Below are 57,671 nucleotides of genomic sequence, written 5' to 3' on the forward strand. Positions count from 1 at the left end.
AGATCGGAAGCATCAGGCGCTCCAGCCACTCTTCCGGAACTTCCACATCTGTATTTACAAGGGCAACATGATTTTCCGCCATCTTTAATCCACGGTTTACAGACGGAAGGAAGCCCATATTGATCTCATTATTAAGAAGTACCACATTGTCATGCTCTGCGGCATATTTTTCCAGATAGTTTCCTACCTCAGGATCCGGGCTCTTATCATTTACGATGATCAGACGATATGGAACCTTTGTCTTTTCAATTCCGGAAAACAGGGCATCAAAATACTCCAGTCCGTTGTAAACCGGCACGATCACATCCACCTTCTGCTGATAGACTGCCTGTGGATATGCCTTTCTCGCGCTGCGTACATAACACTGTTTGAAATGGCGGAGATTTCCAATACTCTTCGGATCTTCGATCGCATATACCAGAAGTTCTTTCTGATCCCTGGTTCCCGGAATCTTTCCGATAAGGAATCTTCCGGTATCCGCTGCGGTTCCGTATTCCAGGAAAACAGAAGTCTCTGCCGGCGCAAGAACCGTTGCCAGGAAAGAAAATCCGGCATTTTCCGCATCCGGATTTCCAATGGCATTAGCCACATCCGTACGGTAGATCGTAGTACAGGAAGCCTCCCGAAGCTTCTGTGTTCCCTGGTAAAATGCGATCCTTGTCTGTCCCATAGACGCAAACGTCGGATCAAAAGCCCAGCCAATGGCATTTAAGGTACCATTCTCATAATGAAAGAAATCAACACTTCCCATACAGGTAGGAGTTGTCTCCACCCCCATCACTGCTGCCGGCTCTGCATGATAACGAAGAACCTTTTTGACCAGTCTCTTTACCTGCGCTTTTTTGCCCGGATGACGAAGAGCCTCTTCCTGCGCACGGGCTGCTTCCTCTGCTGCTTCCTCTGCTGCCTGCTTTGCGGCACGTTCAGCCTCTTTTCTGACACGCTCCTGTTCTCTGCGTACTTCACGCTCTTTTTCAAAGGCCAAGAGCTTTTCCACATCCGGGAGCTCAAGGTATTCAAGTTTTCCCTCTATTATGATCCTGTCCACATTTTCCGGGTGTGTAACATCAATCATATAAAAGCCCTCGGTGGTAAAAAACGCAGTGGTACTGTTATCCACCTTCATATGGACACTATGGGGCACGAGCTCCGCGCTGCATCCGCAATCCAGACGCTCTATCCTTACTTTCAGGAAATGGCCGTTTGCGGGATTCCAGCGGAAATTTCGTATTCCTTTGATACCGGAAATCGCAAACTCTACCCGGAAACGGTTTCCTGAAAGTTTTCCTGCTGAATAAAGTGTATGTTCTTCACAGAACCCCTCCCCAAAATCATAGTACAGCTTGCTGTACATCTGATGCTTTTCCCTTTCTCTGTTCACCAGCTCTGTTACGGAAACCGGTATCTTTTTCTTCTCAAACGGAATCAGGGAACCACAGCCCGCATACTCATAGACGAAATGCATGGTCCAATCCATAAATATTTCATAGTCTGTATAGCTGATATCAAACTCCGCCATCATCTCATCCTCATGGCATAACCGCGGCAGCTCAGAAATATGGGTATACAGTTCATGGATCAGGCGCCACATGATAAAATTCACAGGCACAGGGAAATCAAACATCCACTCATAATCTATGATCTGATTTTCCTTTTCTCCCATAAAGATGTTACTGCAGATCAGGTCCACATTGGCCGGGCAGACACATTCGTAATCATTTCTTCCCGGATGATCCCCAAATACCTCGCAGAACTCTCCGGTCCTGTAATCCACAGCCTGCCGAGCCTTGAAAAATTCCTGATAGAATTTTTTAAGAAGATCCTTGATCTCTTCAAGATCTTCTTTATGGGCAAGCTCTGTGATTTCCTGGTGAAGAGTTTTTCCGGTAAGAAGCGGGTAGGATATCCTTCCGTTTTCTGCCCTGCAGGGAAGATTCTTGTATTTATCGGATCCGGTACTCTCTGTTCCGGTTTTTTTCAGTTTTTCCATGAATTCCTCAGCCTGGGGCACCATAGCCTCTTTTTCCGCACGGACCTCTCCGTTCTCCCGAACGATTCTGGTCAGAAGACGGAACTTTTCTTTTCGCTCCTGGTTCAGCTTCACATAAAGAATTTCTTCCGGATCCCGGTTCTCGGTACGTCCGGCCTCCACAAGAAAAGAATTTACGAAGCTGTCCAGGATCTTCTCTTTTTCAAAGGCCTTTACGCCTTCACTTTCTGCAAAAAGATCTGCGGTCTTATCTGTGTATACAGGATAGCTTCTTCCGTAGAAATTGGTATAAAGGCTCTCATCTGTAAAAATCTCTGTTGGAAATTTATAATCCGGATATGGGTAGTAAAAGCGCAGAAAAGGAAAGCCGCTGTTTTCCAGCAGCTCTCCCAGTTCATTCTTGGAAAAGGTGCGCACAGACTGATTTCCCGGATATCCGTTGATCCCGAAAAAGTGAAGATCTGTGTGATCCTCCGGTGCTCCGGCAAAGTACTTCAGTCCCAGTCTGTTCTCAATGGCGATCAGAAGTCTTCCCTCCAGCTTCAGATAAGCGCCCATACGCTGAAGAAATGTCTCATAAGGAGTTTTTCCCTCGGTAAAGCTCATGGCATACTCCAGCACACCGTTTACTACCACATAGTCGAATTTTTCCGGAAAAGTCATGTCATTGAGGTTTCCAACCATGATCGTCAGATTTTCCTTATCCCTGTTTCTCGCATAATTGATATCTGCCCGACGTTTGGAAAGCTCCACGGAAGTCACATAACCGGCCTTGCGGCAAAGCATTCCGGTAATGGCTCCGCATCCGGCTCCGATCTCCAGAACGGAATCCGTCTTTTTCAGAGGGTACCAGCTTAAGATGTTCTCCCGCAGCCCGGAAAAATGATAGACCATGGGAAAACTCACCTCATTCTCCGGCAGGTCCTCAAAAGATTTGCCTTCCTGCGCCATTTTCAGAAGTGTTTCCTCGATATCCCCATCGGAATAATGATCCTTCGCCGTATAATAATCTAAATTCAACTCCGCCATAGTCGTTCCTCCACTTATTTCACAGATACTTTGGAAAACAGATCAAAATATCCCACTGCTTTCTTATCTGTGATCACAGTCAGGTTACACACATCGTAAAGACGGTGAAATACGGTAAAATCGCCGTCTTTATATCCGGTGCAGCCCAGACACAGCATATATTCCCCTGCTTCCAGAGGCATCACCTGTTTGAAGGTGATCTCACGGACATCGCCTGCTTTCTGCGGTTTCAGAGGCGTATGTTCATACATGGTATTGGTTCCTGTGATCTCGGTGCCTTTCAGATCTTTCAGGGTAAATGCAAAGATCGGATCACTGACATCAGCCTGGAACTTCACTTTCATCTGAACAGAAAATTCCTTTCCCTTTTCGATCACATTGCTAATCATTCCTGTATCATCCCGGATGGCAAAATCCACAATCTCGCCAAGCTTGCTGCCGTATTCCAGGACTTCCGGATTCAGGTTCAGGCTGTCTTTCATGGCTTTTCCGTCTCCGTCATGAACTTTCAGTGAAACATCTGCTCCGGCAGTCTGATTCTCCGGATCCTGGTTTTCTTCTGTATCTTCAACATCGTCTGTGTTTTCTTCCAGATCTGCATCGTCGTACTGATTGACCAGCACACGGCGGTAAAGATTGACCATCTCCTTGGCACCACCCTCTGCAAGCTTCTCACCTTTGTTGAGAAGTACAACACGGTCACAGTACTTTCCGATGCTGCTCAGGTCATGACTTACCAACAGAATGGTCTTCCCCATTTCCTTAAACTCTTCGAACTTCCGGTAACATTTTGCCTGAAAAAATACATCTCCTACGGAAAGAGCCTCATCAACGATCAGGATCTCCGGATCGATATTGATAGCTACCGCAAAAGCCAGACGCACGAACATACCACTGGAGTATGTTTTTACCGGCTGATAGATAAAATCACCGATATCTGCAAAATCCAGAATAGACTGCAGCTTGGCATCGATCTCTTCCCTGGAAAAACCGATCATGCTTCCGTTGAGATATACATTTTCAAGTCCGGAATATTCTCCGTTAAATCCGGCTCCCAGTTCCAGAAGCGCTGAGATCCTTCCGTTTACGGCTATTTCCCCGGCTGTGGGCGAAAGTACGCCGGTGATGATCTTCAGGATCGTGGATTTACCGGAACCATTTGTTCCGATAATTCCCACTGTTTCTCCCTTATGCACCTGAAAGGATACATGGTTGAGAGCATAATGCTCTTTATATTTCTTTTTTCTGGATAATCCCAGGGACTCCTTAAGACGATCCATAGGATTATCGTAAAGCTTGTACATCTTACTGACATCATTTACTGAAATCGCAATATCTTCTGCCATTTTCAACCTCACTTTTGTGTAAATCGTTCACTCTCGCAATCCGCCGCCATTCCGCTTTTTATCCGTACGGAACAGATCCCCGATGGGAGCTGTCCGGTCCGGAACAGGCGGATATCCGTCATCCGCATTCAATTAAAGCACATCTGCAAAATGCGGCTTCAGACGTTTGAATATTACAGATCCCAGTCCGAAAAGCAGGATCGTAACTACCCAGAAATAGATTGTCCATGAAGCATGATTCCAGATCCCGGTATGGCCAAGCATGGAATCACGGTAGCCCGTAACTACATAGTACATCGGATTCAGCTTAAACAGCTTGATCAGCCATGGATATGAAGAAAGCATATTGATATCCCACATGATCGGTGTAAGCCATACACCCACCTGAAGAAAAATGCCGATGATCTGAGTCAGATCACGGAAAAAAATGACGATCGCACTTGTAGCATACACAAGTCCCAGTACAAAAAGGAAGGTGCAGACAGAGTAATAAATGATCTGCAGTGTATAAAGGCTTGGTGTATATCCGTAGCATGCACATAAGATCAGTGCAAAGGCCAAAAAGAAAATATGCACGAAAAGTGCGGAAATTATTTTTACGATGGGAAGGATACTGATCTTGAATACAACCTTCTTCACAAGATAATTGTATTCGATCAGGGCATTGGTTCCACCGTTTAATGCTTCCTGGAAGAAAAACCAGGGCACAATGCCGGACACCAGATAGAGTACAAAAGGATAATCCGATACTGTTCCGGCCTTTAATCCTACGGAAAATACAAACCAGTAGACCAGGATCGTTACAATAGGCTGGATAAACGCCCAGACAATACCAAGATAGGATCCTGCATATTTTGTTTTGAAATCATTTTTTGCAAGGCTTAAAACCAGCTTTCGATTCTGGTACAGCTCCGCCGGTAAAGCTAATATTTTCTTCATTCTGCAATTCCTTATCGATTCTTATATTCCTTGAAGCTTCCCCACTTCTGATCCTTGTCGGAGAAAATAAGTTCCATGCCTTCCGGGATCGGCCACTCAACGTTAATGTCCTTGTCATTCCAGATCAGTCCGCCCTCATCGTTTGGATGATAGAAATCAGAGCACTTGTAGGTGAACTCTGCATTCTCGGAAAGTACCAGGAAGCCATGAGCAAATCCCTTCGGGATAAAGAACTGTTTCTTGTTTTCTGCGGAAAGGACTACACCATACCATTTTCCAAAGGTCTTGGAGCCTTCACGAAGGTCAACCGCAACATCAAACACTTCTCCGTTTACCACACGTACCAGCTTGTCCTGAGGATAGCTGATCTGGAAATGAAGTCCGCGGAGAACACCGTAACGGGAGCTGGACTGATTGTCCTGAACGAATTCCACATCAATGCCTGCTTCCTTGAAATCATTATAATTGTATGTTTCCATGAAATATCCTCTGGAATCACCAAATACAGTTGGCTCAATCACTTTCAGTCCTTCAATATCTCCGCACTGCGTTACTTTTATTTTTCCCATTTTTTTTCTCCCTTTCTGTTTTGATTTATTTGTGATGTTTCTTTTCTTTTATTCTGAGAGCCGCAAGAAGGGCGATCAGGATCAGGATCATCGCTGCCATGATTATAAGAAGGATCTTACGCTGGGCAGGAATGCTCTTTTTTTCGCTGGTGTCCTCTCCGGCTGTACTCTTCTCTGTTGTTTTGCTGTTATCTTCCTCTGCTACTTCTGTGGAAGCTTCCGATCCGGAGCTGTCCGTTTCCTGGCTGTCCTCTGCCCCAGCAGTTGGTTCCGGTACCGGTGTATCGGTTGCCTGTGCAACACTCGCGGTACCGATCAGATAATCTCCGAAATAGTAACCGGTTTCTGTTTTCCCATTGGTATTCTCTGACTTCTCGGTAAGGGAATTCAGCTCCACCCCTTTTGGAAGAAATACATAACCGCCATTTACTTCTGTTTTTGTGAAATTCTCAAATGCATAATTGAACATAGCTGTACTGTCCATACAGGAATTGGAAAGCTCTGTTCCACGCATAGTCACTGCAATATATGTGGTATTATCTCTGGTCACTCCTGTGACAAGTGTATGCCCTGCCGCAACGGTAGTTCCGGTTTTTCCACCAATGCATCCTTTATAATAAAATCCGCTTTCCGGTGCAAACATTGGATGATGGGTATGCAGGATCCTCTGCTGGCTGTTCATATTCGTAGGCTGGATGATATAGTCCGGTGTTCCCACGACCGTACGGAATGTTTCATTTTTCAGGCCCTCTCTGAAGATCAGTGCCATATCCCGCGCAGAAGAATAGTGGTTATCATCCGGAAGTCCGCTGGAATTTGCAAAATGTGTATTGGCACATCCGATCTCACTGGCGCGCTGGTTCATCATATCGATAAATGCCTGCTCTGTGCCGCCGATATGCTCTGCGATCTGTGCCGCAACGTCATTGGCCGACTGGATGATCAGAGCATACAGACAATCCTCCATAGTCAGGACTTCGCCCACCTGTGTGCCGATATTACTGGAATCTGCCGTAACATTACGCACCCCGGTTTCTGTAAAGGTCACCTTCTCATCCATGGTGGAATTCTCCACTGCCACCAGCAAGGTCATGATCTTGGTAATGCTGGCCGGATATCTCTGCTCATCTCCGCCCTTGTTATAAAGAACAACTCCTGTGTCTGCATCCATCAGGATACCGGTATCCGATGTAATATCCGGTCCTGCCGGCCATCCCTGGATCTGATTGGTGCTGATGTCATATTTCGCATTCAGATCCACTGCTGCCATAGTCTGTACCGGCAGCATCAGCGCCACGCTGACTGCTGCGAAAACTGCCAGTAATTTTTTTATTTTTTTCATAGTTTTTCCCTTCTTCTGTCAAAACCCGTCAAAGGAAGCAATGGCATCCACAACTCTCTTCGCATCCTCCATGCTCAGATTATAGAACATGGGCAGTCGCATAAGACGCTCGCTTTCTTTTGTAGTATAAACATCTTCTCCGGAAAATCTTCCGAATTTTTTTCCTGCCGGTGCGGAATGAAGGGGTACATAATGGAACACACTGCAGATATCCTTTTCGCGGAGATATTTCAGAAGCCTTGTGCGTACCTGGATATCATGTACCTTAATGTAGTACATATGTGCATTATGTGTGCATTCTTCCGGTACATAAGGCTGCTGGATCTTTCCTTCCTCCGCCAGGAATCTGAGATTCTCATTGTAAAAATCATAGATCTGCATCCGCTTGTCACTGATCTTCTTATGTTGTTCCAGCTGGGCATAAAGATATGCCGCATTCAATTCGCTCGGAAGATAGGAGGATCCATAATCCATCCAGCGGTATTTATCTACCTGGCCACGGAAAAATTTGCTGCGGTCCGTTCCCTTTTCTCTCAGGATCTCTGCCTTCTCCAGATACTGTTCCCCGTTGAACAGGATTGCGCCGCCCTCTCCCATGGTATAGTTCTTGGTCTCATGGAAGCTGTAGCAGCCAAAATCTCCAATGGTGCCAAGGGCTTTTCCCTTATAGTAGGCATCCACACCCTGGGCCGCGTCTTCCACTACCTTCAGATCATGCCTTCCGGCAATCTCCATGATCGTGTCCATCTCACAGGCCACTCCTGCATAATGGACCGGAACGATCGCACGGGTCTTATCCGTGATCGCCTGTTCGATCAGCTTCTCGTCAATATTCATGGTATCCGGCCGGATATCCACAAATACGATCCTTGCACCGCGAAGCACAAATGCATCTGCCGTTGATACAAAAGTATAGGACGGCATGATCACCTCATCGCCAGGCTGGATATCCGCCAGAAAAGCAGCCATCTCCAGTGCATGGGTACAGGAGGTTGTCAGCATCACATGGCCCACATGAAAGCGCTCTTCCATCCATGCAGAACATTTCTTCGTATAAATCCCGTCGCCGCAGAGCATTCCCCGTTCTACTGCGCCACGGATGTACTCAAATTCCTTACCTGTAAACGCAGGTCTGTTAAAATCAATCATGTATTTCCTCTTTATTTCTTATTCTTCATGGTTTTTCTACATTAACTGTATATTCCATTTTCTCACACTCATGTTGTAAATTCAATGCCTATTTTTCTGCCGGTGTATAATCCGGGATTTGATTATGGTATGCCACCTCCTGGCCGTTGGGATCCAGAATATGCATTTTCTCATAAAATTCCTCTGTGAGAAGATCCATTTCCTTACGATTCTCTGTTTTTACATAATATAATGCCAGATACGGATTAGGGCCATGCTCAATGACCTTCTCTCCTTCCTGATAAAAGATCCAGGGCTTTTCCACCTGTTCTTTCTCTCCCAGCCGGACTGCCGCAGACTGATCTCCGATGGTAAGAAGCCTTCCCTGAAAATAAATGACAGCTCCACAGCACTGTGGTTTATGAACATCGTGTTCTGCAAGCATTTTTTTCAGCTTATCCGGCTCATAGAGAGATGCAAGAAGAAGCTCTTCCATATTAAAGCCATAGACCATATCTGTCAATTCATGCTCATATCCGAAAAATCGTGCGGCGATCTCGCAGACCTGGATACCTTCTCCCGGCTTCCAGAAAAACTGCATGGAAAGGGCTCCGTCTTTCTGGCCGGTTCTGTCCGCATATGCCTGAAGAAGTTCTGTGGCAGGCTTTTCAACTTTTGACAATAATCTGGAAGGATACACATTTCTTGTGCTGATGGGAATCTCGCCTTTGGCAACAAATGTCTTTTCACGGTCTGCGATACTGATCACATGGACCTTTCCATGTCGCACCCAGGTCATCATATTGAATTCATAGCCATCGTTATATTCTTCCACCAAAATCTCCGGCATATCAGAAAATCCTGCTGTTTTTTCTGCACCATTTATCAGCTCCTCCAGATCTTCGGATATATAGATCCCGCGGGAGCCGTATTTATCCAGTGGCTTGCTGACCACCGGATAGCGAAGTCCCTCAAGCAGCTCTTTCAGCTGAGTTCTTTTGGATCTGTCTTTAAAATATGCGATCGGGATCTTTCGAAAACCCGGAGTGGGAAGTCCCAGTTCGATAAGCAGTGCTCTGGTCGCTGATTTATCACGATACCAGGGAAGCTGCTCCGGTTTCAGATAACAGGGGATTCCTGCCCGGTCCGCGATCTTTACCATACATTCCAGAAGAAGGTCTGAAAAGGATGTGAGGATCCCGTCGATCTCCTTTTCCCGGCAAAGGCAGGCGATCTGTTCCGTATCGGTTACCGGGATCTGAAATGCCTCATCTGCAAATGCTCTTGCCGGACCATCCGGATATCCGTCGCAGACAATGGTGTAGTATCCTTTTTCGCAGGCCTTCTGAACCAGCTGCACAAATTCTCCCAGCGTTCCCAGTATCAGCAATCTGTGTTTCATGATCCCGTTTCCTCCCATTCTCTTATGGAATCCGCAATATACTGCATTTCTTCTGCCCCGTATCTCTGGTCACAGGGAAGCGGCAGCACATTGGCAGCCCAGTCATATTCCATGGTATCCCTGTCAAATTCTTCCAGGATATTGCGCCAGTTTGTCGGCACAAAAATCTTCCGGCCTGCCAGCCAGTGTCGAAGCTCCAATCCGTTCTTATGATAGTACGGATAGGCAAACGGTCCCTCCGGCACCTCCCCTGTAAAAGCATTCCTTGAAGGAAGAAGCTGCGACAGCAGGCGGTAGTTCTGTTCTCTTCTTGCTTTGATACCGGAATAATCCATAGTCCTGAGGAGGTTTCCGGTCAGACGGGACATCCGGCGGATCTCCATCTCATGATAATTTGCTGCATTATCCAGCATTTTCTGATAGAAGGTTCCGGCATCATATTCATAACGTCCCAGAATATGCTCCATTCTTCCCATGGAGTGGTCCAGAGGCTTCTTTTCCGGTTCCAGCTCCGCATCGGTAGACAGATATGCTCCATCACTGACTCCGAGAAATTTTCTGCAGGAGTACAGAGTGTCCACCCCAGGCAGCGGTTTCTGAAAAAACGCATGCGTATGATCCACAATGATATTTCCATAGGTTTTTTTATATTTCAGGATCTTATCATCGGTAAGCTGGCCATAATAATTTACCAGATACAGATATTCTCCTTCTGACAGGGTTCTCTCCTCAAGGATCGGATGCAGCCCTTCATCCATATGATAAAATCCAATCTCTGCCCCGTACCTCTCACAGGCACCGGTTACGGAATCGCAGAGAAAAAATGGCAGATAGATCTTTTTGCACCTGCGTGCTTCCATCAGCCACAAAAGCGCTGTTCTTCCGAGATTTACGCCACAGAGATCCGGATAGTACTCCTGTCCCGCCGGTTCTTCCAGTTCCAGATAACCGCCGATCTCTTTTTTCATCATTCTGTCTCCTCCTGACGGATCACATAGTGCGGCATCTTTTTGGCCTCATTGAGAATATTCATGAGATAAATACCGATGATCCCGATTGAAAGCAGAGTCAGCCCGAAAAATGCCAGCATCACAAGCATCAGGGATGTCCAGCCCTCCACTGAGATCCCGCACAGAAAATATCTCACCAGATAATAGATTCCCAGTAAAAAGCTTACCAGAAAACTGGCAATGCCGATGTTTCGCACCATAAGCAACGGAAATGCCGTATGGGCAGTAATATCATAGATGAGATCCTTCACAAGGCGGCAAAAAGAATATCCGCTCTTTCCATATGCACGTGCCGCATGCTGCACCGGAACATTGATGATACGGTTGGAGCTTAAGACCAGAAGATTTCCGATCTGCGGAAGATACGTATTGGTCTTCAGCATGGCTTCCACCAGGAAACGGCGGATCAGTCGATAACTGGTGATCTGAAGGTTCGGATCCTTGCCGAGCATTTTGGAAGTTGCCCATACAGACAGCTTTGTGCCCAGCTTCCGGATCAGATTATGCTTACGTCCTTCATAGCTTGCGATGATCACATCCACATCGTCACGTTCCTTCATTACATTGATCATTTTGGGAAGTTCCTCAGGCTGATGCTGAAGGTCGTCATCCATAGTTACGATGAACTCTCCCTTTACGTGGGCAAATCCGCACAGAAGCGCAGGATGCTGTCCGAAATTCCTTGCCATCTGGATGATCTTAACACGGGGATCTTTTTCCCGAAGTGCTTGCATAACCGCAAAAGACCGGTCCCTGGACCCGTCATCTACAAGGATCAGTTCAAATTCTTCTTTTATCGTTTCCCGGAATACTTTTTCCAGACGGGTGTACAGTTCCTGCAGCGTATGTTCTGAATTGTATACAGGAACAACCACTGAATATAAACACATATCGTTTTTCCTCTCTTTTGTATCAATTGACACTTATCTTTTAATCTTATCATTTTCATTTCCTGTTGTAAACCATTACATTGTTCAAACATTTTCTTGCATAAACCTGCCGGATGATATATATTGATTATCAGTCTATGATAATCACATTTATGATATGGAGGAAACATGACAAAAATCAAAGATTATATTCAGCTTCATCTGAATATCCTGCTGTTTTCTCTTACCAGCGTTTTTTCCAAGCTTGCATCGGTTTATTATAATAAAGAAGGGCTTCATAGTCCTCTTCTCTATGTATTTCTTTTTCTTATGATCGCAAACTGTGGGATCTACGCCATTGCATGGCAGCAGGTGATCAAAAAATTTTCCCTTTCCACGGCCTACGCCAACAAAAGCGTCTATCTTCTGTGGTCCCAGGTATGGGCTGTGATCATTTTTCACGAAAATCTTTCGCTTCAGAACATCATCGGCATCCTGATCGTTCTGATCGGAGTCTGGATGGTGCAGAGATATGAATAGAACATTTATGCTGATCATGCTGGCCGGAACCTTTTTTTCGGCAATTTCCCAGGTACTTCTGAAGCAGAGTGCCAATATGGAATACAAAAATCCTCTCCGGGAATATCTGAACTGGCGGGTGATCCTGGCCTATGGTATCTTTTTTGGAGTGTTGCTCCTGAATACCTGGTGCTACACCAAAGTGGATATGAAATTCGGACCGGTGATCGATACTGCCGCCTATGTTTTTGTCCTGCTGTTTTCCTGGCGGATCCTGACAGAAAAGATTTCCCGCGGAAAGATCATCGGGAATCTGATTATCATCCTTGGAATCCTTGTTTATACCTTATGATCATAAAAATGCCGGCAGCGTACGTAAAGCTGCCGGCATTTTTTTATTTTTTCTTATTTGCTGCGGATACAGTTGTGTATACACCATTTTCATCAAATGTGTAGCTCTTTCCGTTTTTCTTAATGGTGCAATCTTTGTACATAATTCCTGTTTCCGGATCAAAATAATATCTCTTTCCATCCAGTTTCAGCCAGCCCCTCTGCATCTTTCCATTGGAGCCAAAATAATAGGTATGGCTTTCATTGTTTCCACTCCATGTATAAAATACCTTTTTGACCATAACGCCGTCACCGCCAAAATAATATACATCATTCCTGCTGTTCATGTACCGCACGTGCCTCATCATGTATCCGTATTTGGACTGAAAATAATAATAGTTCTTTCCGACCTTTTTCATGCCCTTTAATGCATGTCCGTTTTTGTCAAAATAATATTTTTTCTCCTTATAGGTAATCCAGGTATTTTTCACAAGGACTCCATTTTTGTCTACATATCTGGAAATGTTCCTGGAATCCCTGATCAGCCTTGAGCGGTACATTCCTGCGGTCTTATGGATATAATATTTCTTATTTTTCACCTGAACCCAGCCGTATTTTTTGACACCATTGACATAATAAAATTTCTTTCCGTTCTCTGTTGCCCAGCCGGTTTTTCCTTTATAGTTGCTGGTATCCGGTCTGGTGGATGCTTTGTATCCGGTCTGTGCATGCCATCTGGGTGTGATGATCTTGGTATAATCAACATAACCGAAGTCAATATCTACAGTAGAATAAGACGGGATTCCCGCAACCAGCCCCTTGGTGGTGTTCAGATATCCGCCGCCGTCACCATCGGTGGACTGCCAGATGGTATATTTGTACTTTTTCTTGTCAGGAGCCAGGATCGTATCACCATATCGTGCAAGCCATACATCATACCCTGTCATCTTACTCCAGTCAAGCTTGTTGTCATACCAGTCTGTATTGCAGTAGACCATTGGATGATATCCGGCTTTTTTTACCTCATTGCAGAAGGTTTTTGCCAGATCCGCGATCTGTGATGCGGAAAGATTACGCATCTGATCATATTCAATGTCATAAACCACCGGATAGGATACTTTATATCCATCCATTTTACGGATGGCAAGTTGTGCTTCCTTCAGTGCCTGCTGTGTGTTCAGTGCAAGGCTGTACACATAGGTTCCTGTCGGAACACCTGCCTTCTCTGCCTGTTTCATGTTGTAATCATATGTGTTATCCAGATGGTTCAGGCCATAGGAAATCCTGACAAAGGCAAAATCTACATTGGACTTTTTGACCTGTGCCCAATTGATGGTATCCTGCCACTCGGAAACATCGATCCCACGTGTAACAGCACCTTCCAGCTTCTGGCCGCTTCCGTTATAGCAGACACCGTTGATCTTCTTCCAGGCCTTTGAACTTACCCTGGAATTCTGTGTTGCCTTCCCGCTGGGGACCTTTTCTCCCTCAGCAACTGCCTCGCTTCGGTCTACGCCTCCGCCGCCCATGGCCATCGCTGTAGTTCCCATTGTTCCGATTCCCAGCAGTGCTGCCATACAGCCTGCCGCCAGCCATTTCTTCCAGTTTTTCATTTTAGTTTCCTTCCATAAAGTATGTTGTTAATTTGTGTATAACTTTTATTATACATATGAAAAAATGGAAAGTAAAGCCATATATGGAAAAAGACCGATGTCAGCTCTTTATGGCTGAACATCGGTCTTCTGTTATTCTATATATTTCTTTCTGGTACTGTTCGGCAAAGATCACGGAACTTCCGGGTCTGTAGGATCAAAGTTTCCAGCTCCACGGAAGGTTGCCAGCGGTCTGCGGCCTAAAGGTCCCTTGAAGGCTTCATTGTTAACGTAATTTCCGCTGCTGTAAATGTGGATCGTAGAACCGTTACAGTTCTCATATACCCACTTCGCATCAGCCACACAGGCACGGATACATCCGTGAGATGCCGGCTGACCAAGTTTCAGGTACTCACCTGCCGGAAGATTGTAAACACTCCTGGTCGAGCCAGCTACAGAATGGATAAAGATTCCTCCCTGTCCGCATCCGTCAACATGTGTTCCGTACTGTCCCCAGGACGGTCCCATCAGTGGCTGCCACCTCAGACTGCGGGTCAGTCTGTATGTACCATCCCATGTAGGTGTTCCGGCGAGACCTACAGAAACACGGATCGTCTTAACCGGAATCGTCTTGCTGCTGTTTGTATATACAGTCATAACACCGTTAGTCTTGTCAACCTCCAGGTAATATGGTCCGCCATAAATACTGGAAACATCATTGCGACGGTAACCGTTCTTATCAAAGTAATATAGTTTTCCATTGATCCATCTGCTTGTGTTGGTCAGATACCTGGAACCGCTGTCCGGATCAATATATCTAACCTGATCATAATAATCGCTGACGATCACCCAACCGGTGGAGAAACGTCCCTGGCTGTCCAGATAACCATTTACGGAACCACGTTTCATGGATTTATTTGTCACAACGGTATAGTTCTGCAGATAGTACCAGTATTTACCGACTTTCTGCCAGCCTGACTTTTTCAGAACACCGTTGCCTCCTGCATAATACCACTGATTCTGGTAACGGACCAATGTACTCTTGTACATCCATCCTCTGTGCGTATTGGCATCTGATGTTGCAAAGAAATAATAATTTTTTCCGATCTTGGTCTTTCCGGTTGCAAGCTGTCCTGTGCTGTTAAAGTAATAGCTCTTTTTGGAGGACTTGTTTGTTATCATCTGGCTCTTATAATGGTTTCCATTTTTGTCAAAGTAAAACCATCCGAAGAACTGACCTTTTGCATCAGTCACCTTCTGCCAGCCATATTTTTCAACAACTTTTCCTGCCGTACCTCCGAAATAATAAATCTTGTTGGATGCACCCGGGCAGCCATGCCAGCAGTTCCTCCAGGAAACTCTCTGGCCATTGTCTCCGAAATAATATCTGCTGCCTTTATACTTCACAAGTTTTTTTGTAATGATACGGCCCTTGCTGTCTGAAACATAATATGCGTTGTTCTGCGCCTTCGCCATTGTATTCGTCATAACATAGCCGCTGGCATTCAGCATGTACCGATATTTCTTGGACATTACAGGTGATACATAAACTCCATGTTTCATGATCTGTCCACGTGTGGCAGCCTTCGGACTACAATAGATAAAACGTTTCTGATTTTTGCTGTTTAAAACATATGTCCATCCGCCATAAAAAAGCTTTCCTGGGATCTCTCCTGCCTTTGATGCCGGCTGGAAGTAATACTGATATGTTGTGGAACCGGTTGTCAGCTTCAGGATTCCTGTTCGCGGTTTTCCGTTACGCATCAGTGTATAATAAGCATTTCCGATCTTCTTGATCTTGCCTGCAAGGTTCTGAGCCTCTATGGATTTGTAATCACCCTGGGAATTATAATAGCGGAAAACAGTTCCTGTCCATAACCAGTAATTTCTCTTCTGCTGGCCAAGATTGGAGGTCCACGGTGTGATCGCTTTTCCGGTGGAATCCGAATACAGGGAAGCCTTGGAACTTTCGAGGAAATACCATTCTGTCTTCTGTGTTCCGGTATAACCTGCTTCACCTGGTTCACGGGTCATGCGGCCGGTTACCAGATATCCGTCTTCATTAAAAAGATAATACCCCTCATGTCCGTTGGTATTGATCTTAAGAAGACCATCCTGCGCAGTAAAATAATTATCTTCGATGGAACCTGTTTCTGATACCTGAGAAGCGTTCCCTTCATCCAGGGCAAGAGTTTCTGCGTTATCTACGCTCTCTGATGTTTCGGGTTCTGTCTCTGTTTCTGCGGGTGCTGTCTCTGCAGATGTCTCCTCTGCAGACACTACATCTGCGGATGCTGTCTCTGCAGAAGCTTCTGCTACGGATACTTTCTCTGTAGAAACTTCTTCTGCTGCACCTTCCTCGGCTGCAGTCTCCTGCTCTCCTTCTGCTGGCTCATTCTGGAGTACCTGAGCCTGCTCACTCTCTGCTGCGCCATCCGGAAGCTCTTCAGTCTGCTGTACCTCCTGTACTGCTGCATCTGTTTCATCAACTGTTGTTTTCTGCTCTTCCTCTCTGCTTTCTGCCGGATCCTCAGGAGCTTTCCCCTCCGGGGCTGCAGATGCAGTAACTTTCTTTTTGCGGAGTCTGTAAAAACCGTTTGCAGAAACCCAGTCGCTTGTCTTGGCAACGACTACACCGTTTACCAGAGATGCTCCGGTAGCAAAAGTTTCCTCGGCTGTGTTGTTCTCCACTTTGTTCTGTACTGTGGTATCTGCTGACGGTGCATCACCTGCACTGAAATCATCGCCCGGATCTGTACTGTCTTCTGTTATCGCATCCGGTGCTTCTGTAGCCTCCGGTGTCTCAGTAGTCCCCGGTGCTTCTGTAGTTTCCGGTGTCTCTGTAATCTCCGGTGTTTCTATAACATCCGGTGTCTCTGCGGGGTTCTCCGGTTCAGCCGGTGTTTCTTCTGAACTGTCAGTAATACCTGCCTGATCCTCTTCTGTCTCCGGCTGCTGTACAGTCGTTCCCGCTGCATCACTGAATACATCCTCAGCCGGATCGCCGGCTGTCTCTGCTGCCATCTGCACGTCTGTACTTCCCAAAGCCGCAGCGCCGGCTTCCAGAGTTCCGCCCATGCATAATGTCAGACTGAGAAAAATTGCCACAACTCTTCTCTTCACAATAATCCCTCCTGATCATGATGATGTAAATAATTACTGTATCTGTTACGTATCATTCGCCCAGTCCGCCTTCGATAAGAGCCACAAGTGCATCTATTGCAGCCTGTTCATCCTCACCCTCGCAGACCAGTGTGATCTCATCCCCGCTTTTTACACAGGCACCCAGAACACTCAGAACACTTTTGGCATTCGCTGTACCTCCTGCATACTGAAATGTTATGGACGATTTGTATTTTATTGCCTCGCCGCACAAAAGCCCTGCGGGACGAAGATGAAGCCCTGACGGGTTCCTGACCGTTACCTTATAACTTAACATTGCCGCTGTCTCCCTTTATATTACTTATCCTTCCAGCCTTATCCAAAACTGTGATTCCTTACTTACTGCTGCTGTCTACATTGGAAACCTTGGAGATCTTGATTTCGGCAGTTACATTCTCCAACAGCTTGTAGCCTTCCGGAAGACTGATTTTGATCGGTACTTCGTAACTGCCTTCCTCCCAGTCATCCATGGAAAGTGTTGCTCCCACCGACTTCAGATCAAATTTGGAGAGATCTCCGTCTTCCGCCTGCACCTTCAGTTCAATATCTGCAACTTCAAATGCCAGCTGCAGATCATCAGGCAGCCCCTTTACTTTGATATCCTCTGTCGGGAATCTGTATATCTTACTGCCCTCCGGCAGGATATTGACTGTGATCCAGAGATCCGTACTGGATCCGGATGTCAGCTTGAGGCCATCCGGAAGAAGCTCTGACAGGTTTACTTTCTTTTCCACGTCATTGCTCTTTCCTGAAATATCCACATTCTCATTGTCTAGATAAATGGTATTTCCCTGAAGTTTCAGATTGTTCAGTGCTTCCTCACTTCCGGCTACGCTGAAAGTCTCCGGTACTGTTGTGACACTATCCACAACATAGCCTTCTGCTGGTTCCCCTGTATATCCCGCACTGATCCGTATATCAGAACGCACCTTCCAGAGCTTTGCCGTAACATTGACTTTTCCATTGTTGTCAAATTTCAGATAGCTCATGGAATTTGATGAAAGAGTGTCCTGATTCTTATCTGTGATAGTCAGTTCTGCGTCCGTGATCATCGTATCCTGATCGATCCCGTCAAGTTTTGAACTTACATCCACACTCACACTATCTATTTTACCAACCAGAGATTCCGGTCCTGTAATACGGACTTTTTCCGGATTTGCGGTGAGCGAAGCAATCTCCAGCCCCTGTGCCGGCTTGCTGTCATCACTGGTAACATTGATCGCAAATTCTTTGGTCACCTTTTTTTCCAGATGGACACTCAGATTCTGTGGTGATACACTGATGTTTTCCGGCAGTATCCCGGAGCAGGTCGCTGTAATGGGAATCATTACAGGATCTGTATCGGTAGACTGGGCCTGCTGCAGATCCGCAACTGCCTTAATATCACTTGAGGTGAGACGGTTGACTGTCTTCCGATCACCTGTAATATAAACACGTACGGAATTTTCACGGTCATCCTGCATGACCATCTCACCCAGCTGATCCACATAAGCTTCGTTGATGATCTGCACATCTGAGATCACAAAGCCTTTCGTAATGATAGGGTCATCAACATTTACTACAATCAGCCACACCAGGATTCCCACAATAATCGACATGATCTTCAAAGGGATGTTCTTAGTCAGATTTTTCTTCATGTTTCACTCTCCCTTTCAGCAGATTTCTCAGCTTACCGTTGTCAACAACCTTTTTATTCTGAGCAGAAACAAGTACTTCACGAAGCTGCTTGCTGTTAAGCCCTCTGGACAGTTCTCCGCCTCTGGCCACTGAAACCTGTCCTGTCTCTTCCGAAACAATGATCGTAAGAGAATCCGTAGCTTCGCTGATACCCACACCTGCTCTGTGTCTTGTTCCCAGCTGTTTGCTCAGTTCCATATTATCTGAAAGAGGCAGATAGCAGGTTGCTGCTACCACACGGTTCCCACGCACGATCACCGCTCCGTCATGAAGAGGTGTATTATGCTCAAAAATATTGATCAGCAGCTGACTGGTAAGGATACCGTCAATATTGATACCGGTTCTCACATATTCATCAAGCCGGATCTCTTCCTCGATCACGATCAGTGCTCCGGTCTTAACTTCACCCATATCAAAACAGGCCTTTACCAGTTCGTTGATAGTCTTGTCATTGAAACGCTCCTGCACTTCCCTGCCGGAATCAAAGGGAATAATGTTGGAAACAAACTTCTTCTGTCCCAGCTGCTCCAGCGCCTTCCTCAGCTCCGGCTGAAAGATTACGATCACACCGATCACCAGCACATTAGCCAGGTTCCGGAAGATCCAGAGGATCGTATTCATTTTGAAGATATATGCGACCAGGATAAATCCAAGGACGATCAAAATGCCCTTCAGAAGGGTATATGCACGTGTAAATTTGATCCATGCCATAAACTGATATACAAAAAAGGAAATCAGTCCGATCTCAATGATATCTATCACGCCAAATCCCGGAAGGGAAATCTTCCCCAGATATCCGGCCACAACTGTCAGCACATTCTGCATAAGTCTCCTCCTTTCTTCCTGAGCTATTCCAATCGTTCCTGTTTAAAGATCCTTCAGAGATTCCTCCAGCTGTTTTTCGAAATCGATCTTGTCCAATCCCTGCGGTTTCTCACTTACTGTATTTTCGGAAACCATATCCGGCATCTTTACTGTATGCATTTCTTTCTTCTCATGAAATACATCATCACTGAAAGACACAACATGGTCTTCTTTTTTTTCTTCTTTTACCGGCTCCGCATTGATCTTTTTGATGCTTCTCTCAGAAGTGGCGACCGTTGCCTTCGGAACGGCTTTTACGTAGTAATAGTACTCATCATCCTCATATTCCAGACGTTCTGTTCTGCTGTAATCTCCGCCAAAAACAAAGAACTCCAGAACAAATCCTGCCAGTACGGAGATCACTGTGGACAGTATCATCGGCACCATGGCTACCGTAATACTAATGCAGAAATCTCCGGCAAGGATAACCAGGATATAGATCACGCCGCCGGCAATGACAGCGATCCTCCATGCATAGTCAAACGCCCGTGTTCTCAGAAGGTTCACAAACAGGATCACTACCACAAACGCGATCACCGTGATCCACATTGCCCAGTTGTGGACAAGTCCGTCAGAGATCAGCTTCAGTTTTTCTGTGATCTCTGCGGCAGGATCACTGAGTGCCGCCGACTGTGCATGTACAAACCGTATAAAATAATAGATCACAACACCGCATCCGGCCGGAAGCGCTGACAATGCGCTACCCAGCAGGCCTGCTCCGATCGGCATAAGTGCAGGAACACCAAATCCGAAGGAAAGTGGTGTAAGGATCATTGCAAGATTCTGTGACCTGCTGAATCTTAGGAACAGGATCAGCATGAACAGAATAAGAAGCAGCATAAATCCTGCCGTTTCGATCCCGACTGCATAACAGTGCCCGATCATCAACGCAAATCCCATAAACATCATCACGGAAACCGGAAGGATCGAACATACAAGCGCCAGGATCAGGACAACAAAAATATTATCCAGCTGTTTCATGTAGCCCATATTGCTGTTAATCCAGAGAAAATAGGCAAATGCCAGAACAAACTTCAGGACCGGCAGTATATATACTTCATATTGTCCGTAAAATCTTTTGATATTCTGTTTGATCTCAAGTAAAGCTGTCATTTTCTATGTCCTCCTGCATTTCTCCTGACCGGATTTCTTTTTTCCTCCCGCCCGTAGATTTTTTCCAGTCTTGTAAGATCCTGATAATATTCCCTGACACTCTTCTTGGCTCGGAAATATTTCACAGAATACTGGATGTAGGTCAGTATCGAATACACAGCAAGCACGATCAGGTAGCCGACGATGATATAGATTCCAACCTCGACCAGATTAATCTTATTCACATTATCCATAAGATATTCGCTGAAATATGCGGCAACGCCTGCAAGTCCCAATACATATCCGATCGTTACCAGAAAAAAGTTTCTGATCAGTGCAAGCCCAATATAATCACTTCGATAATATCTGCTCACCGGAAGATATTTCCTGCCTTCTCCATGCTCATACATGGCCAGCCGGTTCATGATCTTCACTTTTTCTTCATTTACCATAAAAATAACTCCTCATAAGCTTTCTGTATCAGGAAAATCCCCGATATATGATCTGCATTACGCTTTCCATACAGTTATACTGTTTAACTGCAATCAAATTTATTGTAGCATAGTTCCATACCTATGAAAAGTGTTTTTTCGGCTGTTTCATGCCCTTCCTGCGCATATTGTCAGAAAATAAACTTTCTCTGCGCCTGCCTCAAGAAGACACATTGCCATGGCATCTGCCGTACTTCCTGTTGTGTATACATCATCCACCACAAGTACAGAAAAGCCCGGGATCTTTCCGGTTACCCGATATGCATTTTTCAGGTTCTGACGTCTCTGTATGGCATTGAGTTTTTTCTGAGATCTTGTGCTTCGTATCTTCCTTACCAGATGATCCTCCCATGGGATCCCTGTAAGCTCACTGAGCCTTTCTGCCAGATATGCTGCCTGGTTAAAACCTCTCATCCTTTTCTTTCTGGAATGCAGAGGAACGGGAACGATCAGATCAGGCTTCCAACGTTCCAGATATTTTTTTCCGAAGATGCTCATTGCCTTTGCATAAAAATCCCCATATTCCCGACATCCGTAATACTTAAATCGTACCAGAGACTGTCTCCAGACCTCTCCGTACCAGAAAATACTTCTGCCCTCCGTAAAATGATGGGCACCCTTGCGGCAGTCTTCACAGTATTCCTCTTCCATTTTTACCGGTCTTCCGCATTTCATACACCTGGGACCGGATATAGGTCTGACCTTTCCGGAACACTCCGGACAGATCAGCCGATCTTTTTCTTTCAGTATCTGATGGCACAGAGGACATTTTTTCGGGTAAAGCATGTCCAGTAAAAAATCTGCTGTTTTTTTCAAAAAAGTCCTTTCTCCCCGATGGCACTCTCTTTCTGTTCAGATTCATCCAGCTCCCGGATCCGTCTGTCCAGAGAGCTGTATCTCTGCTGCTGTTTTTCATTACGGATCATCTCCGCAAAAGTGGTCTCACTGCCTACTACGGTAACACATTTTCTGGCTCTGGTCACTGCTGTATACAGAAGATTCCGATTCATCAGCATCCTTGGTCCGGAAAGGATCGGAAGGATCACTGCCGGATATTCTGAGCCCTGGGACTTATGTATGGTCACTGCATAGGCGAGTTCCAGTTCCTCAAGCTGTTTGAAGGAATATTCTGCCTGTCTGCCATCCTCAAATTCCACGGTGGCCGTTTCCGCAAATTCATTAATCTCCGTCATAATACCGGTATCTCCGTTAAACACGCCCACACCTTTATCCACAGGAATCTTGTATCGTCCAAGGATTTCCCACTCCAGCTGGTAATTGTTCTTCACCTGCATCACCTTATCCCCTTCACGGAAAAGACGCTGTCCGATCTCTTTCTCCTTTTTCTTCTCATCCGGCGGGTTCAGATATCTCTGAAGGATCTGGTTCAGCCGCTCCACACCCAGGAGTCCCTTGCGCATAGGAGTGAGCACCTGGATCTCATAGGGCTTTGCATCTACATAACGCGGAAGCTTCTCCTGGATCAGTGCGATCACCACACGGATAATGATATCCGCGTCATATCTTTTCAGAAAAAAGAAATCCCGGCTCTTGTTATTGATGGTCACCTGCTCGCCCCGGTTGATCTTATGGGCATTCACCACAATATCACTTTCAGATGCCTGGCGGAAAATCTTTTTCAACTCTACTACCGGAAAACAGCAGCTGCGGATAATATCCCTCAGAACATTTCCAGGGCCTACGCTGGGAAGCTGATTTTCATCACCTACCAGGATCAGTCTGGTCCCTGCTGTCACTGCAAGAAGCAGCGAATGCATCAGTGCGATATCCACCATAGACATCTCATCAATGATGATCACATCCGCTTCCAGCGGATTCTCCGAATTTCTGTCAAAATGAACTGCACGGCCTTCCTGCTCTTCCTCCGGCATTCCGTTCAGTTCCAGAAGCCTGTGGATCGTCTGAGCCTCGTATCCGGTAGCCTCTGTCATTCGCTTGGCTGCACGGCCGGTTGGGGCTGCAAGCCGCAGCTCGGCGCCCTCCTCTTCAAAGTAGCGGATAATGGCATTGATCGTTGTAGTCTTTCCGGTTCCCGGTCCGCCGGTCAGAATGAACAGGCCGTGGCTGGCTGCTGCCGCAACTGCCTGTTTCTGCATTTCATCCAACCGGGTCCCTGTCTCCTTCTCAATCCTGTTGATCCGTTTCTCCATCATCTCCTCATCCTCCGGGCAGAGGATGTTCAGCTCACAGAGCATTCTGGCTGAATTCAGCTCAAGATAATAATATCGTGTGGGATAGACCACCGCACCGTCTTCTGTTTCCTTCAGGATCAGTTTCCGGTCTACCACCATATCCATGAGATGCTTTTCCATGTAGGAGGGATCTACGCCCAGAAGTCCGGATGCCCTGGAAAAAAGCTCCTCCTTCGGAAGATAGATATGGCCTTCTCCGGAAGCCTGCAGAAGAGTATACAACATTCCGCTTCTTATCCTGTAATCTGAATCTGTATGGATCCCGATCCGGGAAGCGATCTCATCTGCGATACGGAATCCCACACCACTGATATCCTCTGCAAGGCGATACGGATTCTCCTGCAGGACTCCATATACAGCCTGTCCGTATTTCTGATAGATCTTTGCGCCGAGATTCAGCGATATCCCGTATTTCTGGAGAAAGATCATAGCGCGGCGCATATCTGCTTTCTCCGTCATCTGTTCTGCGATCTCCATGGCCTTTTTTTCGCTGATTCCCTTGATCTCAGCCAAACGCTCCGGCTCTTCCTCCACAATACGCATGGTATCATCGCCGAAACGACGTACGATCCTGGCTGCCAGTGCCGCACCGATCCCCTTGATCGCGCCGGAGCCCAGATAGCGTTCCATGGCCAGTGCATCCTCCGGCATTTTTTCTACGTAGGAGGCTATCTGAAACTGCTTGCCATACACCGGATGTGTTGTATAATTTCCGGAAGCTTCAATGGCAGCCCCCTGGGTGATCGCAGGAAATGTTCCCACACAGGTCAGTTCCTGTTCCTCTTCCATCCCTTTCAGTACCATGACCGTATATCCATTATCTTCATTCCGGAAGATCACATGATCTATATATCCTGTAACTGTCTCACTCATTTTCTTCTCCATCTGTAAACCTCTGATAACAGCAAAAGGCACTGCAGCTGCAGCGCCTTATCTGTATGAGTTTCCTGCGGCAGTCTCTTCTCTGACCCTGTGCCGTCCGGACGCCTCATAACGGTTTACATCCTTGACATGATTTCCGCATATTTTCCTGTTCCTGCAGCCACTACAAGCATTGCATCCTGTACAGTCAGGGTGCTGACTCCTGTTTTCTGCTCGATCAATGCATCCATTCCATGCAGCATGGCACCTCCGCCTGTAAGAACGATTCCTCGGTCCATGATATCTGCCGCCAGCTCCGGCGGTGTTTTTTCAAGAACGCCATGGACTGTCTCTACGATCTGTCCGGTCGTTTCCCGCAAAGCGGTCCGGATCTCCTCAGAAGTCAGTGTTGCCACCTTCGGAAGTCCTGTGATGATATTTCTGCCCTTGACCTCCATCGTGCGAAGATCCGCTTCTTCACTGGCTGTTCCGATCTTGATCTTGATATTCTCCGCTGCATCCTCCCCGATAAAGAGACTATGCTTCTCACGTACATAATTCATGATCGCATGATCAAAATTATCTCCTGCAACCTTCACAGAAGTGGAAACAACCACTCCCCCTACCGATATGACCGCAACATCCGTGGTCCCTGCACCGATATCCACGATCAGATTACCAAATGGCTTGGTGATATCTACACCTGCACCGATAGCAGCAGCAATGGGCTCGTCCACAAGAAAAACTTCCCTGGCTCCTGACTGATAGGCAGCTTCCTCAATTGCTTTACGCTCAATCTCCGTGATCCCGCTCGGAACACTGATGCTGACTCTCGGTTTCCGGAACGCTCTACGTCCCATAGCCTGTGAAATAAAATATTTCAGCATCTTTTCCATTACATTATAATCTACGATCACACCTCTTCGGATTGGCCAGATCACTTCCATATTGGAAGTCAGATGGCTTGCCATCTGTCTGGCTTCCTCACCGATTGCTCTGATCTTCTCTGTATCTTTATCATAAACAACCACAGAGGGCTCTCTTAAAACGATTCCCTTGCCTGTGGAAAACACCAGACTGTTTCTGGTTCCCAGATCGATTCCAATATCCTTTGCCGGCATAAATCCTCCCGCCTGCGTCATACACATTCATATGCTGACGCATTTCTGACTTATTCTGTTCCGGTCTGTGCCGAAACGTTCCCGCACTTCATTATATACAAAACCACAGAAATTGAAAAGAACTTTTACCGGTTATTTCTGTTCCAGATATTTTTTCACATATTTACCGGTGTAGGAAACCGGATTCTCTGCTACTTCCTCCGGAGTTCCTCTGGCAATTACTGTTCCGCCTCTGTCACCGCCTTCCGGTCCGATATCAATAATATGATCCGCCGTCTTGATCACATCCAGATTGTGCTCGATGACCACAACGGTATTTCCTCCTTCAGACAGACGGCGCAGGATCTCGATCAGCTTGTGGACATCCGCAAAGTGCAGTCCTGTGGTAGGCTCATCCAGGATATAGATCGTCTTTCCGGTACTGCGCTTGCTGAGTTCTGTGGCAAGCTTGATACGCTGTGCTTCTCCTCCGGAAAGAGTGGTGGAGGGCTGACCCAGACGGATATAGGAAAGCCCTACATCATACAGGGTCTCGATCTTTCTCCGGATCGACGGTACATTCTCAAAAAATGTCAGTGCTTCTTCCACAGTCATATTCAATACATCATAAATGCTCTTGCCCTTATACTTCACTTCCAGAGTCTCACGATTGTAGCGCTTGCCCTTGCAGACTTCGCAGGGCACATATACATCCGGAAGAAAATGCATCTCGATCTTGATGATTCCGTCACCGTTGCAGGCCTCGCACCGTCCGCCCTTGACATTAAAACTGAAACGGCCTTTCTTGTAGCCCTTTGCCTTGGCATCTGCGGTGGCTGCAAAAAGATCACGGATCTGGTCAAAAACTCCGGTATATGTGGCAGGATTGGAACGGGGAGTTCTTCCGATCGGGGACTGGTCGATATTGATCACCTTATCCAGCTGATCGATACCCAGGATGTCATCATGTTTCCCGGGGATCACTCTGGCACGGTTCAGGTCTCTGGCAAGTCTCTTGTACAAGATTTCATTGATCAGAGAGCTCTTACCGGAGCCGGAAACACCTGTGATACAGGTCATCACTCCCAGAGGAATATCTACGTCTATATGCTTCAGGTTGTTCTCTGCCGCACCCTTTATATGAAGAAATCCGATTGGTTCCTTCCTCACTTCCGGTACCGGGATCTTCAGCCTTCCGCTTAAATAAGCTCCTGTCACAGACTGCTCATTTTTCATCAGATCCTCAGCTGTCCCCATTGCGACCAGTTGTCCGCCATGTTCTCCGGCTCCGGGGCCGATATCGATGACACAGTCTGCAGCACGCATGGTATCTTCATCATGCTCCACCACGATCAGACTGTTGCCAAGATCACGGAGACGCATCAGTGCCCCCAGAAGCTTGTCATTATCTCTCTGGTGAAGCCCGATACTCGGCTCATCCAGGATATAGGCAACCCCCACAAGCCCGGATCCGATCTGTGTGGCAAGACGGATCCTCTGAGCCTCTCCGCCGGAAAGGGTTCCGGTAGCTCTTCCAAGTGAAAGATACTCCAGGCCAACCTCTGCCAGAAATCCAACCCTGGCGCGGATTTCCTTCAGGATCTGTCTTCCAATAAGCTCCTGCTGCTTTGAAAGCTTCAGATCGCGGAGAAAGCCCTGCAGCTTCTGTACCGGCATATTGGTCACTTCATAAATATTCTTATCCGCCACGGTCACTGCCAGTGACTCCTTCTTCAGCCTCTGTCCCTTACATGTGGTGCACGGAGTAATCCGCATAAAGCTCTCGTATTCCTGCTTCATGGCCTCGGAACCGGTTTCACGGTATCTCTGCTCCACATTGCGGATCAGTCCCGGGAACGCCACATCGTAAACGCCCTCTCCCCGCTGTCCTTTATAATAAACCTTCACAGAATGACCGCCGGTACCATGGATGAGGATATCCTGGACCTTCTTCGGATACTCGCAGAAAGGTGTATCCAGAGAAAATTCATATTCCCTTGCCAGGGCATCCAGGATTGCTCTGGAAAAGCTTCCCTGCGTGGTACAGGACTGCCATCCGAGAACAGCGATAGCCCCTTCATTGATACTCAGTTTCTTATCCGGGATCATCAGATCGATATCAAATTCCATCTTATATCCAAGACCCAGACACTGCGGGCAGGCACCAAATGGATTATTAAAGGAAAAGCTCCTGGGTTCGATCTCATCAATGCTGATGCCGCAATCCGGACAGGAAAAACTCTGACTGAAATTCAGAAGCTTCCCGTCCATAGTGTCTACTACCAGCAGACCATCCGCCAGATCCAGCACGGTTTCAATGGAATCGGAAAGACGCTTCTCTATTCCCGGTTTCACAATAAGTCGATCCACAACGATCTCAATGTTATGTTTGAGATTCTTATCCAGCTTGATCTCCTCAGAAAGCTCATAGAGATTTCCGTCGATCTGCACTCTCACATATCCGCTTCTTCTGGCCTGATCCAGAAGTTTAACATGGGTTCCCTTGCGGCCCCGCACTACCGGTGCAAGAAGCTGGATCTTCTGGCGTTCCGGAAGCGTCATGATCTGATCCACCATCTGATCTACCGTCTGTTTGCGGATTTCCCTTCCACATTTGGGACAGTGCGGGATTCCCACACGGGCATACAGAAGTCGGAAATAATCGTAGATCTCCGTTACCGTACCCACTGTAGAACGGGGATTCCGGTTCGTTGACTTCTGATCAATGGAGATTGCCGGCGGAAGGCCCTCGATACTCTCCACATCCGGTTTCTCCATCTGTCCCAGGAACTGCCTCGCATAGGAAGAAAGTGACTCCATATAACGTCTCTGTCCCTCTGCATAAATGGTATCAAATGCAAGAGATGACTTACCGGAGCCACTGAGTCCGGTAAGTACCACAAACTGGTCTCTGGGAATATCGACGCTAAGATTCTTAAGATTATTCTCATTGGCTCCGCGTATCCTGATAAAACGCTTCTTATCGTTTGCTTCTGCTGACATGAAACCTCCTACTCTGTCCGGTCATAAAAAATACTCCGGTATTCTTCTCAACAGCAGAATCTACCTCTTTTATTCCGCTGTAAAACTTCTGATTTTTTATCAGTATACTGCCAGAACATCCGTTCGTCAAGGTGAAAAAATCGACAAATTTTTCTACAGCAGAAAATCCGCCATCACTCCATTGCTCACATGGATTCCCTTTCTCGAAAGATATATCCTGTCTCCTTTTTGTTCCAGCATTCCGATCTCCAGATGTTTTTTCAGGATCTCTCCGTAAACGTTTTCCATATTTTTTCCGAAATATTCCGCAAACGCTTCCATTGAAACGCCCTCTGTCATCCGAAGCCCCAGAAACATAAACTCAGCCATCTCATCTGCCTCTGTAAGGCTTTCCATATTCTGACGGATCTTATCCGGAAACGCACTGTTTCCAATATATTCCTTCATATCTGCAGTATTGGAAAAACGCATATGATCCAGAAGTGAAGACGCCCCAAGTCCCAGTCCCAGATAATCGATCCTCTGCCAGTATCCCTTATTATGACGGCATTCCCGTCCGCCTTTCGCATAATTGGAGATCTCGTACTGATGAAACCCATATTCCGCCAGGATCCCTGCCGTATTCTCATACATACGGTACTCCGTATCCTCATCCGGCAATTTCAGCTTTCTCTCCCCGAAAGGAGTGCCTTCCTCAATGATCAGACTGTAGGCGGAAATATGTTCCGGAGAAAGCCCTGCCACCGTGCGGAGATTTTTTTCCCAGTCTGCATAGGTCTGTTCCGGAATGGCACTCATCAGATCGATATTGATATTGGAAAAGCCTGCATCCCTTGCCATAAAAAAGCTCTCCTGAAACTCTTCCCACGTATGGATCCTTCCAAGGATCTTTAATTCCCGATTCTGCGGGGACTGAAGCCCCAGACTCAGCCGGTTGATCCCGTGTTCCAGATATATTTGAAGTTTTTCTTTATATAAAGTCCCCGGATTTGCTTCGATGGTGATCTCAGCATCCGGGGCCACAAAAAACTTATTTCTGATCTGATCCAGCATCTCTCCAACAAGAGACGGATCCGGCACGGAAGGTGTTCCTCCGCCGATAAAAACTGTGGCGATCTCCCTTTCCGAAAAATCCGGAACAGCAGCGATCTCCCTTTCCAGAGCCTGGAAATATTCACGCTGCCTCTCTTTTCCGGCAGGTCCGGAAAGGAAATCACAGTAATCGCATTTTTTTACACAAAACGGAACATGGATATAGAGCTCCAGCGGTTTTTTCGCCTCATTCTCCATCCATGGCTCCTTCCTCTCCACCACTACCTGATGTATCATTATCCTCATCGGAGCTTGTATCTTCACCGGCACTATCCGCATTATCCGTACTTCCGTCTGAAGCAGCCGGTGTCGGTGTCACGCCATCGATCCCCAGTGCCTCGCTGCCGTTTTCTGCCAGGTACTCATTGACCATTGTCAGATTTCCATTGCTCGTCACTGCATCCGGATCTACGGTTTTCGGATCAGGAGTGACAGTCGGTCCCGGCGCTGTACTGATTTTGATCACACTTTCCTCTTCTGCATTTTTCTTCTTTGAACCACATCCGGTAAGCAGAGCTCCTGTTATAGCCAGAAGGCCTGCTGCCAGAAACAGTTTTTTTATATTTTTTTTCAAAAAGTCATCTCCTATTTATCATCCAGCTTCAGGACACTCATAAATGCCTTCTGCGGGATCTCCACGTTACCTACCTGACGCATACGTTTCTTACCTTCCTTCTGTTTTTCCAGAAGCTTCTTCTTACGGGAGATATCTCCACCGTAACACTTGGCAAGTACGTCTTTACGCATGGCTCTTACCGTCTCTCTGGCAATGACCTTGCTTCCGATAGCTGCCTGGATCGGAATCTCAAAGAGCTGTCTCGGGATCTCGTCTTTCAGCTTCTCACACATCTTTCTTCCGCGCTCGTAAGCAGTATCTGCATGCACGATAAAGGAAAGAGCATCCACTTCTTCTTTATTCACAAGGATATCCAGCTTCACAAGCTCACTTCTCTCATATCCGTCCAGTTCGTAATCCAGGGATGCATAACCTCTGGAACGTGATTTCAGTGCATCAAAGAAATCATAAATGATCTCGTTCAGCGGCAGTCTGTATTTCAGGAGTGCACGGGTTTCTTCCATATATTCCATGCCTTCATACTGACCACGTCTCTCCTGGCAGAGATCCATGATCGCACCAATGAACTCTGTGGTTACCATGATCTCCGCCTTCACCATAGGCTCTTCCATGTATTCGATCTCTGAAGGATCCGGAAGGTTGGTGGGATTGGTCAGCTCGATGATCTCACCATTGGTTTTATAGACCTTATAGATAACACTCGGTGCTGTAGTTACAAGATCCAGGTTATACTCTCTCTCCAGACGCTCCTGGATGATCTCCAGATGAAGAAGTCCCAGGAAGCCGCAGCGGAAACCAAATCCAAGGGCGACCGATGTCTCCGGTTCATAATAAAGGGAAGCATCGTTGAGCTGAAGCTTCTCCAGCGCGTCACGGAGATCGCCGTACTTGGCACCATCTGCCGGATAAAGGCCACAATAAACCATAGGGTTTACCTTCTTATATCCCGGAAGTGCCTCTGCACAGGGGGTGTCCGCATCCGTTACCGTATCACCCACGCGGGTATCACGGACATTCTTGATGCTGGCTGTGATATATCCGACCATACCTGCTGTCAGCTCGTCACACGGGATAAACTGACCCGCTCCAAAATATCCAACCTCCACAACCTCCGTGGTGAATCCGGTCGCCATCATATGGATCCTCGTGCCCTTTTTCACACGTCCGTCCTTCACTCTGCAAAATACGATAACACCCTTATAAGGATCATAAACAGAGTCGAAGATCAGAGCCTTCAGAGGTGCATCCATATCCCCCGCCGGCGCCGGGATCTTATTGACGATCTGCTCCAGAACCTGGTCTACATTCAGTCCTGTTTTTGCGGAGATCTGCGGTGCATCCTGCGCTTCAATTCCGATCACATCCTCGATCTCATTGATAACACGCTCCGGATCCGCACTTGGAAGGTCGATCTTGTTGATCACCGGAACCACATCCAGATCATGGTCCAGTGCCATATATACATTGGCAAGTGTCTGAGCTTCGATTCCCTGTGCTGCATCCACAACAAGGATCGCTCCGTCACAGGCAGCAAGGCTTCGGGAAACCTCATAGTTAAAGTCCACATGTCCCGGGGTATCGATCAGGTTAAAAATATACTCATTTCCGTCCTTGGCTTTGTATACAATACGAACCGCCTGGGATTTGATGGTGATCCCTCGTTCTCTCTCAAGGTCCATGTTATCCAGAACCTGGGCCTGCATTTCCCTCTCGGTAAGAAGTCCCGTCATCTCGATGATACGGTCCGCAAGTGTTGACTTGCCATGGTCGATATGTGCAATGATACAAAAATTCCGAATTTTACTCTGGTCTATCATTCAGGAAGTCCTCCTTAAATTTCTCTCGTATAAAGCGTTCAGAACGCATATTTTTCCATACTGCTTTTTATCATATCATATTTCAGCCTTCTTTGTCACTGCCTTTCAGAACTCTGTTTAAGATATCTGCAAATGGTTCCATGGCATTTCGGACTTCCTCCACGGTATTGGTCTGTGCTCCGGCCTCCAGAAGCAGAGCCCGTGGCTTAAGATGCAGATTATAGCGAAGACCTGCCAGATAGATCCCCCGGTAAAGATCGGGGTAATACTGTGCCGCCTGATATTCCAGCTGAAAGGAAAATGCCAGATTCTCTTCTATGTAAGGATTGGGCAGATAACTCACTGCCCCCTGACTGACTGTATAGCTTAATCCATTATAAAAAAGCAACTGAGCAGTAGGTTTTCCATTCACCTGCGTTACCAGATGACGCTCATCCGGCACACCATCTCTGTGAAGGTCGATCACAACTTCAATGGTGGGATTTTCTTCCAGCACTTTTTCTATGGATGCCCTGGCATAATCATAAGCCTTGCTCCTGTCCAGTGTTCCTCCCATCATATCAAAGGCATCTGTTATATGAATGACCTGATATCCATATGTTTTTTCCAGAAGTTCAGTAAGATAATCTCCCACTCCCACGATAGTGTCCTCAGTCTGTCCTTCCCTTGAATCTGCAAAAGCCTCCTGGGAATGGGTATGATAAATCAGGATCTGGGGTACCGATGAATCCTTTTTAACGGACAGATCCTCCTTCAGAAAACGGAGCGCACTGATCTGCTGTGCATTCGTCTCCGTATTGGAATCCAATATAAAAAACTGATTCATCACATAGTCAAAATCTGCCAGTTTCGCCTGAGACAAGTCAATCTGCGGATGTGGCAGTGCCACAGTCTCCTGTTCCTTCGCAGTATTTTCACCGGATTGGTTCTCCTCTGACGGAGGAGTCTCCGGTTCTGTGTCCCCCGGCTCCGTAGCTTCCTGTTCTGAACCTCCCGGCTCTGTAATTTCTGGCTCAGCAACTTCCTGTTCTGTATTCCCCTTAACAGTCTCCTGTTCATTTTTTTTGCCGGCAGAGGATTTTTTCCCTGCCATTTCTGCCTCTTCCGCTTCTTTCTTTTGGATTTCTTTTTTCTTTTGAAGCTCTTCCTTCTTCTGAAGGGCTTCTTTCTTCTCCGCCTCTTCCGCCTCGGCCATCAGCAGTGTCTCCTGCTCTTTTCGGTTCTCTGCTTCCACTTCTTCACCCAGATGCTCTGCGTTTTTTTCCTGCAAAAGCATCTCTGTTTCCCGGTCTCTGCCATTTTCCTTCTGCAGAGCTTTCTTTTCCAGAAAGCAATACAGCGGCAGCTGTCTGTAGATCTCACCATGCCTGAAAAAATCTCCCGGAAGGACAGCCACCACACCCAGGAAGATCAGGCTCAAAACCACGCAGAAAGCCCTCTGGATATTCGTCACCAACGATCACCTCTTATGGTATTTTATGACCTGTCCTCTTCGATTAGACTATCGGAAAAAGCCAGATTCAGTCCCTCGGAAATGGTAAAGCTTAAATATCGTACCGTTTCATCCACATCCTTTGGTGTTACAAACATGGTGTAAAGCTTCGGTGAGATCATTTCTTCCAGAAACTCCTTCTGCTCATCTTCCTCCAGCGCCTCCAGAAGCTCTGCCATGGAATCATGGACGATGGTAGCCGCATCCACCACAGTCGGAACACCGATCCCGATCACACGGACCGAAAGATTTTCTTCATTCAGGCCTTCCCTGTGGTTTCCCACGCCGGAGCCCGGACTGATCCCGGTATCCGTGATCTGGATCGTCCGGTTAAGTCTTGTCGTACTTCTGGCCGCCAGCGCATCTACGGCGATCACCACATCCGGCTTTGTCTCCGAAACAACACCCCGAACAATTTCCAGGGTTTCCATTCCGGTCTGTGCCATCACACCCGGAACGATCCCGCTGATCTGATGCATTTTCATATGTTCATTGCTCTTCAGCCCATATTCCCGGATCACATGCCTTGTCATATGAAGGTTGGAAACTGCACGGGGGCCAAGGGAATCCGCAGTGATCTCCTGATTCCCAAGTCCTACCACCAGGATCGACTGCTGACGTCCAAGATCGATCAGCTCCCTTAAATGATGTGCCACCTCTTCCGAGATTTCCCTGTGATAATCCTCATCCGGAACGGAAAGATCCGGTGCCTCAATGGTAATATAGGTTCCCTGTGGTTTTCCCATGGTCCTGGCTCCGTTTTCCGTTGTGATCCGCACTACGGTAGTCCGAACATCCTTTTCTTCATCGTACCTTTCCCTGATCTCTACTCCATGTACTTCTACATTTTCCTCCTGAAATCGTTCCGTTGCTTCCAGTGCCAGGTCTGTTCTGATTCTGCTCCTTCCAGCCATACTCTCATCCTCTTTTTCTGTAAGATTGCAAAGACTTTTCCACTGCTATCTGCAGCTTTACCGGTGTTTTCCCTTTCATTATTTCCATTTTTCCCATAAATATGTATCATTTCCCCTTTCCCACACAGCATCTGGTATTTTTTGCATATTTTTTTGGAATTTTTGCGAAAAACATCTTGACATTCCTGTGCACGTATAATAATATATATAAGCATGTTTCATAGGAGCGCCCGTGTCTGTTCCTGTGAATGTAATTTAATATTATATTTTTAAGGAATCGGAGGTGTACGAATTGGCTAACATTAAATCCGCAAAGAAGAGAATCTTAGTTAACAGCACTAAGGCTGCAAGAAACAAAGCAATCCGTTCTGCAGTTAAGACTTCCATCAAGAAAGTTGAGACAGCAGTTGAGAATAAGGATAAGGCAGCTGCAGAGGTTGCTCTTAAGGACGCAATCTCCACAATCAGCAAAGCTACATCCAAGGGCGTTTATCACAAAAATAACTGCGCCAGAAAGATTTCCCGTCTTTCCAAAGCTGTCAACAGCATTGCGTAATAGACCACGGAATATTTTAGTTATAAGCTTATAAGTAAAAGGAAAGACAGTCGAACCGTCAGCGACTGTCTTTTTTGTATATAGATTTCTGCATTGACCAAAAGGAGTTTTTTTATGATATCTCATCCCTTTCTCTACCGCATTATCCGCAGCAGCCGGAAAACCCTGGCGATCCAGGTCAGCGTTTCCGGTCAGGTAACTGTCCGCGCTCCACACACAATGCCAGATTCCACCATCCAGCGTTTTCTCTCACAGAAAGAAAGCTGGATCCTGGAGCATCTCTCACACGCTGCCACTGAGCCGGCACAGCCCCAGGCTGAAAACCCGCCTCTTTCGGAATTCCGCCGCAGTTATTATATGGAATCCGCCAGAAAAATATTCAAAAGAAAAACCGCAGCCTACGCCAGAAAAATAGGCGTAACCTACGGCCGTATCACGATCCGGGAACAAAAAACCCGCTGGGGAAGCTGCACCAGCGAAGGAAACCTGAACTTCAACTGGCGGCTGATCTTCGCCCCGGAAAAAGTCCTGGATTATGTTGTAGTACACGAACTTTCCCACAGAAAAGAAATGAATCATTCCCCTGCCTTTTATGCAGTGGTGGCATCTGTGATGCCGGAGTATAAAGTCTGCGAAAAATGGCTCAGGGACAACGGAGCGACCCTGTGGCAGAACCCGTCTCCGTAAAACTCAGGCTCTCACTGCTCTCGCCGAGCTGTACTTCACGATCAGAAGCTCCACGCTGAGCACATCTCCAAGTGTACCTGTCTTTACCGCCTCTTCCGCATCCACAAAATCCCGCACAGCATTCTCCAGCTCTTCCACAGTGTAGGATCTGGCACAGGATGCCAGGTTCCGCACAACAAAAGAGGGTACTCCCAGTTTGGAAGCGATCTCGGTTTGAGAAAGACCCTCCTGTGACATTTTCTTGGTCAGGCAGATCTGACGAAACTGTTTCGCCAGAAGAAACAATATCCGCATCGGCGGTTCCCGAAGAGTCAGAAGGTCATAGTACAGATCCAGGGCCCGCTTCTGGTTCTTCTCCGTCACCGCACGCACCATATCAAAGATCTTATTGGTTGTCTGCGTGGTACAGACAGCCTGGATATCTGCAGCCGTCACAACATCTCTTCCGACCGTATAGGAGATCAGCTTTTCCAGCTCCATCCTTATATTTCCCATATCTGTTCCCGTCATAGTCAGCAGAAGCTCCACATCTCTCTGGGTGATCCTGCGGCCATTTTTTCCAAGGATCCCTGCCGCCCACCGCATAAGAGTCTTTTCATCCTGCTGTTTAAATTCCCCGATGCTGCCGCAGGCTTTTACCGCCTTGTACATACGGCTTCTTTTATCTACTTCAGACTCGCAGAACACCAGATACAGATAATCAGGCAGAGCTTTCATATAATCTGCCAGTTCCTCACATTTGTTCTTAAAGAATCCCGTATCCTCAAGAAGGACTACTCTTCGCTCTGCAAAAAAGGGCATGGTATCACAAAGACTCAAAAGCTCCCGGACATCGATCCCCTTCCCCTCATATCTGGTAAAATTCATGGTATCATCGTCCGGGTTCAGAGCCTTCACCAGATTTCTTTTATATTGCTGTTTCAGATAGGCTTCCTCACCGTAAAGGAGATATACCTGCTTAAATTTTCCTGTTTTAATATCTTCCTGAATATTCTTCAATCTCTGTACCCCTGTCTGATTTTCTCTGTAATCCAGTTTATACGACAACTGCCGGAAATGCAACACCCAAGCAAAAATTTGACTTTCCACCGGATTCATGATACTGTAAACAGGTACATATTCCGGCAGATCCGTTCTGTCAGCGAAATATGTGGAAGGGAGTGTTCCATTATGGAAAAAAGAAGAAACAGCAGAACAATCAACCTGAAGAGCGCAACCACCAAGGCCAAAGCTACCGTGAAATCAACTGTAGAAAAGATTGAAAAAACACCTGCAGCTGAAAAAACCGTTAAAGCAGTCAAAAAGGCAACAGAGACTGTAGCAGCCAAGGCACCAGAAGTAGTAGAAGAAGTTAAGAACACTGTAAAAAATCATAAGATCAGCGGCATCACACTTGAAATTTTTGAGACATCCATCACAGTTGCCGACCTTGAGACAGCTGTTAAGAAAGATGCAGAAGCAAAGGGCCTGAAAGGCAAAGAGCTCCACATCTATGTAAATGCAGAAGAAAGAGCAGCTTACTACACTGCTGACGGAGAGGGTTCCGACGATTACAGGATCGATCTGACCACTCTGTAAACTCCGGCGGATCTGTTCCGCGATCACTTACTGTGCCGGTCTGTCTGTGACATTCCGGAAACGCAAAAAGCCATGCACAGGACATTTTCATCCGGTCCCGCTGCATGACTTTTCTTTTTTATCTTTTACCGGATCTTTTTGATCCAGTCTCTGGAGCAGCCTACTGCAGCTCTCCAGCCTTTTACCATGGCATTTCGCTTCTCGTCATCGATCTCCGTGCGAAAAATACGTTCCACATCACGGCTTTCCAGTACTGCCTCCTTGCTTTCCCAGAATCCCACAGCAAGACCTGCCAGATATGCGGCACCAAGAGCAGTTGTCTCAATACATTCCGGACGTTCTACAGCCACATTACTGATATTGGCCTGAATCTGCAGGAGAAGGTTGTTTGCACTTGCTCCGCCGTCCACACGAAGAACTGCAAGGTCACTTCCTGCATCTTCCTTCATAACCTCCAGCACATCATTGACCTGATATGCAAGTGATTCCAAAGTCGCACGCACAATATGATACTTATTTACACCACGGGTCAGCCCCACGATCGTGCCACGGGCATACTGATCCCAGTAAGGAGCTCCAAGTCCCGTAAACGCAGGCACGATGTAGCAGCCGTTTGCATCCGGTACCTTTCCCGCAAAATACTCGGTATCCGATGCGGAATCCACCAGATGAAGCTCATCACGAAGCCACTGGATCGCAGCACCAGCCACAAATACGGATCCCTCCAGAACATAAGTGATCTCTCCGTCAAGTCCCCATCCGATGGTCGTAACCAGCCCGTTATTGGAAAATACCGGTTTATCTCCTGCATTCATCAGAAGAAAGCCACCGGTTCCGTATGTATTCTTGGTTTCACCTTTCTCAAAGCAGGCCTGTCCGAACAGCGCCGCCTGCTGGTCCCCGGCAGCACCGGCTACCGGGATCCTTCCACCGAAAAAGGACGGATCTGTCTCACCATAAATCTCACTGGACTCTTTTACCTGCGGGAGCATGCATTTCGGAATATCAAGTTCCTCCAGGATCTCATCATCCCACTCCAGTGTATTGATATTGAACATCATCGTTCTGGATGCATTGGAATAATCTGTTACATGAACAGCTCCCTTGGTCAGCTTCCAGATCAGCCAGGTCTCCACGGTACCAAACAGAAGCTCTCCCTTCTCTGCTCTTTCGCGGGCACCCTCCACATTATCCAGGATCCATTTTACCTTGGTGGCTGAAAAATACGCATCAATAACAAGCCCTGTTTTCTGACGGAATTTTTCTTCCAGTCCCTTTGCTTTCAGACTGTCGCAGTATTCTGAGGTTCTTCTGCACTGCCATACGATGGCATGATAAACCGGCTGTCCCGTATTCTTATCCCAGACAATAGTGGTCTCTCTCTGATTGGTGATACCGATCGCTGCAATATCCTCTGCCGTTGCCTCAATCTGGTTCATAGCCTCTCTGGCAACAGAAAGCTGTGTGGACCAGATCTCACCTGCATCATGCTCTACCCATCCCGGTTTCGGAAAATGCTGGATAAACTCCTTCTGCGCCACACTGCGGATCCTTCCGCTTTCATCAAAAAGAATACAGCGGTTACTGGTCGTTCCGGAATCCAGCGCCATAACATATTTTGCCATATAAAAATCCTCCAATACATTTCTTGGCTGCGGCTCAATGCCTCTGCAGCCTCATAATTCCCATACCTTCTGATTTGTAGTGGAAACCGCTGCTGCCCCCGCACCCAGGGCTCCCATCACATCCTCCTTATCGGAGATCAAACCGCCTGCGATCACAGGCACCTTGCTTGTTTTACATATCTGTTTAAGAATCTTCGGCATCAGCCCCGGCAGAACCTCTACCACATCCGGCAGCTGCTCATGCTGATTTCCCAGATTCTCAATATTCTTGATCGCCATGGAATCAATAAGGAAAAAACGCAGAACTGTATACATTCCAAGCTTCTTCGCCCTGTTGATCATGGATGCTTTTGTTGAAATGATCCCATCTGCATGGATATTTTTACAAATATAATCCACAGAAACCTCTTTTGAGCTTAAACCTGTGATCAGGTCTATATGTGACATCGCGATCTTCCCCGCCTGGTGGATCCGCTCCACAATTCCCCCAATAGAACGGATATCTCCATACAGGATAAAGATCACGGTAAGCTCCTCCCTGCCCAGACAGTTCTGAAGCCCCTGCTCATCCTTTACAGCCGCTATGATCGGGTTCGCCTCGATCGCGTCCAGAAATTCTTTGTTCATCTTCTCTCTTCCTCCGCAATGTTCACACAATATCATACTATCTCCGCGCATTGTTTGAAGATATTATTCTTATTGTATCAGTTTATTGCTTCAAAGACCAGACGCATTTGCCAAATATATCTGTTTTGTTTCCGGCTGTATTACAATTCTCAGACAATCTTCTTCTCTGGCAAAAGAAGGGAAGCCCCTATGGACTTCCCTTCTGCAGATACATTATTTCTCAAACGGGAATTTGAACTGTGTAAGTCCGAATTCATCGCGAAGTCCGATAAACTCTTTCTGAACTTCCTCTGTCACCGGAACTCCCTTATCCTTACGATACATCCATACATCATATTCCTTCTCGCCTGCTGTGTAGATACGTTCCTGTCCAGGAGCCTTCTCGGAGCCTCTCAGATCTCTCAGGATATCACCGCATGTTTTCCTGAATGCCTCTGCACCCATAAATGCCTCTGTGTCGATAGCAATAAAGAAATGTCCAAGATGATATGGACGGAGCTTTCCCTCCTCATCCTTACCCTCCAGAGCTTTCAGGAAGAGACCGGACTGAAGAGCAGCGGAAAGGATCTCAACAACAGTAGAGTATCCGTATCCCTTATATCCTCCGGTCGTCTCACCAAATCCACCGAGAGGAGCAAGGGCTGCCTGCTGGCTTCTGATCTTCTTAAGGATCTCTGCACTGTCTGTAAGCTCCTCTCCTTCTCTGGAAATAACAAGACCCTTAGGAGTATCATGGTTAATACGTGCGTAGTATTCGATCTTGCCATTCTGGATAACAGATGTTGCACAGTCCAGTGTAAACGGGAACGGCTCATCTGTAGGCATACTAAATGTCAGTGGGTTGGTTCCAAGCATATTCTCAACACCAAATGTCGGTGCAACGGATGGTCTTGCGTTGGTACCGCTGATACCGATCATATTCTCTTTTGCTGCGAGACCTGTCCAATATCCTGCAATTCCATAATGGGAAGAGTTACGGACTGCAACCATACCCATGCCGTATTTATGTGCTTTTTCAATACACATGTCCATAGCCTTCTTGCTGGCTACCATTCCCATACCATCGTTAGCATCAAGAACTGCAGTTGTCGGTGTCTCTTTAAGAATATCAATCTTTGTTACAGGATTTAAGATTCCGGATTTGATACGGTCGATATAGATCGGTTTAAAGCGGTTGCAGCCATGGCTCTCAATTCCACGTCTGTCACTTTCCAGAAGTACGTCAGAACAAAGTCTTGCATCCTCTGTTGGAACTCCCATTTTCTCAAATACTGCAGTCATAAAATCGTCTGCAAGCTGCCAGGAAATAAAAGGTCTTGTTTCTTTCTCCATTGTAAAAACCCCTCCATGTACATTATTATAGTTTTTTTATTTTACTTATATAGATCTGCAGCAGGACCCCCTCCTGCCGGAGATTTCAAATTTAGCCTGCCTCCTGTATGTGCCGCACAGAAAGCGTCTTTACCTCGCAGTGTCAATCCTCATCTTCCACTGCTCTTCCTCTGTCCGGATAATTGGTGATAATGGAGTTTACTCCCCATTTCTTCATCCTTCTCATATCCTCTTCCTCGTTTACAGTCCAGACATTCACCCCGATCCCGTTCTGGGAACAGCTGCGTACATGTTCTTCCTTCAGGTATTCCAGATTCGGATGATAATACTGCACATCACAGGTTCTTGCATAAACCCCTGCATTATCCACGTATTTCTCTACCAGAAAGCCTCCTGCAATAGTCTCATCACTCTGTCTGCACAATACAATGGATGCGTTATTGAAAGAGGAAAGAATGATCCGATCCTCCAGACCATATTCGCAGATCATATCAATAACCTTCTCTTCCATACCACCATAATAATAAACACTGTTCTTCAGCTCGATGTTTGTGATCAGATCTTCCTCCTCTGCCATCCACTCCAAATACTCTCTCAGAGTCGGAATCTGAAGCCTGCCGAATTTTCCGGCAAACTTATCCGGATAACTGCAATCCAGTTTACACAGCTCAGCATATGTAAGATCATAGATATATCCGTTTCCATCTGTGGTACGGTCAACCTTCTCATCGTGCATGATCACCGGAACCAGATCCTTGGTCAGCTGTACATCAAGCTCGATCCCCTCGCAGCCAGCCTCCACAGCCTTCTGAAACGCCAGCATTGTATTCTCCGGATATTCTCCGCTGAAACCACGATGTCCAAATACTTTCATTCTAATCATCCTCCATTCAATACATTACATCATTGTGAGCATTTTTGCTAATTCATTTTTCCAATTATATCATAGCGTTTATTTATTTTCAACATTTTTTATCTGTTTATATATATATATATTGTTATTTTTTAATTAATTATTCTTTTAAGTACTAATATTTTTTGTGCATTTTGCATAATTTGTTCTATGGCAAACAAAGCGATAAGAAAGCCTTTTCAGGTTTATTTTATTCGCTTTGTCTGCCGGAGGGCTGACATATTATAAGCATACAGTTTGCCATATATATCCTTTGCAGATCACTGTATGATCTGCTTCACATTTCCTGTAGCCACGATATCCACGCCTGTGCCTGCTGCATTCTCCAGGATCACGTCCCCGATCTGAACCGGCGCTTCCACACATACATCCCGCAGCGCTTCCACGCAGTCAAAAATCTTTCCTTTCGGAATATCCTGTGCTGTCTTTACTGACACCACCGGCATACTCCCATTCTTCACACGAACGGTCGTTGTCACGATCCTGGTCGGATCTGTCACTTCCTTCACTGCATATTCCGCACCTTTTTTACAGGTATTTCCTGTGACGGAAATGATTTCTTTTCCATTCATTTCCACCAGAAGGGCGCATCCCATAGGACATCCGATACAAGTAAGATTCCTTTTTTCCATTTTCATCACTCCTCCACCTGGATCACAAGTTCATGTTTATCCTGTTTCTGTTTTCCTTCCAGAATGGAAAGAAGCTGCTCTTTTTTCAATTTGATCTGTTCCATCTCTCCGGGTGCTGCCACCTGTTTTTTTCTGGAAAAGACCCGTTCTCCATCCAGATATGCACGGATGTAACAATTTTTATATACATTTCCCACACGGAAGCGGACCAGCTGCTCCTCCGCCATGTGACCGATACGGATCTCAGACGGCACTGTATAGCGGACTCCGTTTTGGGGCGAAAGCGTGATCTTTATCTCTTCCGGTATTTTGTCCTCTCCATTGTTGTTTATATAAAGAGCCGCATTTCTTCCTGCATTGCCGGCTTCCTCCGAAACAAAATCCACCAGATCATGAACATGAAGAACATTTCCGCAGGCAAAAACACCTTCTACATTTGTCTCCAGACTTTCATTTACCACCGGTCCGGAAGTCACATTGCTCAGCTTCACACCTGCCTGTCCGGAAAGCTCATTCTCCGGGATCAGACCAACAGAAAGAAGAAGCGTATCGCATTCAAAAAATTCCTCTGTACCGGGAATCGGGCGTCTGTTTTCATCTACCTCTGCAAGAGTGATTCCTTCCACGCGCTCTTTTCCTTTTATGTCAACCACTGTATGACTAAGCTTCAACGGGATACCAAAGTCATCCAGGCACTGCACGATATTTCGCTTCAGGCCTCCGGAATATGGCATCAGCTCTGCCACAGCCTTAACCTCTGCCCCTTCCAGTGTCATACGTCTGGCCATGATCAGTCCGATATCACCGGATCCCAGGATCACTACTTTTTTTCCCGGCATAAATCCTTCCATGTTTACAAGACGCTGTGCTGTTCCTGCTGAATAAATGCCTGCCGGTCGATATCCCGGAATGTTCAGTGCACCTCGCGGTCTCTCTCTGCAGCCCATGGCAAGGATCACAGCTTTTGCCCGGATCTGATACATTCCCTCCTGGCGGCTCATGGCAGTGATCACCTTATCCTGGCTGATATCCATGACCATGGTGTTCAGCCGGTACTCGATCTGCTGCTCTTTTACCATCCGGATAAAACGTGCCGCATATTCCGGTCCTGTCAGCTCCTCCTGAAATGTATGAAGGCCAAATCCATTATGGATACACTGGTTCAGGATCCCGCCCAGTTCCTTATCACGTTCCAGGATCAGGATACTCTCTGCTCCCTCTTTCTTTGCAGCCAGAGCTGCTGCCAGTCCTGCAGGGCCTCCGCCTATGATCACGATATCTCTCTTCACCATAATCTTATCATTCATGGTTCTCGCCCTCCTCTGCAATTTTCTTGTTGATTCCTTCGATCATTCTGGAAGCTCCGCCTCTTTTTGTGATCTCCTCCATGGAAATGCCAAGCTCTCGGCTGAGGATCTCCATTGTTCTGGGAGAACAGAAGCCTGACTGACATCTTCCCATTCCTGCTCTTGTACGACGTTTTACTCCATCCAGGGATTTCGCTCCAAGAGGTCTTCGGATCGCATCCAGAATCTCTCCCTCAGAGATCATCTCACATCTGCAGATGATATTTCCATATTCCGGTGACCTTTTGATCAGCTCATTTCTTTCTTCCAGAGAAAGCTCTGACGGATCCAAGATCCCTTTTCTCACCGGATCAAAATCCGGATTTACCTCCGGATGTAATTTTTCTTTTACGATGTCAGCAACCATACAGCCAATGGCCGGTGAGCTGGTAAGTCCCGGGGATGCGATTCCTGCACAATCGATAAATCCGGGAGCATCCTCCACCTCTTCGATCACAAAATCCATACCGTCCTCGATAGCTCGAAGCCCTGCAAAGCTTGTGATCACCTTCCGCAGTGGAATATCCTTTACTGTTTTCCGGGATTTGGCACTTACTTCCTCCATCCCCTCTGATGTAGTCGCTGTTTCCTCCCGATCCTCCAGATCCGTAGCTGTAGGCCCGATCAGAATGTTTCCATGGACAGTCTGTGTTACCAGAACTCCTTTTCCGCTCTTGTTCGGAAGCGCAAAGATCGTATGATTCACATGTGTTCCTGCACTTTTATCAAGAAGCATATACTCACCCCTACGAGGAGTGATATGCAGTTTTTTCTCACTTACCATATTATGAAAAACATCCGCATAGACCCCGGCAGCATTGACGATACAGCCTGTCTCAAAATCACCCTTTGAGGTTTCCACAACAAAACCTTTTTCCTGTTTTCGGATGTGCTTTACTTCTGTGTCAAATTTAAATTCCACGCCATTGTTATATGCATTCTCTGCCATTGCAATGTTCAGCTCAAAGGGACAGACAATTCCGGCTGTCGGTGCATACAGCGCTGCCAGCACCTGATCAGACAGATTCGGCTCCATGGCAAGTGCTTCTTCTCTGTCAAGGATCCTCAGTCCCTCTACTCCGTTTTTCATTCCTCTTTCACGCAGCTTATGCAGCATGGCGATTCCATTCTCAGTCGTACAGACAGTCAGTGAACCAGTCTGTTTAAAAGGAAAATCCAGTTCCTTCGAAAGCTGTCCCATCATATTGCTGCCCTTCACATTCAGTTCCGCCATAAGGCTTCCCGGTTCTGCATCATAACCGGAATGAGCGATTCCGCTGTTTGCCTTGGAAGTTCCGCAGCATACATCCTCTTCTCGCTCCAGAACGCAGATTTTCAGCCGATATCTTGAAAGCTCTCTCGCCGCTGCCGCTCCGGAAACTCCTGCTCCGATAATGATCACATCATACATAGATCTGTTTCTCCTTTCCTGTTTGCGGATCTTCTGAACTGTCCCCGGCTTTCTCTGCGCCGGAAACAGCAGAATATCCGTTGCAACACAAGCATTGCCGTCCGCAGGTAAATATTCTGCGAGGAGTACTGCTTACGAACAGCAATCTTTCAAGTGAATATGCCATTATTTTTATGCCGTAACCCTTTGTAACCCTTGTAATCCTTTTGAAACATTAACATTTGCGCATAAAAATAGCCGGCATAAAAACACACTTATCCATGTGTCTTCATGCCGGTCTCTGTTCTCAATGGCATTCTCTGTATTCAGCAAGCTGAATCAGATTCCTTCTTCACTTTGTATTCATTATATCAGACTATTCTTCACATTTCAAGTACATTTTTCGTAAAATATATCGTTTTTTCTTTAACATACTCTTAACTTTCTCAAAAACATGATAAGTTTCATTGTATTCCCGATTCCCGATCATATTTCCTCTACAGAAATAACTCCTTCCTGCTGCCTTACCTCGCGAAATACAGTATGGCGTGCTTTCCATTTGGCAGCTTCCATTGTTGCCTGGATCACCACACTCTGTGTTTTGGATCTCTTTTTGATGATAACTACGTTGGAGATCAGGATGTCCTCTTCCCGAAGCTTCTTTATGGCCATACTCATCTTGTCTTCATTTTCAAACTCCATATATACGTCATAGGTATTGGAATGTTCTTCCACATAAACCTCTATATATTTCGCATATTTGAACACCAGAATAAGTCCCAGCGTGGTAAAGATCGCACCGCTGTAAAAGCCGATCCCCACAGCAAGTCCGATGCACGCGGATGTCCAAAGACTGGCTGCTGTCGTAAGACCGGATACATGTCTCTGTCCGGTCACGATGATGGTTCCCACTCCGAGAAAACCGATTCCGCTGACAACCTGTGCGCCAAGTCGTGCAGTATCTCCGATTCCTGCCCCATTAGAATATACATGGATAAAATCGCCCGTCATCATAACCAGAGTTGCCCCCATACAGACAATCATATGTGTTTTTACACCTGCCACACGCTTCTTCATTCCACGATCAATACCGATCAGACATCCAAGAAACATCGCAAGAATCAGCCGAAACAGCGTCGATCCCATGTTTAAAGTGTGCAAATAATCCGATATTGCATTACATGCTCCGAGAATTCCGCCCATAAATTTGCCCCTTTCCTGTTGTAACATTTTTTTCTGCCGGTGATAACGCCAATAGCGCATCCTTCCATTTTGCCCTGCACGAACGCCGCAGGCCACACTCACTCCATTCGAAAGCTGTCTAGTCAGCCGGACTCACTCCGTCCGTCTCACTACACAGTTTTTCATATGATCCTGTGCCCCGGATATACACATTATCTGTAGTCTCACAACATGTAAAACAGCAGGGATACCGGCGCCCGGCGGCGGTATCCCTATCTGTTGCTCTATCTACTGATCAGAGGGCATTCTGATTATTTAATAGACTCGTTATAGTTCTCGATCGCTTTGTTTACAGAAGCTGCAAGCTGATCAACAGCGTCCTGAGTTGTAAGCTTGCCATCATATACCTGCGGCATGATCTCGTTGAATGTAAGACGGGCTTCTGTCTGTACACCGGAGAGAACACCTGCTGTATTGCAGTTTACAGGAGAATCCTTCAGCTGGTTGATAGCTGTCTCGAAGTTCGGGTTTTCTTTGAGGTAAGCCTTCATATCCTCTGTCTCATAGGCTTTCTCGTTGATCGCAAAGTATCCTGTACCCATGGACCATTTAGCCTGTACATCCGGAGTTGTAATGTACTCGATGAATTTCCATGCTGCATCTTCGTTAGCTTCGTTGCCTGTATCTGTAAGCCACAGGGATCCACCACCGATGATAACGCCGCCTTCATCATTCTGCTCGATTCTCGGAAGATATCCTGTACCAACTTCGAACGGAGAAGAATCAACTGCATTTTTCAGGATAGCAGTAGACTCGATGATCATACCAACCTGTCCGGAGAAGAATGCTGTCTGAGTATCTGCTGTTGTTGTTCCGTAATCTTCGAAGTATCCGGAATCATACAGCTTTTTCCACATATCAAATACTTTCAGGCCGCCGCCGTTGGAATCAAAATCAACAGCTGTAACTGCCTCTTTACGTCCATTGTCATTGTTTCCGTATGTTACGCCAAGTCCTGCAAGCTGCTGCTCAAAGAACCATCCGTAAATAGCCTGTGAATAACCAACCGGAGCTGCTCCGCTCTCTACGATCTTCTTGGCATCCTCAAGAACCTCATCATAAGTTGTCGGCGGAGTTTCAGGATCAAGTCCTGCTGCCTCAAATACGTCTTTGTTGTAATACAGCATAGGTGTGGATACGTTAAATGGCATTGCATACTGCTTGCCGTTTACGGTATAGTAGCTGCTGATAACCTCCATAACAGAGCTCTTATCATAGCCTGTGCTCTCAAATTTGTCTTCTACAGGAATGACAGCACCACTGTCACTCATGAACTTTGTTCCTACGTCATACATCTGGCAGACATCCGGAAGACCGGAGTCACTCTGCATAGCAGCTTTCAGTTTTGTGATGGTATCATCATAGGTTCCCTGATACTCAGCTTTAACCTCGATCTCATCCTGGGATGCGTTGAAATCATCCACGATCTGCTGAAGCACCTCACCGTTTGTGCCGCCCATTGCATGCCAGAATGTAAGTGTTGTCTTCTCAGCTGCACTTACTGAGCACGGAGCTGCCAGAGATGCAGCCATGATTCCTCCTAAAAGAATCGCCATCCATTTTTTGTTGTTCATATAGAAACCCTCCTTTTATAATGGTCCGACCCGCCCCAATACAGGTCGGACAAATTAACATTTTTGCTACTTGCTCTTATGTGATTGGATCAACCCTTAACAGCACCTGCTGTCAGACCACTGATCATCTGCTTCTGACCAATGATAAATACAAGGATCGACGGAATCAGGATAACCATAGCGCCAGCCATAACCGGTCGGAAGTCTGTTGCCTCAGCCCCCTGAAGCATACCAAGACCGATCTGAACTGTTCTCATATTTACACTGTCTGTTACAAGCAGTGGCCACAGATAGTAGTTCCAGCTCTGAAGGAATACATAGATGATCAGAGCACCCAGTGATGGTTTGATAAGCGGAACACCGATGGTATATAAGAACTTGAAATTTGTACATCCGTCAATCTCTGCAGCCTCATGGATCTCCTTCGGCAGTGTCAGGAATGCCTGACGCATGTTGAATACTGCAAAAGCTGCTGCTGCATTAGGAAGGATCAGCGCTGCGTATGTATTACGGATACCCCAGTCAGCAATAGTCAGGTAGTTTGCGATGATGATCGCCTGGCTCGGGATCATCATGGTTGCCAGCATGATATAGAACAGGACCTTTTTGCCTTTGAACTCCATCATTGCAAAAGCATATGCTGCAAGAGCGCCTGTGACAACCTGAGCAAATGTGATAACACCGGATACGATCAGTGAGTTCTTAATGAAGGTAAAGAACGGTGCAAGCTGAAATGCTCTTGTGTAGTTCTCGATAGTCAGATGGGACGGCCAGAACTTTCCGCCATAGATCTCCTTCAGATCCATCATACTAACGTTGAAGCAGTATACAACAGGAACAATAATAATAATTGCAAAAATAATATTCAGCGCATACATCGCCACTTTTACATATGGTTTTTCTTTCATCAGTAGGTCACCTTCTTTTCCAGTCTAAACTGCAGTGCAGTCAGGATGATCAAAATAACAAACAGAATTACGGATTCTGAACAGGCCACACCGAAACGGCTGTTGATAAATGCCTCCTGGTAAATCTCATACACGATAACGTTGGTACTCTCTGCCGGTCCGCCCTGGGTCATCATCTTGAACTCTGCGTATGCCTGTACGGAGTTGATGACATTGATGATGAGAAGGAAGAACAGTGTCGGAGAGATTGACGGAATCGTTACATGACGGTGCTTCTGGAAGAAATTCGCTCCATCCAGGGCAACGCTCTCATAAAGCTCAGCCGGTACACTCTGGATCGCTGCAGTAAGGTAAATGAAATTCATACCGATCGCCATCCATACACTAACGATCGTAACTGCGATCAGTGCATATTTCTTATCTGTCAGCCATCCGATATGAGTTCCGAGAGCCTTGTTCAGGATACCCAGAGAGCTGTGGAAAATAAACATGAACACTACAGATGCCGCTGCTGCGGAAATAGCCATCGGAAGTGCATATACAGTACGGAAAAATCCCTTTGCCCTGATCTTCTCTGTACTGATGATCGCCAGTATAAAACCGAGCACAATAGAAAGGATAACTCGCATAACAGAGAATTTCAGTGTTGTCACCAAACTGTTAAGGAACGTTCCATCTGTAAAAATATTCGTATAGTTGTCAAGTCCTACATACTGTGCCACCTGACCAAGAGGTGTGGTTCTGGCAAAGCTCAGCTGGATCGTCTTAACGAACGGCCAGAATACAAACAGTATAAAAAGGATCATTACAGGAACCAGATAGAGATAAGGCTCCACTGTCCTGAAAAAAGATTTTTTACTTTTCATTGTATATCACCTGCTTTTCATAAATTTACGTACTACCGATCAGCTGCATCATCACGATATCTCTGTCCCCCTGACAGTGCTGATCATGTTGCTCATTACACATTCTGCTGAAAAACATTTCCGTTATATCTTCCAGCAATTACCCCAATACATTAGGCAAAACTTTCATTTACGTTCTGCTGTCAAAAATGCCCTCTCACTACCCTCCTTTGTATTTGCGCGTTTGTTATCTTTACCAACTTTTTACCAAATGATAACACTTTTATCACATATAATCAACAGTTATTTCACTATTTTTCAATATTCTTTATTTATTTTAGACAATTATTATTTGATAATAATTATTTTTTTATCTATTTTATACAATTTATCGTACTTCAATAAGGCAATCCATTCTGATCACCTTTTCTAAAAAACAGATAAAAAAATCGGCAGAAAATAACACATCCTTCGATGTATATCTTCTGCCGTTCTCTCTTCTCAATGGCATCATCTGTTTTTATACAAAACAGACACAATCTCAACTTGTTAACCCAGATTATACAGTAAAATCCACTATAAATCAAGACCAAACGCATATTTTTTATGCAAATCTTATAAATACTTTTTTCACAAGCAATCCATTTCATTACACGGAAATTGTCTTTAATTCACAGCTGTTGTGGAACAATTATACTTTTTTCTTCCTGTACCAGGATATTAAATACAAAACTATACCAAAAATTATCAAAAATGGAGCAACTGCCACCAAAACAGTTGTTAAAAGTATCACAATTAACGCTGCAATGGCGATCACGATCGCCTTCCCATACCATGTGCTCAGATCCAGTTTAAAGCTTCTTGCCTTTCCGGCACTGCTCTCCGTCCCATTATCCGCATAATCATCTGCACCGTAGCTCTCTTCAGAATAACCGGATTCATCATAAACAGCTGCACTGTCATCTGTATCGATCAAAGTCTTGGCGATCAGCCTGGGATCCCCCAGTTCTGCCAGAACATCTGATTCACTTCGGCCGTTCCGGACCTGAGACTGAATGTAATCCTCATAATACCGCACATGAGCCGCAGCTCTCCCCTGGGTCATCTGTCCGGACAGCTGCCCCCGTAAAACCTCAAGAAACTCTCTTCTGCTCATAAATATGTCAAACCTTTCTTATGAAATATAATGAAAAAAACAAAACTCAAAACAACTCCAGAAACCTCAACCTGAAAACTTCTGCAAATTCTTTTTTATTACTATTACTCTTTTAAAATTTTTCTCATTATACCATAACCCATAAATTTAAATCAGAAACAAATCATAAAATTTTGATTAAAAAATAAAAAATCATAGTACAGCGCAAAGGGCGGTTCATTTCCGGATGCCGCCAAAGCCGCATTCGGAAACGAATCGCCCTCCATGACGTTCGTTATGCCGTCAAAAATCACTCAACATGAACAGCCCCTGTACTCCTGATATTCATCGGATAGACATTTTCCCTTCCAACATACTGAGCCATATAGTCCACATACGCATCTGCGTTCTCGATCGGAAGCACGCACATGATAACTCCTGCAAAACCACCACCATGAACTCTGCAGATACCAGCACCGATCTTATTCAGAAACAGCTTGGTAAGCGCCAGACTCAACGTGATCTTCTGCTCCTTGCAATTCTGCAGAGAATAACAGTTCTGCAGCCACTCCCAGGAAGAATTACCGGACTCCTCAAGAAGACGCAGGAATCCCTCACCGTCTTTATTCCCAACAGCCTTTACAGCATCTGCAACACGTCTGTTCTCTTCATAAAAATGCATCGCACGAAGAACAGCACGGTCATTCGAAATATCCTTCACATGTGCCAGAAGATTCTCCATACTGGACTCACAGAGAAGCTCTACACCCATAGCCTTCGCAGCCTCACGCATCTCCATAGGAATAGAAGAATATTCCTCACTGAGATCTGCATGGCCCTTACCGGTATTTACGATCACAAGTCTGCAGCCCATATCCTCAAAGGAAAATGCGATCTTCGCACAGCTGATATTCTCTTTATCAGAGAAATCCAGAAGGATCGGACCACCGGCAGCACAAGCCATCTGGTCCATCAGACCGGAAGCCTTTTTCCAGTAAACATTCTCAGCATACTGACCTGCTCTCGCATACTCGCCATACTCCAGCTTACCTTCATTAAAGAAATAATTGGCGATCGCACATACAAGCATCTCAAAGGAAGCAGAGGAGCTTACACCTGCAGCGGCAATAACCTTGGTGGAAACATAAGCGTCAAATCCACCGGTAGCATAGCCTTTTTTCTGCATATACTCCATAATACCTGCAACAAGAGCATCTGTACCTTTTGTATAGGTTTCTGTGCTGAGCTTGTCAAGATCAACAACTACTTCCTGTTTGTAACCCTCACTGATCATATGGATCACATTGGTTCCGTTTGGATAAGCAGCACCGATGGTATCCAGATCGATACTTGCAGCAATGATCTGACCGCCGTTATGATCCACATGGTTGCCAATGATCTCCGTACGGCCCGGAGCAGTAAAAAACTCTGCCTTGTCATGATGATATTTCTTCTCGAAATTTACAGCAAGATTGGTATAACGGGCGCTGCTTTCCTCTGTTTCACCATAGATTTTTTTCAGCACGTCTGCTGCCGGAATTTTAATTGTTCCCATTTTTTCTTCCTCCTGTTATATAGTTTACACCCCAGATCCGGAAGAACCTGAAAAAATCTTCCGCTCTGTCACGCTTCATGGTTACTGTTCACTCCGTTCTCAGCAACACGCTTCGCAATGCGCGGAATATTACCAGTGAATAGTAACGCTTCATGTACTTTTATTATAACAGTTCCGTCTTTTCTGTCCATAACAATTTTGTGTAAAAACCGTATTATTTTGTGGTGATCCCGGAATATCCCTTTGCATTTTCTGCCTTTTCTGATAAAATAAATTCCACTATGAAAAGCAGATATACACTTCAGGATCCGCGCACAGAAGGAAGGAGGTAACACCTTGCAGATCATCACAGATCCCGCCGGAAAAGAACTGAAAAAACACGGAGACAGCTCCTTCCCATTCCTGGTAAGCTACGAGCGGCTTTCCGGCTATGAGACCGGTTCCTTTCTGTGGCACTGGCATCCGGAGATCGAGCTTACCTATATCGAAAAGGGCGAAATGCTCTACAAGATCAATCAGAATACCTTTCACCTGAAAGAGGGACAGGCAATCTTTGGCAATGCCAATGCCCTTCATGCCGGATATATGTATCAGGATCAGGACTGTCAGTATATCCCCATAACCTTTGACCCCAAACTGATCTACGGATTTTCGGGAAGCCTTCTTTTTCAGAAATATACAGAACCGATCCTCCGAAGCTTTTCCCTGTCCGCCGTACCGCTTGATCTATCCTGCAAATGGCATTCCGAGGCCATAAAAGATATCCGTGACATCATCGACCTGGACAGTAGCCGGAAACCCATGTATGAATTTGAGATCATCGCCAGACTGCAGCACTTCTGGAAAATCTTGTATGAAAATACGATCTCCCAGGCAACTCTTCCATCCGGTCAGGATGAAGAAAACTACCGCCGCATCCGTCAGATCATGTCCTATATCGCAGAACACTACTCTGAAAAGATCCTCCTGAATGATGTCGCAGACCTGATCCACTTAAGTCCCAGCGAATGCAGCCGGCTTTTCAAAAAATGCATGAATATCACACTCTTCGGATACATCCAGGAATACCGCATTGAACGCAGCCTGGAATATCTGGAAAATCCCTCCTGTTCTATTACGGAATCAGGACTACTGTCCGGTTTTTCGGACTCTAATTATTACACAAAGGTCTTTACGAAAATCAAGGGCTGTACACCAAGACAGTACAGAAAAAATCAGGAGCTGTGACATGCTCCTGATCTTTAACCGTTCAGTGCTCCATACCTATGAAGCGGAACAATATTTATCTGTGAAAATGGCTGTTATCTGAACAGCTCTTTCATTGCCGGATACAGTTTGCGGAATTTCCGGTATTTTTCTTCATATTTTGCAACCAGCTCCGGTTCCGGTTCTACCGTATCTACTACCCTGACCAGCTTATTACAGATCGTTTCCACATCCGGGTATTCACCGCAGCCTACTGCTGCCAGCATTGCACCGCCCATGGACGGACCTTCCTCATTCTCCGGCACATCCACCTTCAGGTTCATCACATTTGCGATGATCTTTTTCCAGAGAGGGCTCTTGGCTCCGCCGCCGCAGATCTTGGTGCGCTCAATATGGATCCCGAGGCTTCTTGCAACCTCAAGGGAATCTCGAAGTCCGAAAGCAACTCCTTCCAGAACAGCCTGGGTCATATCTGCTCTCGTGGTATCCATGGACATTCCGAAAAATACGCCTCTTGCATCCGGGTTGTTATGCGGAGATCTCTCTCCCATCAGATATGGAAGAAAGAATACCTGATTCTCACCAAGCTTCCGGATCGGTGCCTGCTCTGCCGCGAAATCCTTTGTCTTAAGAATCTCCTCAGACCACCATTTGTTGCAGGATGCAGCACTTAACATGCAACCCATAAGGTGATAGCTTCCATCTGCATGATCAAAAGAATGAAGTGCATTGTTTTCATCCACTCCGAAATCTTTGCTGGAAATAAAGATCGTACCGGATGTTCCAAGGGAAATGTTGCACTGGCCGTCACCAACAGTTCCTGTTCCCACAGCTGCTGCAGCATTGTCGCCTGCACCTGCTACAACCTTCACATCTTCTGAGAAGCCAAGCTCTTTTGCAACTTCTGCTTTCAGATTTCCGACTACCTGCCAGCTCTCGTACAGTTTCGGAAGCTGTTCCTCCGTGATATGGCAGATTTCAAGCATCTCTTTTGACCAACAGCGGTTCTTCACATCAAGAAGAAGCATACCGGAAGCATCGGATACATCTGTACAGAAGGATCCGCTTAAGCGATAGGCAAGATAATCCTTCGGAAGCATGATCTTTACCACTTTTTTAAAATTCTCAGGCTCATGCTTCTGCATCCAGAGGATCTTTGGTGCAGTGAAGCCTGCAAATGCAATGTTTGCGGTATACTGAGAAAGTTTTTCCTTTCCGATAACCGTATTAAGATATTCCGTCTCCTCACCGGTACGGCCGTCATTCCAGAGAATCGCCGGACGGATCACATTGTCATCTTTATCCAGAGTTACAAGACCGTGCATCTGGCCGCCAAAACCAATTCCTGCTACTTCTTTGCGGTCAATCCCTTCTGTGAGCTCTTTGATCCCTTCCATGCTCTGGGCGAACCAGTCCTCCGGATTCTGCTCAGACCAGCCCGGATGGGGGAAGAACAGCGGATATTCTTTTGATACGATGTTGCAGATCTTTCCGGATCCTTCCATAAGAAGAAGCTTTACAGCGGAAGTTCCAAGATCAACGCCAATATAATACATAATAATTTTTTCCTCCTGTAAATACAGAAACCGCGGCTCTCAGTTCGCAGCGTCTGCACGCCTGAGAGCTCGCGGTTTCTGAATCGTATTTAACCAAATCAAGAAAGTCCCCTGCGAGGTTACGAAAAGCAATAAGCAGCGAGTGGGGACTTGCTTGTATCAGGCAGCACATACGGATGATCTTATCTGCCCGTTTTAATTATCTCCAAGGATTTTCCGTCGGATATCTCACGCCTGCCGGCTGGTTGTAGCCGATCTCCTCAACCGGTACACCGATATATTTGAACACCTCGAAGAGAGCTTTTCCGTGATGTCCGAATGCTACAGCACCGTGATGCGGGAAGCCTCCCTCAATCAGTACGTGGCGGTAGAAACGTCCCATCTCCGGAATTGCGAATACACCGATAGCTCCGAAGGAACGTGTTGCAACCGGAAGAACCTCGCCATGTGCGATATATGCACGAAGCTTGTTGTCCGCTGTACTCTGCAGACGATAGAAGGTGATATCTCCAGGCTTGATATCTCCCTCAAGAGTTCCGTTTGTAACCTCGATCGGAAGGGATCTTGCCATGATCATCTGATATTTCATCTCACAGAAGGACAGCTTGCTGGATGCTGTGTTTCCACAATGGAATCCCATAAAGGTATCCTGAAGTGTATAGTTGAATTTTCCTTCGATAGATTCTTTGTACATATCCTTCGGAACGGAGTTATTGATATCAAGAAGTGTAACGATATCATCACTTACAACCTGTCCGATGAACTCACTTAATGTTCCGTAGATATCAACCTCACAGGATACCGGAATTCCCTGTGCTGTCAGGCGGCTGTTTACATAACACGGAACGAATCCGAACTGTGTCTGGAATGCCGGCCAGCATTTACCTGTCAGTGTTACATATTTACGATATCCCTTGTGATCTCTCACCCAGTCTTTCAGAGTCAGCTCATACTGTGCAAGTTTCGGAAGGATCTCCGGCTTCTTGTTTCCTGCGCCAAGCTCCTCTTCCATCTCTTTAACGATCGCCGGGATTCTCTCATCACCTGCATGATTGTTAAATGCCTCGAAAAGATCCAGCTCAGAATTCTCCTCGATCTCTACGCCAAGGTTGTAAAGCTGTTTGATCGGTGCATTGCATGCAAGGAAGTTTGTAGGACGCGGTCCGAAGCTGATGATCTTCAGGTTGCTCAATCCCTCGATCGCTCTTGCGATAGGAAGGAATTCATGGATCATATCCGCGCAGTCCTCTGCATCACCTACCGGATACTCCGGAATATAGGCTTTTACATTACGAAGCTGCAGGTTGTAGCTTGCATTCAGCATACCGCAGTAAGCATCTCCACGTCCCTGGCAGAGATTATCCTGTGTTTCCTCAGCTGCTGCGATAAACATCTTCGGTCCCTCGAAATGCTTTGCAAGAAGGGTCTCAGAAATCTCCGGTCCGAAGTTTCCAAGATATACACAGAGTGCGTTACAGCCTGCTTTTTTGATATCCTCCAGAGCCTGGACCATATGGATCTCACTCTCTACGATACAGACCGGACATTCGTAGATATCCTTTGCATCGTATTTCTTTGTGTAAGCTTCTACAAGAGCTTTTCTCCTGTTTACGGAAAGACTTTCCGGAAAACAATCTCTGCTGACTGCAACGATTCCGATCTTAACTTCTGGCATGTTGTTCATAATCTTCATTCTCCTTTTTATATCCGGCAGATTTTCCACCGGTGATATTATTGTTCGTTTGTAACTATTCACTTCATCAAAAATCAGTCAAGTGTGATATTTTCACCCTTCAATCCATTGAATGCGCCTTCAATCTTCGCATCCTCATGAGCGATAAGCCATTTATTCCTGGCTGTCATCAAACCGTCCTCTCCGTCCTCTGACATTGAAAAATCAATCTCTGTGTTGGTTCCTCTCGGAAGAACAACTACACACTGAAATCCGCTCTCATTCACATGACACGGTGCATAGTGGAGCGTTGTGGCATAAACCTCGATCCCGGTTCCTGCCGGTACCAGAAATGCCTCCACCTTTGAGGTATCGTATGTAAGATCCTCTTCTATATCCTGCTGATGTCCGATAAGCAGTACAAGATCTGTCACTGCTACATTGATCTCGGAATTCCGATGATATTCCAGGGCATTCAGCTTTTTGTTGTGACCATTACAATATCCGATCTGGACAGGTAATCCACCAAACGCTCTGTTTTTCAGCTCTTTTTCCACATCGAGAGCTTCCAGCTCCTCTGCTGACGGAACATATACCACATTCTCCGGGACCGGTGTATGCTTCATCTCCTTCAGAAGCGGACCGAAATTGTATCCCTCCAGAACCTTTCCGTATCTGCGGAAAGCCGGATCTGTTACTTTCTGAATTTTCACGATTTAACCCTCCTTACAAAATTACTGTTTCACAGCTTCTCTGCATCTTCGTTTTGAACTGAAAAAAGCATACCACATCATGGTATGCTTTTCGCCGCTTTTCTTGACTCATTCATAGCACTTTTTTGACATTTTTATAATTCTGACGCTCCACTCTTC

Annotated in this window: 49 protein-coding genes (2 of these 49 running past the window's edge); 6 read left to right on the forward strand and 43 right to left on the reverse strand. The window is 46.2% G+C overall.

Translation table 11 applies throughout. The features are described from left to right. The 9 genes from V9W66_RS05815 to V9W66_RS05855 all read right to left on the reverse strand — a co-directional run. Window positions 1-3,019: the 5' portion of a glycosyltransferase gene (locus V9W66_RS05815; protein ID WP_144100516.1), read on the reverse strand. 2,633 nt of this gene lie to the left of the window's left edge; the window shows 3,019 of its 5,652 coding nt (coding positions 1-3,019); the start codon lies at window positions 3,017-3,019; its stop codon lies beyond the left edge, outside the window. A 14-nt stretch (window positions 3,020-3,033) separates the two neighbouring features. Then, window positions 3,034-4,365 carry an ABC transporter ATP-binding protein gene (locus V9W66_RS05820; RefSeq protein WP_144094806.1) on the reverse strand — a complete coding sequence of 444 codons (1,332 nt, stop codon included), beginning with the start codon at window positions 4,363-4,365 and terminating at the stop codon, window positions 3,034-3,036. Between the two features lie 132 nt (window positions 4,366-4,497). Further along, window positions 4,498-5,304, reverse strand: a complete 807-nt coding sequence (locus V9W66_RS05825; RefSeq protein WP_144094808.1) for an ABC transporter permease — start codon at window positions 5,302-5,304, stop codon at window positions 4,498-4,500. A gap of 11 nt (window positions 5,305-5,315) precedes the next feature. Beyond that, entirely contained in the window at window positions 5,316-5,873 is a 558-nt protein-coding gene (gene rfbC / locus V9W66_RS05830; protein WP_138276577.1) for a dTDP-4-dehydrorhamnose 3,5-epimerase, read from the reverse strand. 25 nt (window positions 5,874-5,898) lie between these two features. Next, on the reverse strand, window positions 5,899-7,215 hold the full coding sequence (locus V9W66_RS05835) for a D-alanyl-D-alanine carboxypeptidase family protein (protein ID WP_144094810.1): 1,317 nt from the start codon (window positions 7,213-7,215) through the stop codon (window positions 5,899-5,901). An 18-nt stretch (window positions 7,216-7,233) separates the two neighbouring features. Next, on the reverse strand, window positions 7,234-8,364 hold the full coding sequence (rffA, locus tag V9W66_RS05840; RefSeq protein ID WP_144094812.1) for a dTDP-4-amino-4,6-dideoxygalactose transaminase: 1,131 nt from the start codon (window positions 8,362-8,364) through the stop codon (window positions 7,234-7,236). Window positions 8,365-8,452: 88 nt separating this feature from the next. After that, entirely contained in the window at window positions 8,453-9,745 is a 1,293-nt protein-coding gene (locus tag V9W66_RS05845) for an ATP-grasp domain-containing protein (protein WP_144094814.1), read from the reverse strand. Then, the gene (locus V9W66_RS05850; protein ID WP_243125572.1) at window positions 9,742-10,716 is read right to left on the reverse strand and encodes a hypothetical protein; all 975 of its coding nucleotides are present in this window, start codon (window positions 10,714-10,716) and stop codon (window positions 9,742-9,744) included. The genes V9W66_RS05845 and V9W66_RS05850 overlap by 4 nt, the downstream gene beginning before the upstream one ends. Further along, entirely contained in the window at window positions 10,713-11,645 is a 933-nt protein-coding gene (locus V9W66_RS05855) for a glycosyltransferase family 2 protein (RefSeq protein ID WP_144100518.1), read from the reverse strand. Before V9W66_RS05855 ends, V9W66_RS05850 begins: the two co-directional genes overlap by 4 nt. Window positions 11,646-11,813: 168 nt before the next feature. Between V9W66_RS05855 and V9W66_RS05860 the strand changes: the two genes are divergently transcribed. Both V9W66_RS05860 and V9W66_RS05865 read left to right on the forward strand, forming a co-directional pair. After that, window positions 11,814-12,164 carry an EamA family transporter gene (locus V9W66_RS05860; RefSeq protein WP_015527420.1) on the forward strand — a complete coding sequence of 117 codons (351 nt, stop codon included), beginning with the start codon at window positions 11,814-11,816 and terminating at the stop codon, window positions 12,162-12,164. Next, the gene (locus V9W66_RS05865) at window positions 12,157-12,495 is read left to right on the forward strand and encodes an EamA family transporter (RefSeq protein ID WP_144093935.1); all 339 of its coding nucleotides are present in this window, start codon (window positions 12,157-12,159) and stop codon (window positions 12,493-12,495) included. The genes V9W66_RS05860 and V9W66_RS05865 overlap by 8 nt, the downstream gene beginning before the upstream one ends. A 43-nt stretch (window positions 12,496-12,538) precedes the next feature. On the opposite strand, the gene V9W66_RS05870 is transcribed toward V9W66_RS05865, so the two are convergent. From V9W66_RS05870 to gpr, 16 genes are all read right to left on the reverse strand, one after another. Further along, window positions 12,539-14,086 (reverse strand): GH25 family lysozyme, encoded by a 1,548-nt coding sequence (locus V9W66_RS05870; RefSeq protein ID WP_144093934.1) that lies wholly within the window; start codon window positions 14,084-14,086, stop codon window positions 12,539-12,541. Between the two features lie 171 nt (window positions 14,087-14,257). Then, on the reverse strand, window positions 14,258-17,188 hold the full coding sequence (locus tag V9W66_RS05875) for a L,D-transpeptidase family protein (protein WP_144093933.1): 2,931 nt from the start codon (window positions 17,186-17,188) through the stop codon (window positions 14,258-14,260). A 52-nt stretch (window positions 17,189-17,240) separates the two neighbouring features. Beyond that, a complete protein-coding gene (locus tag V9W66_RS05880) occupies window positions 17,241-17,504 on the reverse strand; it encodes an HPr family phosphocarrier protein (RefSeq protein WP_015527424.1) in 264 nt (87 codons plus the stop codon). Between the two features lie 58 nt (window positions 17,505-17,562). Further along, the gene (locus tag V9W66_RS05885) at window positions 17,563-18,864 is read right to left on the reverse strand and encodes a CdaR family protein (RefSeq protein ID WP_144093932.1); all 1,302 of its coding nucleotides are present in this window, start codon (window positions 18,862-18,864) and stop codon (window positions 17,563-17,565) included. Further along, window positions 18,845-19,729, reverse strand: coding sequence for a diadenylate cyclase CdaA (gene cdaA / locus V9W66_RS05890; RefSeq protein ID WP_015527426.1), 885 nt, complete (start codon window positions 19,727-19,729; stop codon window positions 18,845-18,847). Before cdaA ends, V9W66_RS05885 begins: the two co-directional genes overlap by 20 nt. Window positions 19,730-19,771: 42 nt before the next feature. Further along, window positions 19,772-20,881: a hypothetical protein gene (locus tag V9W66_RS05895; protein ID WP_144093931.1), complete on the reverse strand. Its 1,110-nt coding sequence runs from the start codon at window positions 20,879-20,881 to the stop codon at window positions 19,772-19,774. Continuing rightward, on the reverse strand, window positions 20,878-21,312 hold the full coding sequence (locus V9W66_RS05900) for a hypothetical protein (protein WP_144093930.1): 435 nt from the start codon (window positions 21,310-21,312) through the stop codon (window positions 20,878-20,880). The genes V9W66_RS05895 and V9W66_RS05900 overlap by 4 nt, the downstream gene beginning before the upstream one ends. Window positions 21,313-21,459: 147 nt before the next feature. Next, window positions 21,460-22,167 (reverse strand): ComF family protein, encoded by a 708-nt coding sequence (locus V9W66_RS05905; protein WP_243121680.1) that lies wholly within the window; start codon window positions 22,165-22,167, stop codon window positions 21,460-21,462. Then, complete coding sequence (recD2, locus tag V9W66_RS05910; protein WP_144093940.1) at window positions 22,164-24,437, reverse strand: SF1B family DNA helicase RecD2; 2,274 nt, start codon at window positions 24,435-24,437, stop codon at window positions 22,164-22,166. Before recD2 ends, V9W66_RS05905 begins: the two co-directional genes overlap by 4 nt. Before the next feature lie 125 nt (window positions 24,438-24,562). Then, window positions 24,563-25,546 carry a rod shape-determining protein gene (locus tag V9W66_RS05915; RefSeq protein ID WP_144093929.1) on the reverse strand — a complete coding sequence of 328 codons (984 nt, stop codon included), beginning with the start codon at window positions 25,544-25,546 and terminating at the stop codon, window positions 24,563-24,565. A 132-nt stretch (window positions 25,547-25,678) separates the two neighbouring features. Beyond that, window positions 25,679-28,528, reverse strand: a complete 2,850-nt coding sequence (uvrA, locus tag V9W66_RS05920) for an excinuclease ABC subunit UvrA (RefSeq protein WP_144093928.1) — start codon at window positions 28,526-28,528, stop codon at window positions 25,679-25,681. A gap of 153 nt (window positions 28,529-28,681) precedes the next feature. After that, the gene (gene hemW, locus V9W66_RS05925; RefSeq protein ID WP_144093927.1) at window positions 28,682-29,818 is read right to left on the reverse strand and encodes a radical SAM family heme chaperone HemW; all 1,137 of its coding nucleotides are present in this window, start codon (window positions 29,816-29,818) and stop codon (window positions 28,682-28,684) included. Next, on the reverse strand, window positions 29,808-30,194 hold the full coding sequence (locus tag V9W66_RS05930; protein WP_144093926.1) for a hypothetical protein: 387 nt from the start codon (window positions 30,192-30,194) through the stop codon (window positions 29,808-29,810). Before V9W66_RS05930 ends, hemW begins: the two co-directional genes overlap by 11 nt. A gap of 11 nt (window positions 30,195-30,205) precedes the next feature. Beyond that, window positions 30,206-32,014, reverse strand: coding sequence for a translation elongation factor 4 (gene lepA, locus V9W66_RS05935; protein WP_144093925.1), 1,809 nt, complete (start codon window positions 32,012-32,014; stop codon window positions 30,206-30,208). Window positions 32,015-32,096: 82 nt separating this feature from the next. Beyond that, entirely contained in the window at window positions 32,097-33,467 is a 1,371-nt protein-coding gene (locus V9W66_RS05940; RefSeq protein WP_243121679.1) for a stage II sporulation protein P, read from the reverse strand. A gap of 23 nt (window positions 33,468-33,490) precedes the next feature. Next, window positions 33,491-34,420, reverse strand: coding sequence for a GPR endopeptidase (gpr, locus tag V9W66_RS05945; RefSeq protein ID WP_144093924.1), 930 nt, complete (start codon window positions 34,418-34,420; stop codon window positions 33,491-33,493). Window positions 34,421-34,712: 292 nt separating this feature from the next. On the opposite strand from gpr, the gene rpsT reads away from it, so the two are divergent. Continuing rightward, window positions 34,713-34,976 (forward strand): 30S ribosomal protein S20, encoded by a 264-nt coding sequence (rpsT, locus tag V9W66_RS05950; RefSeq protein ID WP_022426951.1) that lies wholly within the window; start codon window positions 34,713-34,715, stop codon window positions 34,974-34,976. A gap of 114 nt (window positions 34,977-35,090) precedes the next feature. Continuing rightward, on the forward strand, window positions 35,091-35,663 hold the full coding sequence (locus tag V9W66_RS05955; protein ID WP_186290048.1) for a M48 family metallopeptidase: 573 nt from the start codon (window positions 35,091-35,093) through the stop codon (window positions 35,661-35,663). 3 nt (window positions 35,664-35,666) lie between these two features. Here V9W66_RS05955 and holA read toward each other — a convergent pair whose 3' ends face one another. Further along, window positions 35,667-36,662 (reverse strand): DNA polymerase III subunit delta, encoded by a 996-nt coding sequence (holA, locus tag V9W66_RS05960; RefSeq protein WP_144093923.1) that lies wholly within the window; start codon window positions 36,660-36,662, stop codon window positions 35,667-35,669. Between the two features lie 171 nt (window positions 36,663-36,833). On the opposite strand from holA, the gene V9W66_RS05965 reads away from it, so the two are divergent. Then, window positions 36,834-37,241, forward strand: coding sequence for a DUF6465 family protein (locus V9W66_RS05965; RefSeq protein ID WP_144093922.1), 408 nt, complete (start codon window positions 36,834-36,836; stop codon window positions 37,239-37,241). A gap of 125 nt (window positions 37,242-37,366) precedes the next feature. Here the strand turns inward: V9W66_RS05965 and glpK are convergent, their stop codons facing one another. The 13 genes from glpK to V9W66_RS06030 all read right to left on the reverse strand — a co-directional run bounded on the left by glpK (window position 37,367) and on the right by V9W66_RS06030 (window position 52,356). After that, the gene (glpK, locus tag V9W66_RS05970) at window positions 37,367-38,866 is read right to left on the reverse strand and encodes a glycerol kinase GlpK (RefSeq protein ID WP_144093921.1); all 1,500 of its coding nucleotides are present in this window, start codon (window positions 38,864-38,866) and stop codon (window positions 37,367-37,369) included. A gap of 51 nt (window positions 38,867-38,917) precedes the next feature. After that, window positions 38,918-39,493: a glycerol-3-phosphate responsive antiterminator gene (locus V9W66_RS05975; RefSeq protein WP_144093920.1), complete on the reverse strand. Its 576-nt coding sequence runs from the start codon at window positions 39,491-39,493 to the stop codon at window positions 38,918-38,920. 213 nt (window positions 39,494-39,706) lie between these two features. Next, complete coding sequence (locus V9W66_RS05980; protein ID WP_144093919.1) at window positions 39,707-40,825, reverse strand: Ldh family oxidoreductase; 1,119 nt, start codon at window positions 40,823-40,825, stop codon at window positions 39,707-39,709. 142 nt (window positions 40,826-40,967) lie between these two features. Then, window positions 40,968-41,699, reverse strand: coding sequence for a glycerophosphodiester phosphodiesterase (locus V9W66_RS05985; protein WP_144100520.1), 732 nt, complete (start codon window positions 41,697-41,699; stop codon window positions 40,968-40,970). Between the two features lie 299 nt (window positions 41,700-41,998). Continuing rightward, window positions 41,999-42,370, reverse strand: coding sequence for a DUF1667 domain-containing protein (locus V9W66_RS05990; RefSeq protein ID WP_118071033.1), 372 nt, complete (start codon window positions 42,368-42,370; stop codon window positions 41,999-42,001). Between the two features lie 5 nt (window positions 42,371-42,375). Then, window positions 42,376-43,662, reverse strand: coding sequence for an NAD(P)/FAD-dependent oxidoreductase (locus V9W66_RS05995; RefSeq protein WP_144093918.1), 1,287 nt, complete (start codon window positions 43,660-43,662; stop codon window positions 42,376-42,378). A 7-nt stretch (window positions 43,663-43,669) separates the two neighbouring features. Then, window positions 43,670-45,127: an NAD(P)/FAD-dependent oxidoreductase gene (locus V9W66_RS06000; RefSeq protein WP_144093914.1), complete on the reverse strand. Its 1,458-nt coding sequence runs from the start codon at window positions 45,125-45,127 to the stop codon at window positions 43,670-43,672. Between the two features lie 465 nt (window positions 45,128-45,592). After that, complete coding sequence (locus tag V9W66_RS06005; RefSeq protein ID WP_186290047.1) at window positions 45,593-46,336, reverse strand: MgtC/SapB family protein; 744 nt, start codon at window positions 46,334-46,336, stop codon at window positions 45,593-45,595. A 263-nt stretch (window positions 46,337-46,599) separates the two neighbouring features. Then, window positions 46,600-47,922, reverse strand: a complete 1,323-nt coding sequence (locus V9W66_RS06010) for an ABC transporter substrate-binding protein (protein ID WP_144093912.1) — start codon at window positions 47,920-47,922, stop codon at window positions 46,600-46,602. 89 nt (window positions 47,923-48,011) lie between these two features. Continuing rightward, a complete protein-coding gene (locus tag V9W66_RS06015; protein ID WP_243121677.1) occupies window positions 48,012-48,830 on the reverse strand; it encodes a carbohydrate ABC transporter permease in 819 nt (272 codons plus the stop codon). Then, window positions 48,830-49,696 carry a carbohydrate ABC transporter permease gene (locus V9W66_RS06020; RefSeq protein ID WP_243125573.1) on the reverse strand — a complete coding sequence of 289 codons (867 nt, stop codon included), beginning with the start codon at window positions 49,694-49,696 and terminating at the stop codon, window positions 48,830-48,832. Before V9W66_RS06020 ends, V9W66_RS06015 begins: the two co-directional genes overlap by 1 nt. A gap of 670 nt (window positions 49,697-50,366) precedes the next feature. Then, complete coding sequence (locus V9W66_RS06025) at window positions 50,367-50,831, reverse strand: DUF1700 domain-containing protein (RefSeq protein WP_022426942.1); 465 nt, start codon at window positions 50,829-50,831, stop codon at window positions 50,367-50,369. Window positions 50,832-51,120: 289 nt separating this feature from the next. Beyond that, window positions 51,121-52,356, reverse strand: a complete 1,236-nt coding sequence (locus V9W66_RS06030; RefSeq protein ID WP_144093916.1) for a galactokinase family protein — start codon at window positions 52,354-52,356, stop codon at window positions 51,121-51,123. Between the two features lie 345 nt (window positions 52,357-52,701). Between V9W66_RS06030 and V9W66_RS06035 the strand changes: the two genes are divergently transcribed. Next, on the forward strand, window positions 52,702-53,592 hold the full coding sequence (locus V9W66_RS06035) for an AraC family transcriptional regulator (protein WP_022426940.1): 891 nt from the start codon (window positions 52,702-52,704) through the stop codon (window positions 53,590-53,592). 74 nt (window positions 53,593-53,666) lie between these two features. Here the strand turns inward: V9W66_RS06035 and xylB are convergent, their stop codons facing one another. The 4 genes from xylB to V9W66_RS06055 all read right to left on the reverse strand — a co-directional run. Continuing rightward, window positions 53,667-55,127: a xylulokinase gene (gene xylB / locus V9W66_RS06040; RefSeq protein ID WP_144093911.1), complete on the reverse strand. Its 1,461-nt coding sequence runs from the start codon at window positions 55,125-55,127 to the stop codon at window positions 53,667-53,669. Between the two features lie 199 nt (window positions 55,128-55,326). Next, window positions 55,327-56,811 (reverse strand): L-fucose/L-arabinose isomerase family protein, encoded by a 1,485-nt coding sequence (locus V9W66_RS06045; RefSeq protein ID WP_118515064.1) that lies wholly within the window; start codon window positions 56,809-56,811, stop codon window positions 55,327-55,329. A gap of 83 nt (window positions 56,812-56,894) precedes the next feature. Continuing rightward, the gene (locus V9W66_RS06050) at window positions 56,895-57,512 is read right to left on the reverse strand and encodes a DUF4867 family protein (RefSeq protein ID WP_144093910.1); all 618 of its coding nucleotides are present in this window, start codon (window positions 57,510-57,512) and stop codon (window positions 56,895-56,897) included. A gap of 112 nt (window positions 57,513-57,624) precedes the next feature. Continuing rightward, window positions 57,625-57,671, reverse strand: partial view of an AraC family transcriptional regulator gene (locus V9W66_RS06055; protein WP_144093909.1) — the final stretch only. 805 nt of this gene lie beyond the right edge of the window; only the last 47 of its 852 coding nucleotides appear in the window; its start codon lies beyond the right edge, outside the window — the gene reads right to left on this strand; it ends in the stop codon at window positions 57,625-57,627.

The sequence above is a fragment of the Blautia massiliensis (ex Durand et al. 2017) genome (genome assembly GCF_051861785.1).
GTDB classification, from domain to species: Bacteria; Bacillota; Clostridia; order Lachnospirales; family Lachnospiraceae; genus Blautia_A; species Blautia_A luti_A.

What these genes read in the sequence shown, in the direction of transcription:
- V9W66_RS05820 (WP_144094806.1), bottom strand. Translation starts at nt 4,365, where the DNA reads ATGGCAGAAGATATTGCGATTTCAGTAAATGATGTCAGTAAGATGTAC.
- V9W66_RS05825 (WP_144094808.1), bottom strand. Translation starts at nt 5,304, where the DNA reads ATGAAGAAAATATTAGCTTTACCGGCGGAGCTGTACCAGAATCGAAAG.
- rfbC (WP_138276577.1), bottom strand. Translation starts at nt 5,873, where the DNA reads ATGGGAAAAATAAAAGTAACGCAGTGCGGAGATATTGAAGGACTGAAA.
- V9W66_RS05835 (WP_144094810.1), bottom strand. Translation starts at nt 7,215, where the DNA reads ATGAAAAAAATAAAAAAATTACTGGCAGTTTTCGCAGCAGTCAGCGTG.
- rffA (WP_144094812.1), bottom strand. Translation starts at nt 8,364, where the DNA reads ATGATTGATTTTAACAGACCTGCGTTTACAGGTAAGGAATTTGAGTAC.
- V9W66_RS05845 (WP_144094814.1), bottom strand. Translation starts at nt 9,745, where the DNA reads ATGAAACACAGATTGCTGATACTGGGAACGCTGGGAGAATTTGTGCAG.
- V9W66_RS05850 (WP_243125572.1), bottom strand. Translation starts at nt 10,716, where the DNA reads ATGATGAAAAAAGAGATCGGCGGTTATCTGGAACTGGAAGAACCGGCG.
- V9W66_RS05855 (WP_144100518.1), bottom strand. Translation starts at nt 11,645, where the DNA reads ATGTGTTTATATTCAGTGGTTGTTCCTGTATACAATTCAGAACATACG.
- V9W66_RS05860 (WP_015527420.1), top strand. Translation starts at nt 11,814, where the DNA reads ATGACAAAAATCAAAGATTATATTCAGCTTCATCTGAATATCCTGCTG.
- V9W66_RS05865 (WP_144093935.1), top strand. Translation starts at nt 12,157, where the DNA reads ATGAATAGAACATTTATGCTGATCATGCTGGCCGGAACCTTTTTTTCG.
- V9W66_RS05870 (WP_144093934.1), bottom strand. Translation starts at nt 14,086, where the DNA reads ATGAAAAACTGGAAGAAATGGCTGGCGGCAGGCTGTATGGCAGCACTG.
- V9W66_RS05880 (WP_015527424.1), bottom strand. Translation starts at nt 17,504, where the DNA reads ATGTTAAGTTATAAGGTAACGGTCAGGAACCCGTCAGGGCTTCATCTT.
- V9W66_RS05885 (WP_144093932.1), bottom strand. Translation starts at nt 18,864, where the DNA reads ATGAAGAAAAATCTGACTAAGAACATCCCTTTGAAGATCATGTCGATT.
- cdaA (WP_015527426.1), bottom strand. Translation starts at nt 19,729, where the DNA reads ATGCAGAATGTGCTGACAGTTGTGGCCGGATATCTGGGGAAGATTTCC.
- V9W66_RS05895 (WP_144093931.1), bottom strand. Translation starts at nt 20,881, where the DNA reads ATGACAGCTTTACTTGAGATCAAACAGAATATCAAAAGATTTTACGGA.
- V9W66_RS05900 (WP_144093930.1), bottom strand. Translation starts at nt 21,312, where the DNA reads ATGGTAAATGAAGAAAAAGTGAAGATCATGAACCGGCTGGCCATGTAT.
- recD2 (WP_144093940.1), bottom strand. Translation starts at nt 24,437, where the DNA reads ATGAGTGAGACAGTTACAGGATATATAGATCATGTGATCTTCCGGAAT.
- V9W66_RS05915 (WP_144093929.1), bottom strand. Translation starts at nt 25,546, where the DNA reads ATGCCGGCAAAGGATATTGGAATCGATCTGGGAACCAGAAACAGTCTG.
- uvrA (WP_144093928.1), bottom strand. Translation starts at nt 28,528, where the DNA reads ATGTCAGCAGAAGCAAACGATAAGAAGCGTTTTATCAGGATACGCGGA.
- hemW (WP_144093927.1), bottom strand. Translation starts at nt 29,818, where the DNA reads ATGGAGAATGAGGCGAAAAAACCGCTGGAGCTCTATATCCATGTTCCG.
- lepA (WP_144093925.1), bottom strand. Translation starts at nt 32,014, where the DNA reads ATGATAGACCAGAGTAAAATTCGGAATTTTTGTATCATTGCACATATC.
- gpr (WP_144093924.1), bottom strand. Translation starts at nt 34,420, where the DNA reads ATGGCTGGAAGGAGCAGAATCAGAACAGACCTGGCACTGGAAGCAACG.
- V9W66_RS05955 (WP_186290048.1), top strand. Translation starts at nt 35,091, where the DNA reads ATGATATCTCATCCCTTTCTCTACCGCATTATCCGCAGCAGCCGGAAA.
- V9W66_RS05965 (WP_144093922.1), top strand. Translation starts at nt 36,834, where the DNA reads ATGGAAAAAAGAAGAAACAGCAGAACAATCAACCTGAAGAGCGCAACC.
- glpK (WP_144093921.1), bottom strand. Translation starts at nt 38,866, where the DNA reads ATGGCAAAATATGTTATGGCGCTGGATTCCGGAACGACCAGTAACCGC.
- V9W66_RS05975 (WP_144093920.1), bottom strand. Translation starts at nt 39,493, where the DNA reads ATGAACAAAGAATTTCTGGACGCGATCGAGGCGAACCCGATCATAGCG.
- V9W66_RS05980 (WP_144093919.1), bottom strand. Translation starts at nt 40,825, where the DNA reads ATGGAGAAAGAAACAAGACCTTTTATTTCCTGGCAGCTTGCAGACGAT.
- V9W66_RS05985 (WP_144100520.1), bottom strand. Translation starts at nt 41,699, where the DNA reads ATGAAAGTATTTGGACATCGTGGTTTCAGCGGAGAATATCCGGAGAAT.
- V9W66_RS05990 (WP_118071033.1), bottom strand. Translation starts at nt 42,370, where the DNA reads ATGGAAAAAAGGAATCTTACTTGTATCGGATGTCCTATGGGATGCGCC.
- V9W66_RS05995 (WP_144093918.1), bottom strand. Translation starts at nt 43,662, where the DNA reads ATGGTGAAGAGAGATATCGTGATCATAGGCGGAGGCCCTGCAGGACTG.
- V9W66_RS06000 (WP_144093914.1), bottom strand. Translation starts at nt 45,127, where the DNA reads ATGTATGATGTGATCATTATCGGAGCAGGAGTTTCCGGAGCGGCAGCG.
- V9W66_RS06005 (WP_186290047.1), bottom strand. Translation starts at nt 46,336, where the DNA reads ATGTTACAACAGGAAAGGGGCAAATTTATGGGCGGAATTCTCGGAGCA.
- V9W66_RS06010 (WP_144093912.1), bottom strand. Translation starts at nt 47,922, where the DNA reads ATGAACAACAAAAAATGGATGGCGATTCTTTTAGGAGGAATCATGGCT.
- V9W66_RS06015 (WP_243121677.1), bottom strand. Translation starts at nt 48,830, where the DNA reads ATGAAAGAAAAACCATATGTAAAAGTGGCGATGTATGCGCTGAATATT.
- V9W66_RS06020 (WP_243125573.1), bottom strand. Translation starts at nt 49,696, where the DNA reads ATGAAAAGTAAAAAATCTTTTTTCAGGACAGTGGAGCCTTATCTCTAT.
- V9W66_RS06025 (WP_022426942.1), bottom strand. Translation starts at nt 50,831, where the DNA reads ATGAGCAGAAGAGAGTTTCTTGAGGTTTTACGGGGGCAGCTGTCCGGA.
- xylB (WP_144093911.1), bottom strand. Translation starts at nt 55,127, where the DNA reads ATGTATTATATTGGCGTTGATCTTGGAACTTCCGCTGTAAAGCTTCTT.
- V9W66_RS06045 (WP_118515064.1), bottom strand. Translation starts at nt 56,811, where the DNA reads ATGAACAACATGCCAGAAGTTAAGATCGGAATCGTTGCAGTCAGCAGA.